Origin of the sequence: Pseudomonas sp. RGB (assembly GCF_007713445.1) — a bacterium.
GTDB lineage: Bacteria > Pseudomonadota > Gammaproteobacteria > Pseudomonadales > Pseudomonadaceae > Aquipseudomonas.
In genome coordinates this window covers 115,046-171,835 of sequence record NZ_VMSH01000008.1, presented here as the reverse complement: position 1 = coordinate 171,835, position 56,790 = coordinate 115,046, and the positions used below count along the sequence as shown (strand labels likewise).

At 61.1% G+C, this 56,790-nt stretch carries 50 protein-coding genes, 1 tRNA gene and 6 pseudogenes (2 of these 57 only partly in view); 26 read left to right on the top strand and 31 right to left on the bottom strand.

The features are described from left to right. The 7 genes and pseudogenes from nthB to FPT15_RS18510 all read left to right on the top strand — a co-directional run. Positions 1-120 carry the 3' end of a nitrile hydratase subunit beta gene (nthB, locus tag FPT15_RS18535; RefSeq protein ID WP_145163491.1) on the top strand. 543 nt of this gene lie to the left of the window's left edge, so only the last 120 of its 663 coding nucleotides appear in the window; its start codon lies off the left edge, out of view; it ends in the stop codon at positions 118-120. Beyond that, positions 117-1,367: a GTP-binding protein gene (locus tag FPT15_RS18530; RefSeq protein ID WP_145163489.1), complete on the top strand. Its 1,251-nt coding sequence runs from the start codon at positions 117-119 to the stop codon at positions 1,365-1,367. The genes nthB and FPT15_RS18530 overlap by 4 nt, the downstream gene beginning before the upstream one ends. A 28-nt stretch (positions 1,368-1,395) precedes the next feature. Beyond that, positions 1,396-2,394: pseudogene (locus FPT15_RS18525) on the top strand (PAS domain-containing protein); the annotation flags it as partial. Further along, positions 2,395-2,679: pseudogene (locus FPT15_RS30400) on the top strand (methyl-accepting chemotaxis protein); the annotation flags it as partial. Positions 2,680-2,757: 78 nt separating this feature from the next. Continuing rightward, the gene (locus FPT15_RS18520) at positions 2,758-4,398 is read left to right on the top strand and encodes an AMP-binding protein (protein ID WP_145163485.1); all 1,641 of its coding nucleotides are present in this window, start codon (positions 2,758-2,760) and stop codon (positions 4,396-4,398) included. An 88-nt stretch (positions 4,399-4,486) separates the two neighbouring features. Then, a pseudogene (locus FPT15_RS18515) lies at positions 4,487-4,687 on the top strand (alcohol dehydrogenase catalytic domain-containing protein); the annotation flags it as partial. Between the two features lie 184 nt (positions 4,688-4,871). Then, the gene (locus tag FPT15_RS18510) at positions 4,872-6,407 is read left to right on the top strand and encodes a diguanylate cyclase (RefSeq protein WP_145163483.1); all 1,536 of its coding nucleotides are present in this window, start codon (positions 4,872-4,874) and stop codon (positions 6,405-6,407) included. Between the two features lie 45 nt (positions 6,408-6,452). Here the strand turns inward: FPT15_RS18510 and FPT15_RS18505 are convergent, their stop codons facing one another. From FPT15_RS18505 to FPT15_RS18490, 4 genes are all read right to left on the bottom strand, one after another. Then, positions 6,453-7,154, bottom strand: coding sequence for a VacJ family lipoprotein (locus FPT15_RS18505; protein WP_372241487.1), 702 nt, complete (start codon positions 7,152-7,154; stop codon positions 6,453-6,455). Positions 7,155-7,240: 86 nt separating this feature from the next. Next, complete coding sequence (locus FPT15_RS18500) at positions 7,241-8,635, bottom strand: efflux transporter outer membrane subunit (protein ID WP_145163480.1); 1,395 nt, start codon at positions 8,633-8,635, stop codon at positions 7,241-7,243. After that, a complete protein-coding gene (locus tag FPT15_RS18495) occupies positions 8,632-11,766 on the bottom strand; it encodes an efflux RND transporter permease subunit (RefSeq protein WP_145163478.1) in 3,135 nt (1,044 codons plus the stop codon). Before FPT15_RS18495 ends, FPT15_RS18500 begins: the two co-directional genes overlap by 4 nt. Positions 11,767-11,768: 2 nt before the next feature. Beyond that, positions 11,769-12,953, bottom strand: a complete 1,185-nt coding sequence (locus FPT15_RS18490) for an efflux RND transporter periplasmic adaptor subunit (protein ID WP_145163476.1) — start codon at positions 12,951-12,953, stop codon at positions 11,769-11,771. Between the two features lie 145 nt (positions 12,954-13,098). Between FPT15_RS18490 and baeS the strand changes: the two genes are divergently transcribed. Together baeS and FPT15_RS18480 are read left to right on the top strand one after the other, a co-directional pair. Beyond that, positions 13,099-14,484: a sensor histidine kinase efflux regulator BaeS gene (baeS, locus tag FPT15_RS18485; RefSeq protein ID WP_145163474.1), complete on the top strand. Its 1,386-nt coding sequence runs from the start codon at positions 13,099-13,101 to the stop codon at positions 14,482-14,484. Between the two features lie 3 nt (positions 14,485-14,487). Next, entirely contained in the window at positions 14,488-15,171 is a 684-nt protein-coding gene (locus tag FPT15_RS18480) for a response regulator (protein WP_145163472.1), read from the top strand. Between the two features lie 243 nt (positions 15,172-15,414). Here the strand turns inward: FPT15_RS18480 and FPT15_RS18475 are convergent. After that, positions 15,415-15,897, bottom strand: a pseudogene (locus FPT15_RS18475) (Lrp/AsnC family transcriptional regulator). 184 nt (positions 15,898-16,081) lie between these two features. Here FPT15_RS18475 and FPT15_RS18470 point away from each other — a divergent pair. Together FPT15_RS18470 and FPT15_RS18465 are read left to right on the top strand one after the other, a co-directional pair. Next, entirely contained in the window at positions 16,082-17,122 is a 1,041-nt protein-coding gene (locus FPT15_RS18470; RefSeq protein ID WP_145163470.1) for a zinc-dependent alcohol dehydrogenase family protein, read from the top strand. Positions 17,123-17,269: 147 nt separating this feature from the next. Further along, positions 17,270-18,391 (top strand): muconate cycloisomerase family protein, encoded by a 1,122-nt coding sequence (locus FPT15_RS18465; RefSeq protein ID WP_145163469.1) that lies wholly within the window; start codon positions 17,270-17,272, stop codon positions 18,389-18,391. Positions 18,392-18,415: 24 nt separating this feature from the next. Here FPT15_RS18465 and FPT15_RS18460 read toward each other — a convergent pair whose 3' ends face one another. Beyond that, the gene (locus FPT15_RS18460) at positions 18,416-19,282 is read right to left on the bottom strand and encodes a LysR substrate-binding domain-containing protein (protein WP_178119715.1); all 867 of its coding nucleotides are present in this window, start codon (positions 19,280-19,282) and stop codon (positions 18,416-18,418) included. A gap of 130 nt (positions 19,283-19,412) precedes the next feature. On the opposite strand from FPT15_RS18460, the gene FPT15_RS18455 reads away from it, so the two are divergent. The 7 genes from FPT15_RS18455 to FPT15_RS18425 are packed head-to-tail and all read left to right on the top strand — an operon-like array spanning position 19,413 to position 26,479. Next, positions 19,413-20,207, top strand: coding sequence for a class I SAM-dependent methyltransferase (locus tag FPT15_RS18455; protein ID WP_145163467.1), 795 nt, complete (start codon positions 19,413-19,415; stop codon positions 20,205-20,207). After that, positions 20,204-21,742: a class I adenylate-forming enzyme family protein gene (locus FPT15_RS18450; RefSeq protein ID WP_145163466.1), complete on the top strand. Its 1,539-nt coding sequence runs from the start codon at positions 20,204-20,206 to the stop codon at positions 21,740-21,742. The genes FPT15_RS18455 and FPT15_RS18450 overlap by 4 nt, the downstream gene beginning before the upstream one ends. Continuing rightward, the gene (locus tag FPT15_RS18445; protein ID WP_145163465.1) at positions 21,732-22,517 is read left to right on the top strand and encodes an alpha/beta hydrolase family protein; all 786 of its coding nucleotides are present in this window, start codon (positions 21,732-21,734) and stop codon (positions 22,515-22,517) included. The genes FPT15_RS18450 and FPT15_RS18445 overlap by 11 nt, the downstream gene beginning before the upstream one ends. Further along, positions 22,511-23,956 carry an MFS transporter gene (locus tag FPT15_RS18440; protein WP_145163464.1) on the top strand — a complete coding sequence of 482 codons (1,446 nt, stop codon included), beginning with the start codon at positions 22,511-22,513 and terminating at the stop codon, positions 23,954-23,956. The genes FPT15_RS18445 and FPT15_RS18440 overlap by 7 nt, the downstream gene beginning before the upstream one ends. 8 nt (positions 23,957-23,964) lie before the next feature. Next, positions 23,965-24,750 (top strand): 3-oxoadipate enol-lactonase, encoded by a 786-nt coding sequence (pcaD, locus tag FPT15_RS18435; protein ID WP_145163463.1) that lies wholly within the window; start codon positions 23,965-23,967, stop codon positions 24,748-24,750. A gap of 48 nt (positions 24,751-24,798) precedes the next feature. After that, a complete protein-coding gene (locus FPT15_RS18430) occupies positions 24,799-26,145 on the top strand; it encodes a short-chain fatty acid transporter (RefSeq protein ID WP_145163462.1) in 1,347 nt (448 codons plus the stop codon). Positions 26,146-26,176: 31 nt separating this feature from the next. After that, entirely contained in the window at positions 26,177-26,479 is a 303-nt protein-coding gene (locus FPT15_RS18425; protein WP_145163459.1) for a YciI family protein, read from the top strand. Positions 26,480-26,607: 128 nt separating this feature from the next. Here FPT15_RS18425 and FPT15_RS18420 read toward each other — a convergent pair. The 5 genes from FPT15_RS18420 to FPT15_RS18400 all read right to left on the bottom strand — a co-directional run bounded on the left by FPT15_RS18420 (position 26,608) and on the right by FPT15_RS18400 (position 30,323). After that, positions 26,608-26,683: transfer RNA gene (locus tag FPT15_RS18420), tRNA-Gly, on the bottom strand. 63 nt (positions 26,684-26,746) lie between these two features. Beyond that, on the bottom strand, positions 26,747-27,307 hold the full coding sequence (gene pgsA / locus FPT15_RS18415; protein WP_003232771.1) for a CDP-diacylglycerol--glycerol-3-phosphate 3-phosphatidyltransferase: 561 nt from the start codon (positions 27,305-27,307) through the stop codon (positions 26,747-26,749). A 32-nt stretch (positions 27,308-27,339) separates the two neighbouring features. Continuing rightward, entirely contained in the window at positions 27,340-29,163 is a 1,824-nt protein-coding gene (gene uvrC, locus FPT15_RS18410) for an excinuclease ABC subunit UvrC (RefSeq protein ID WP_145163457.1), read from the bottom strand. Position 29,164: 1 nt separating this feature from the next. Further along, a complete protein-coding gene (gene uvrY / locus FPT15_RS18405; protein ID WP_003190387.1) occupies positions 29,165-29,806 on the bottom strand; it encodes a UvrY/SirA/GacA family response regulator transcription factor in 642 nt (213 codons plus the stop codon). 151 nt (positions 29,807-29,957) lie between these two features. After that, a complete protein-coding gene (locus tag FPT15_RS18400) occupies positions 29,958-30,323 on the bottom strand; it encodes a helix-turn-helix domain-containing protein (RefSeq protein WP_145163455.1) in 366 nt (121 codons plus the stop codon). A gap of 81 nt (positions 30,324-30,404) precedes the next feature. Between FPT15_RS18400 and FPT15_RS18395 the strand changes: the two genes are divergently transcribed. Next, positions 30,405-30,644: a DNA-binding protein gene (locus FPT15_RS18395; RefSeq protein WP_106579986.1), complete on the top strand. Its 240-nt coding sequence runs from the start codon at positions 30,405-30,407 to the stop codon at positions 30,642-30,644. Positions 30,645-30,679: 35 nt separating this feature from the next. Here FPT15_RS18395 and FPT15_RS18390 read toward each other — a convergent pair whose 3' ends face one another. Beyond that, the gene (locus tag FPT15_RS18390) at positions 30,680-31,126 is read right to left on the bottom strand and encodes a GNAT family N-acetyltransferase (protein WP_145163453.1); all 447 of its coding nucleotides are present in this window, start codon (positions 31,124-31,126) and stop codon (positions 30,680-30,682) included. Next, positions 31,127-31,876 carry a carbon-nitrogen hydrolase family protein gene (locus FPT15_RS18385; RefSeq protein WP_145163451.1) on the bottom strand — a complete coding sequence of 250 codons (750 nt, stop codon included), beginning with the start codon at positions 31,874-31,876 and terminating at the stop codon, positions 31,127-31,129. A gap of 145 nt (positions 31,877-32,021) precedes the next feature. On the opposite strand from FPT15_RS18385, the gene FPT15_RS30100 reads away from it, so the two are divergent. Together FPT15_RS30100 and FPT15_RS18380 are read left to right on the top strand one after the other, a co-directional pair. Then, positions 32,022-32,156: a hypothetical protein gene (locus FPT15_RS30100; protein WP_256350929.1), complete on the top strand. Its 135-nt coding sequence runs from the start codon at positions 32,022-32,024 to the stop codon at positions 32,154-32,156. A 339-nt stretch (positions 32,157-32,495) separates the two neighbouring features. Continuing rightward, on the top strand, positions 32,496-33,575 hold the full coding sequence (locus tag FPT15_RS18380) for a 3-deoxy-7-phosphoheptulonate synthase (protein ID WP_145163449.1): 1,080 nt from the start codon (positions 32,496-32,498) through the stop codon (positions 33,573-33,575). 234 nt (positions 33,576-33,809) lie between these two features. On the opposite strand, the pseudogene FPT15_RS18375 reads toward FPT15_RS18380, so the two are convergent. The 4 genes and pseudogenes from FPT15_RS18375 to FPT15_RS18360 form a co-directional block, all read right to left on the bottom strand. After that, positions 33,810-33,938, bottom strand: a pseudogene (locus FPT15_RS18375) (flavodoxin family protein); the annotation flags it as partial. 3 nt (positions 33,939-33,941) lie between these two features. Further along, positions 33,942-34,126, bottom strand: a pseudogene (locus FPT15_RS18370) (ABC transporter); the annotation flags it as partial. Between the two features lie 34 nt (positions 34,127-34,160). After that, a complete protein-coding gene (locus FPT15_RS18365; protein WP_372241486.1) occupies positions 34,161-35,021 on the bottom strand; it encodes an ABC transporter substrate-binding protein in 861 nt (286 codons plus the stop codon). A 63-nt stretch (positions 35,022-35,084) separates the two neighbouring features. Then, entirely contained in the window at positions 35,085-35,480 is a 396-nt protein-coding gene (locus FPT15_RS18360; RefSeq protein ID WP_145163447.1) for a carboxymuconolactone decarboxylase family protein, read from the bottom strand. Between the two features lie 194 nt (positions 35,481-35,674). On the opposite strand from FPT15_RS18360, the gene dkgB reads away from it, so the two are divergent. Continuing rightward, the gene (gene dkgB, locus FPT15_RS18355) at positions 35,675-36,493 is read left to right on the top strand and encodes a 2,5-didehydrogluconate reductase DkgB (RefSeq protein ID WP_145163445.1); all 819 of its coding nucleotides are present in this window, start codon (positions 35,675-35,677) and stop codon (positions 36,491-36,493) included. Here the strand turns inward: dkgB and FPT15_RS18350 are convergent. From FPT15_RS18350 to FPT15_RS18300, 11 genes are all read right to left on the bottom strand, one after another. Beyond that, complete coding sequence (locus tag FPT15_RS18350) at positions 36,490-36,912, bottom strand: chemotaxis protein CheY (protein ID WP_145163443.1); 423 nt, start codon at positions 36,910-36,912, stop codon at positions 36,490-36,492. The genes dkgB and FPT15_RS18350 overlap by 4 nt on opposite strands. A gap of 124 nt (positions 36,913-37,036) precedes the next feature. Continuing rightward, entirely contained in the window at positions 37,037-40,666 is a 3,630-nt protein-coding gene (locus FPT15_RS18345; RefSeq protein ID WP_145163441.1) for a transporter substrate-binding domain-containing protein, read from the bottom strand. Between the two features lie 6 nt (positions 40,667-40,672). Continuing rightward, positions 40,673-41,299, bottom strand: a complete 627-nt coding sequence (locus FPT15_RS18340) for a response regulator transcription factor (protein WP_106579958.1) — start codon at positions 41,297-41,299, stop codon at positions 40,673-40,675. 301 nt (positions 41,300-41,600) lie between these two features. Beyond that, entirely contained in the window at positions 41,601-42,317 is a 717-nt protein-coding gene (locus FPT15_RS18335) for an MgtC/SapB family protein (protein ID WP_119735498.1), read from the bottom strand. Positions 42,318-42,789: 472 nt separating this feature from the next. Next, the gene (locus tag FPT15_RS18330) at positions 42,790-43,392 is read right to left on the bottom strand and encodes a GNAT family N-acetyltransferase (RefSeq protein ID WP_145163439.1); all 603 of its coding nucleotides are present in this window, start codon (positions 43,390-43,392) and stop codon (positions 42,790-42,792) included. Positions 43,393-43,404: 12 nt separating this feature from the next. Beyond that, complete coding sequence (locus FPT15_RS18325) at positions 43,405-43,749, bottom strand: FKBP-type peptidyl-prolyl cis-trans isomerase (protein WP_145163437.1); 345 nt, start codon at positions 43,747-43,749, stop codon at positions 43,405-43,407. A gap of 120 nt (positions 43,750-43,869) precedes the next feature. Next, entirely contained in the window at positions 43,870-49,569 is a 5,700-nt protein-coding gene (locus FPT15_RS18320) for a membrane-targeted effector domain-containing toxin (protein ID WP_145163435.1), read from the bottom strand. Positions 49,570-49,715: 146 nt separating this feature from the next. After that, positions 49,716-50,336 carry a hypothetical protein gene (locus tag FPT15_RS18315; RefSeq protein WP_145163433.1) on the bottom strand — a complete coding sequence of 207 codons (621 nt, stop codon included), beginning with the start codon at positions 50,334-50,336 and terminating at the stop codon, positions 49,716-49,718. Positions 50,337-50,659: 323 nt separating this feature from the next. Next, complete coding sequence (locus FPT15_RS18305; protein WP_256676492.1) at positions 50,660-50,770, bottom strand: AraC family transcriptional regulator; 111 nt, start codon at positions 50,768-50,770, stop codon at positions 50,660-50,662. Then, a complete protein-coding gene (locus tag FPT15_RS29805; RefSeq protein WP_178119712.1) occupies positions 50,733-50,936 on the bottom strand; it encodes a hypothetical protein in 204 nt (67 codons plus the stop codon). Before FPT15_RS29805 ends, FPT15_RS18305 begins: the two co-directional genes overlap by 38 nt. Positions 50,937-50,978: 42 nt before the next feature. Beyond that, a complete protein-coding gene (locus FPT15_RS18300) occupies positions 50,979-51,947 on the bottom strand; it encodes a hypothetical protein (RefSeq protein ID WP_106579945.1) in 969 nt (322 codons plus the stop codon). 172 nt (positions 51,948-52,119) lie between these two features. Here FPT15_RS18300 and FPT15_RS18295 point away from each other — a divergent pair, with 172 nt between their 5' ends. The 3 genes from FPT15_RS18295 to FPT15_RS18285 all read left to right on the top strand — a co-directional run bounded on the left by FPT15_RS18295 (position 52,120) and on the right by FPT15_RS18285 (position 54,286). Then, positions 52,120-53,616 (top strand): PAS domain S-box protein, encoded by a 1,497-nt coding sequence (locus tag FPT15_RS18295; protein WP_145163431.1) that lies wholly within the window; start codon positions 52,120-52,122, stop codon positions 53,614-53,616. A gap of 131 nt (positions 53,617-53,747) precedes the next feature. Next, positions 53,748-53,999: a CsbD family protein gene (locus tag FPT15_RS18290; protein ID WP_145163429.1), complete on the top strand. Its 252-nt coding sequence runs from the start codon at positions 53,748-53,750 to the stop codon at positions 53,997-53,999. 14 nt (positions 54,000-54,013) lie between these two features. Next, positions 54,014-54,286 carry a DUF1652 domain-containing protein gene (locus tag FPT15_RS18285; protein WP_145163427.1) on the top strand — a complete coding sequence of 91 codons (273 nt, stop codon included), beginning with the start codon at positions 54,014-54,016 and terminating at the stop codon, positions 54,284-54,286. Here FPT15_RS18285 and FPT15_RS18280 read toward each other — a convergent pair. The 3 genes from FPT15_RS18280 to FPT15_RS18270 form a co-directional block, all read right to left on the bottom strand. Further along, on the bottom strand, positions 54,249-55,442 hold the full coding sequence (locus FPT15_RS18280; RefSeq protein ID WP_145163425.1) for an MFS transporter: 1,194 nt from the start codon (positions 55,440-55,442) through the stop codon (positions 54,249-54,251). The genes FPT15_RS18285 and FPT15_RS18280 overlap by 38 nt on opposite strands. A 76-nt stretch (positions 55,443-55,518) precedes the next feature. Then, positions 55,519-55,827, bottom strand: coding sequence for an RcnB family protein (locus tag FPT15_RS18275; protein ID WP_106579940.1), 309 nt, complete (start codon positions 55,825-55,827; stop codon positions 55,519-55,521). A 90-nt stretch (positions 55,828-55,917) separates the two neighbouring features. Next, complete coding sequence (locus FPT15_RS18270; protein ID WP_256676491.1) at positions 55,918-56,325, bottom strand: DUF4440 domain-containing protein; 408 nt, start codon at positions 56,323-56,325, stop codon at positions 55,918-55,920. On the opposite strand from FPT15_RS18270, the gene FPT15_RS18265 reads away from it, so the two are divergent. Continuing rightward, positions 56,324-56,790, top strand: partial view of a helix-turn-helix domain-containing protein gene (locus FPT15_RS18265; RefSeq protein WP_145163423.1) — the 5' portion only. The gene runs 91 nt beyond the window's last position; 467 of the gene's 558 nt are visible here — the first part of the coding sequence; the start codon lies at positions 56,324-56,326; its stop codon lies beyond the right edge, outside the window. The two genes, FPT15_RS18270 and FPT15_RS18265, sit on opposite strands and share 2 nt — an antisense overlap.

Sequence of the window (56,790 nt, the reverse complement as noted above, 5' to 3'; positions counted from 1 at the left end):
CACGTCGAGTTTCGCACTCAGGACCTGTGGGGGGACGCCGCAGATGAGGGTTTGGTGGTGGTCGACCTGTTCGAAAGCTACCTGGATAAGGCCGCAAGCCAACCTGCGGTGAACACATGATTGACGGCGCCCAGGCGGGCCGACTGCCGGTAACGGTACTTTCCGGCTTCCTCGGCGCCGGCAAAACCACCCTGCTCAACCATATCCTGCGCAATCGCGAAGGCCTGCGGGTGGCGGTCATCGTCAATGACATGAGCGAAGTCAACATCGATGCCGAAGAGGTGCAGCGCGACGTATCACTGCACCGTGGCCGCGATGAGTTGATCGAGATGAGCAATGGTTGCATCTGCTGCACGCTGCGCGCCGATCTGCTCGAACAGATCAGTGCCCTGGCACGCCAGCAGCGTTTCGATTACCTGCTGATTGAATCCACCGGGATCTCCGAGCCCATGCCCGTGGCGGAGACGTTCGCTTTCCTGGACGCACAGGGCTTCAGCCTCAGCGAACTGGCACGGCTCGATACGCTGGTGACGGTGGTCGATGGCAGTCGTTTTCAGGCGTTGCTGGCGTCGCCGGACACCGTGGCACGCGACGACGCGCAGGAGGACACACCCAAGCGCCCTCTGGCGGACCTTCTGATCGAGCAGGTGGAGTATGCCAACGTCATTCTCGTCAACAAACTGGACCTGCTCGATGAGCCTGGCTACCAGGCCGTGCACGCGATCCTCGCCGGCCTTAACCCGACCGCGCGAATCGTGCCGATGGTTGAGGGTAACGTTGAGTTATCCAGCATCCTCGATACCCATCTGTTTGATCTGCCCAGCCTTGCGGCGTCGCCGGGCTGGATGAAGAAAATGGAGGCCGGCGACGCACCGGCCTCCGAGTCGGACACCTATGGCGTGACGTCCTGGGTGTACCGCGAGCGCGCGCCTTTTCACCCACAGCGATTGTTCGACTTTCTCCAGCGGCCCTGGTGCAACGGGCGTCTGCTGCGCAGCAAAGGTTACTTCTGGCTCGCCAGCCGACACCGGGAAACCGGCCTGCTGGTGCAGAGCGGCAAGCAGTTCCAGTGGGACTATGTCGGCCACTGGTGGAACTTCATCGAGCCGTCGCAATGGCCGCGGGATGAATATCGGTTGCAAAGCATCATGGCCAAGTGGGACAGCATTGTCGGGGATTGCCGGCAAGAGCTGGTCTTCATCGGCCAGGATCTGGATACCCACACGTTGCAGCGCGAACTCGACCACTGCCTGCTGAGTGCTCAGGAAATCGCCGCCGGCCCGTCGGCCTGGCAAGCCCTGCCGGGGGCGACAGCCTTCGACGCCCGGGCCTTGTCGACATGCCCGACGCCCTCGCTTGCAGGCTGAACCCATTTGATCGAGGTAGAGGTGTTCCATGCTTTTTTTCAGCCGAACCACCCGCTGGGTACTGGCGCCACTTGCCGACAGGCTGGAGCAGCCTGACCAGGCGAGCACGCCGTTATCGTCGAACCACCCGTTATTGCGCCGCATCCTTGCAGGCGTCGAGCAACTGCTGCAGGAGCGACAAGCCCTGAAGGAGCAAACGCGCGCACTGACCTTGCACGTCAGCCAATTGGACGAGCGCCTGGCTGACCGCGACAAACATTTGCGCCAGTTGCAAGCACGCTGGGCACTGATCACCCGAGGCGCAGATGAACTGTTCTGGTCGCTGGACCTGGAGGGCGCCGCCGCACCCGCGGCGGAGTCCAGGATGGAGTGGACGGGGTCTGCATCGATCCAGGCCCAAGGTATTGATCAGCTTGGCCGTTGGAGCGAACAGCTACACCCGGCTGATCGGCAACCGCACCTGGAGGCGCTTGCCAGGCATCTTGCCGACCGCAACGGGCGGACGCCCTTTGCGCTCGAGGTGCGGATGAAGTCTGCATCAGACGGTGACTATCGATGGTGCAGGATCAGCGGCGATTCATGTCGCGATACGCAAGGCGTACCGCTCGCCATCGGTGGGACCCTGCGTGACATTCACGACCAGCACCTGCACACCGAAGCGCTCGAACTGGCGGCCACACGTTTCGACATTTCCCGGGAAATGCTGCATGACGGGCTCTGGGACATCGAGGTCGTGGCTGGCGACCCTGCGAACCCGACAAATACCATTTGGTGGTCTTCGCAAATGCGCCGGCTGCTGGGGTGCAGCACGGTTGAAGAGTTCCCCAACACCCTGGAAAGCTGGACCTCGCGCCTGCATCCCGAGGACAGCGCGCGGGCAATCGCAGCGTTTGTCGCCCACGTTGATGACCGCAGCGGCAAGACCCCGTTTGATGTGGATTATCGACTCAAACATAAAAGTGGCGCTTACCGCTGGTTTCGCGGCCGGGGGCAAACGCGCCGCGCGCAGGACGGCTCACCGCAAAGAGTGGTGGGTGCCATCACCGATATCCATGCCCACCATGAAGAAAGCACGATGCGTGAGGCTCAGGCGGAACAACATCGGGTGATGCAGGAAACCCTCAGCAAGTTGACCCAGATTGTCGCCACCATCCAGGGCATTGCCAGCCAAACCAACCTGTTGGCGTTGAACGCCGCCATTGAGGCGGCGCGCGCGGGCGAGGCCGGGCGCGGATTTGCCGTGGTCGCCGATGAAGTGCGCAAGCTGGCCACCCGAACCAGCCAGGCCACACAGCAAGCAGCCGAAATGATGGACAGCTAACACCTTGAAAGCGCGTGCACTGGGCCAGTGCACACAGGGCATATTCCAACAATAATAATCAGGTACGTTATGCGCGATTACGACTCAGCAGTGAGATCTTTCGATTATCTACAACTGGCCGCCCAGGACTTGCACGGCGACCTGGATGCCTTGAACGCATGCATCGAATGCTGCGACCGGCACGCCGACGGTGATGCCGTGGCGTTGTATTGCGAAACCCGGGATGGCCACGCCACGCACTACACCTTCAGCGAACTGCAGGCACAGGCTGCGCGCTTCGGCAACTTTCTGCGAGAGCAAGGGGTCAAGCCGGGCGAACGTGTAGCAGGCCTGATGCCACGCACGGTTGAACTGTTGATTGCCATTTTGGGTACCTGGCGCATCGGCGCGGTCTACCAACCGCTCTTCACTGCATTCGGCCCAAAGGCGATCGAGCAGCGGTTGGGCTGCTCCGAGGCACGCTGGATCGTGACCGATGCCCATAATCGCCCCAAGCTCGACGAGGTCACTGACTGCCCCCCTGTCATCGTGACCGGCGCTGATCCACGGCGCCCGGGTGATTACGACTTCTGGGCCGCCCTGAGTCGTCAACAGGCGGATTGCGCGCCTGAGTTGCTGGACGCCAGCGCACCGTTCCTGCTGATGTGCACGTCGGGTACCACAGGGCCGGCCAAGCCACTGGAGGTACCGTTAAGCGCCATTCTGGCCTTCAAGGGCTATATGCGTGATTCGATTGACCTGCGAGAGGACGACCGTTTCTGGAATCTCGCCGACCCCGGCTGGGCCTATGGTTTGTACTACGCAGTGACCGGCCCGCTGGCGTGTGGCCGTGCCACGCTGTTCTATGACGGGCCTTTTGCGGTGGACAGTACCTGCCGGATCATCGCCAAGTATGCGATCAGCAACCTGGCCGGCTCGCCGACGGCTTATCGTCTGCTGATCGCGGCAGGGGCTGAGTTCGCCGACGCCGTGCGTGGCCACCTGCGTGTCATCAGCAGCGCCGGCGAACCGCTCAACCCGCAAGTCATCCGTTGGTTTGCCGAAGAACTCGGCGTGGTCATCCACGACCACTACGGCCAGACCGAAATCGGCATGGTGCTGTGCAATCACCACGGCTTGCGCCACCCGGTACGTGAGGGCTCGGCCGGTTATGCGGTTGCGGGGTACCGGATTGTCGTGCTGGATGACGCACATCGGGAATTGCCGACTGGCCGGCCAGGCGTGCTGGCGGTGGATCGCGAGCGCTCGCCCCTGTGCTGGTTCAACGGCTACTTCGATATGCACACCAAGGCCTTTGTCGACCGTTATTACTTGAGCGGCGATATCGTGGAGCTCAATGACGACGGCAGTATCAGCTTCGTCGGCCGTAACGACGACGTGATCACCACGTCCGGTTATCGGGTCGGGCCTTTCGATGTGGAAAGTGCGCTGATCGAACACCCGGCGGTGGTTGAAACCGCCGTCATCGGCAAACCCGACCCGCAACGCACCGAGCTGATCAAGGCGTTTGTCGTACTCAACCGTCAATACCTGCCAAGCGCCGAGTTGGCTGAAGTCCTGCGCCTGCATGTGCGACAGCGCCTGGCCGCACATGCGTACCCACGGGAAATCGAGTTCGTCGAACAATTGCCCAAGACACCGAGTGGCAAACTGCAGCGGTTCATTCTGCGCAACCAGGAAATGGCAAGGCAGCAGGCGCTCGACACATAAGGCCGGGGCCGTCGGGAGCGGCTACGTGTGTACAGCACGGCGCGAGTGTTGTGCTAAGCCGCTCGGAATTCCAGCGCAGAACCCTGGAGTTGTCAGGGACATCACCCGGTGGAAGGTCGGCGACCGTGTGACGGTGCCCTTTGCAGGCGGATGTGGCGCGTGTCGCGAGTGCAACTGCGGTAACCCGCAAGTCTGCACTACCCAGTTTCAACCGGGCTTCACTCATTGGGGGTCGTTTGCCGAGTACGTCGGTATACACCAGGCCGACCTGAACCTCGTCGCACAGCCGGCGTGACCGCGTTCTAGACTCAATCACCTGCCACCGGCAATGTGCAGGTGTGTGGGCTCCTCGCTTACTCTATAAACGCCGTATTGCCGTACCTGATCTATAAAGATATTGGCAGGTGTGCCGATAATCGAGAAAGCCCTTCAGGCGGTTGCAGTTCGTTTTGGCGATGAGTAAGGAACACGAAATGATGCCTTTTCGTAAGAGCGCCCTTAAAGCATCCGACGTGACCCTTTGCATTCTTGTGTGCCTGGCCGGGGTGGCCGTAACGAGCTTGGTACTGATTCTTTACCACGGGTCAGAGCAGCGCACCGTTGCCGTTGCGTTCCAACTGGAGGTTGACGAACGATTCAGTCGCTTGCAGCGACGTTTTACTGTTCAAGACTTGAAACTGGACACCGTCAGGCGTTTCTTCATCAACGCCGACGATGTCACGGAAAAGGAGTTTATGGGGTTCGTCACGCCTCTCGTCGAGGAGGGCGAAACGTACGGTTGGGTACCGAGGATTCTCGAGCAGGATCTACAAGTGTTTCACACCAAGGCGCTGCTCAATGGTACGAGTGACTTTGCGTATCATGAGATCAATCCAATCACCGGTGCCGAAGCCCCCCTCACCCGCCGCCCGGAACACATGGTCTTGCTCTATTTATCCAAGCGCGATGACGTGAAGGTTACCCCTGGCATGGATGTCATCGCCCGCCCGGATCGCGAGGCCCTGTTGAAGAAGGCACGAGAAACACATCAAATGGTCGTGTCGGAACCGTTGAAAATGAGCAATGGCCAGGCCGGGGTTTTCTTTGTCGCTCCCGTATTCAAAGAGTCCTCCGAGGCGCCAGTGAACGATGAAGGTTTGCAGGGCTTCATCGTCTCGACAATGCGCTTGGCCTCCTTGATGGAACAAAGCATTCCGTTACCCAGTCTGCAACGACTGAACGTGACGCTGTCATTGACCGACACACAGCATCAGGAAGACAACATTTATCAGAGCTTATCGCCGGCTGCCCCATCGCCGCTTTACGCTCAGCGCGTGTTGAAAGTAGCCGACCAACACTACTTGATGCGGTTTCGGCCAACCTCAGCCTTTTTGAGCTCCAACAGTCACGCATCGTTTATCAGTCTGATTGCCGTATTCGGAACAGGATTGACGCTGCTGATGACGTTGATGGTGTACTTGCTGATCACGCAGCGCGCGCGGGCCCTGTCTCTTGTTGAAGAGCGCACGCAAGCCCTGCGTTTATTGAACATTACCGACCACCTGACGGGCGTGTATAACCGCAGGCACTTCGAAGAGCTGATGGAGCGCCTGCTCATTGAGGCTGACACCCACTACCAGCCTCTATCGCTGATCATGTTCGACGTTGATCACTTCAAACGCATCAACGACAGCAGGGGGCATCAGTGCGGTGACAACGTGCTGAAGGCATTGTGTACACGAATACGTTCGGCAACGCGCAAAGCCGATCTACTGTGCAGAACAGGTGGCGAAGAGTTTGCCTTGATCTGCCCGGGTAGCGAACTGCACGACACAAAGCGGCTGGCGGAAAAGCTTCGAGCCCTCGTCAGCGCCCTGCCCTTTGAGGAGGCGGGTCAGGTAACGTGCAGCTTCGGCGTCGCGGCGTGGGTGCCATCGGAGTCATTTGATGCTTTCATGCGGCGTGCGGACAGCGCTATGTACAGTGCTAAATCAAAGGGTCGTGATCAAGTCCAGCTTGCCAATGCGTAACAAGCCGGATGCAGGGTTATCACGACCTGGTGGGTCACGTCCCGATCAAAAGTCGTCCTTTACGGCTCCCCCCTTGATCTTGAACGCTCGGGTTTGCAAATAGACACTTCGAATGAAGTTGTACTTATCGCCCGTAATGAGCTTTTCGGACGTCAGATATTGAGCACGTCCGTCGATCAGGCTCACGCCGTAAAGGCTATTACGGGTAGGAACGTCGCCGATGTAGCGGACCGGATTGGTGTAGGCATCGGGAAGGATGGCAGGCGCATCGCGCAGTGTGCTTGGCCCCAGGAGCGGCAGTACCAGGTAAGGGCCGCTATTTACCCCCCAGTAACCTAGGGTTTGACCGAAATCTTCGTCACTGCGCTGCAGCCCCATGGGCGTCGCGACGTCAAACAACCCCGCCAGGCCAATCGTACTGTTGAGCAAAAAGCGACTCGTATCCACGCCGGCACTATGAAACTTGGCTTGAAGTAAGTTGTTGGACAGATTTTTGACCTCCCCCAGATTATTGAAAAAATGATGAATGCCGTCTTGAGCAACCCGGGGAGTGACGAATTGGTAGGCCTGGGCGAGTGGTTTGAGTGCATAGGTATCCAACGTGTCGTTGAATGAGAAAATAGGTCGGTTAATACCTTCCCATGGATCTGGGTCGGCGTCCGCACGCGAAGGCGGTGAGATCGTGATGAAGCAGGCGCAGGCAAGCACCTGGACGCAACGGCTTACACTGGAACGAAAGGCACACATGGTTATTCCCCACTCAAAGAAGTCATCTGATTTGATGCGCGCAAGCCGTTCCTTCGCTGCGGTGATGTGTGCACGTGGCAGGGCCATTAATTCCAACCGCCCCCCAGCACTTTGTACAACGTGATGCGGTTACTCTGCTCGGTCAGGCGCAGCGTGATCAGGTCCTGCTGTGCGCTGTAGAGCGAGCGTTGCGCATCCAGGGCTTCGAGGTAGCTTTGCGAGCCGCCCCGATACAAGGCATCCGAGAGTTCGAAGCTTTTGCGGCTGGCGTCGGTCAGCGCCTGTTGCGCGGCGATACGGCGATCCAGGGTGCTGCGCACCGCCAACGCATCGGCCACTTCGCGGAAGGCGGTCTGCAGGGTTTGCTGATAGGTCTGCACCTGGATCTCGCGTTCTACCTTGGCCGAATCCAGGGTCGCGCGGTTACTGCCGCCGTCAAAAATCGGCACGCTGATGCTCGGGGCAAAGGTCCAGGCACCGCTGCCGGACTTGAACAGGCCGGCCAATGCCGCACTGGACGAGCCGGCATTGGCGGTCAGGCTGATGCTCGGGTAAAACGCCGCACGGGCCGCGCCAATATCAATGTTGGCGGACTTGAGCGTATGTTCGGCCGAGAGCACGTCCGGGCGTTGTTGCAGCAGGCTGGAGGGCAGGCCCGCCGGAATCTCCACCAGCACCGCCGCCGACTCCAGGTGCGTCCCCGGCAAGAGCGCCTCGGGCAGATCACTGCCGACCAACAGGCGCAAGGCATTGCGGTCCTGCAGGATCTGGCTCTCGTAGGACGCCACATCGCCCCGTGCCGACTCGACCGTGGTCTGGGCTTGCGCCACGGACAACGCAGAAGCGCCGCCCAAGGTGTAGCTGCGCTGGGTCAGGTCGTAGGTGGCCAACTGGCTGGTCAAGGTTTGCTGGGCCAGCAGCAGCCGTTCGTTGTCGGCGGCCAGGGTCAGCCAGGCCGTGGCCACTTCGGCCACCAGACTGATTTGCGTGCTGCGCCGGGTTTCCGTCAGCGCCAGGTAGTCTTCCAGCGCCTCATCCCGCAGGTTGCGAACCCGGCCAAACACGTCAAGCTCATAACTGCTCAGCCCCAATTGAGCGCTGTAATCGTGAGTGGTGGCCGCCGCGCCGGAGTTGGACAGCGACCCCGGTGTACGGCTATGGGTGCCGCTGACGCTCGCGTCGACAGTGGGAAACAGGTCCGCACGCTTGATGCGGTACTGCGCCTGGGCCTTCTCAACGTTCAGGCTGGCCAAACGCAAGTCGCGGTTATTGGCCAGCGCCAATACCTGCAATTGCGCCAGGCGGCTGTCGGTAAAGAACTGCTGCCATTTGATATCAGCCCCAGCCTGCCCTTTTGGCAGGCTGGCTGCTGGCAGCCATTGCTCGGACACCGGTGCAGCGGGACGCTCATACTGCGGTGCCAGGTTGACGCAACCGCCCAGGGCCATGGCGGCCAGCAAAGGCCAGTGTGACTTGATCATGCATCACCTGTCGGGGCAGATTGGTTAGCGCTGTGCACGCGGCCAAAACGGCGGCGGATCAGCACGAAAAACAGCGGCACAAAGAAAATCCCCAGCACCGTCGCGCTGAACATGCCGCCCAGCACCCCGGTCCCGATGGCCTGGCGCCCGGCGGAGCCTGCGCCCGTACTCAAGGCCAGCGGCAACACGCCGAACATGAACGCCAGGGAGGTCATCAGGATCGGCCGCAGGCGTTGGCGCACGGCGATCAGCGTCGCGTCGATCACGCTGTTGCCCTGCTCTTGCAAGTGCTTGGCAAACTCAACGATCAGGATCGCGTTTTTCGCGGCCAGGCCCACGGTGGTCAACAACCCGACCTGGAAATACACGTCGTTGCTCAACCCGGCGACACGGGTCGCCAGCACCGCACCGATCACCCCCAGGGGCACCACCAGGATCACCGAAAACGGCACCGACCAACTCTCATAGAGCGCGGCCAGGCACAGGAATACAAACAACACGGAGACGCCGTAGAGCAGCGGCGCCTGGGAGCCCGACAGGCGCAGTTGATAGGATTGCCCCGTCCACTCGTAGCCGATGCCCTGGGGCAATTGCCGGACAATGGCTTCCACCGCGTTCATCGCGTCCCCGGAGCTCACCCCTGGCGCAGGGTCGCCAACGATTTCCAGGGAGGCGTTACCGTTGTAGCGTTCCAGCAACGGCGAGCCGTAACTCCAGGAGCTGCTGGCGAAGGACGAAAACGGCACCATTTCATTGTTGCTGTTGCGCACAAACCAGTGATCAAGGTCCGCCGCCTGCATGCGCGAGTTTGCCTGGCCCTGTACATAGACTTTTTTCACCCGGCCCTGGTTGAGGAAGTCGTTTACGTAAGTACCGCCAAGCGCCGTCGACAATGTGGTGTTGATGTCACTGGTACTCAAGCTCAAGGCCCCGGCCTTGCGGTCGTCAATGCTGACCTTGAGCTGCGGCGCATCGTCCAGGCCGTTGCTGCGCACGCCCAGTAAGCGGGGATCTTTCCTGGCCAGCTCCAGGAACTGCTCGCGGGCCGCCACTAACGCATCATGGCCCAGGCCACCGAGGTCCTTGAGTTGCAGGTCGAACCCCGAGCTCTGGCCCAGGCCGCGCACGGTCGGCGGCTGCATGACGAACGCATCGGCATCGCCGATGCTCGACAGCGCCATGGTCGCCCGCTGGGCAATGGCGGCTGCACCCTCACCAGAGCCACCGCGTTCGGACCAGTCCTTGAGGCGAATAAACGCCCGCGCGGTATTCTGGCTGTTGCCGCCCATGCCCAGCCCGCTGATGCTGATCATCGCTTCGACTTCGGGCTGTTTCAGGATGTAGTCTTCGAACTGCTTGATCACGGCCTGGGTGCGGCTGTCCGTCGCACCGACCGGTAACTGGATCTGTGCCAGGAGGATCCCCTGGTCTTCATCCGGCAGGAACGAAGTGGCCAGGCTCATGTAGCCCACCGCCATGACCACCAGCACCACGCCGTAAAGCAGCAGGCTGCGTCCCCAACGGCGCAACACCGCCCCCACCCAGCGCTCATATCCGGCACTGGCCCGTTCAAAGGTGCGGTTGAACCAGCCGAAGAACCCGCGCTGAGCCGTATGCGCCTGGCCGCCACGCGCCTTGAGCAACGACGCGCAGAGCGCGGGTGTCAGGGTCATCGCCACCAACACCGACAGGACCATGGCCGAGACAATGGTCACCGAAAACTGCCGATAGATAATCCCGGTGGAACCACCGAAAAACGCCATGGGAATAAACACTGCACTCAGCACCAGGGTGATACCGACCAGTGCACTGCTGATTTCACTCATCGATTGCCGCGTGGCGGCCACCGGCGACAGCCCCTCGCCCATCAACCGCTCGACGTTTTCCACCACCACAATGGCGTCGTCCACCAGCAAACCGATCGCCAGGACCATGGCAAACATGGTCAAGGTGTTGATCGAATAGCCGAACAGCGCCAGCACACCGAACGTGCCCAGCAGCACCACCGGCACGGTGATCGCCGGTATCAGCGTTGCCCGCAGGCTCTGCAGGAACAGGAACATGATCAGCACCACCAGCACGATGGCCTCGCCCAGGGCCTTGACCACTTCCTCGATGGACAGGCTGACAAATGGCGTGGTGTCGTAGGCAATCACGTTTTTAAGCTGCATTTCCGTCGGGTAGAACGGCTCCATCTCCTTGAGCTTGGCCTTGACTGCCTCACCGACATTCAGCGCATTGGCGCCAGCCGCCAGTTGCACACCCATGGCTGCGGCAGGTTTGCCGTTGAGGGCCGAACTGATGTCGTAGCTTTCACTGCCCAACTCCAGGGTTGCGACGTCGCCCAGCAGAACGACAGCTCCATCACTGTTGGACTTGACGACGACATTGCGAAACTCTTCGACGGTCTGCAGTTTGCTGCGGGCGCTGATCGTGGCGTTCAACTGCTGCCCCATGATCGCCGGCAAGGCGCCGAGCTGCCCGGCGGAGACTTCAGTGTTCTGCGCCTCCAGGGCACTGCTGACGTCCGAGGGCATCAACGCGTACTTTTCCAACAGGGCGGGATCCAGCCAGATACGCATGGCGTAGCCCGACCCCAACGTCTGCACATCGCCAACGCCGTCTATTCGGCTGATGGAGTCCAGCAAGGTGGTGGAAATGTAGTCGCCGATCTGGGTACCGGTGACACTGGGGTCATCCGATGCCAGGGCGACAATCATCAAGAAATCCGAGCCGCCTTTGGTCACGGTCAGGCCTTCGCTTTGTACCGTTTGCGGCAGTCTCGACTCCGCTTGTTGCAGCTTGTTCTGCACCTGCATCTGGGCGACGTCCGGGTCAGTGCCGGCAGTAAAGGTCAAACTGATGCTGGCACTGCCTGCCGAACTGCTGGTGGCCGACATATAGGTCAGGTTATCCAGGCCTTTCATCTGCTGTTCGATGACCTGGGTCACCGAGTCCTCCACGGTCTTGGCCGAGGCCCCGGTGTAGGTGGCAGAAATCGTGACCGTGGGCGGCGCGATATCCGGGTACTGCTCCAACGGCAACTGGCTGATGGACAAGCCACCACCGAGCATGATCACGATGGCGATCACCCACGCGAAGATCGGTCGATCAATAAAAAAGTGCGCCATGTTCAACCCGCCTTCACAGCAGTCGGCGTCGTAGCCGCCTGGGTAGTGGCGTCTTGCGCGTTTACGGCGGCGCCGACACGAACCTTTTGCCCGCCTTCGACGATCAACTGGTCCCCCGCGTTCAGGCCCGCGGTGACCCACCACTGGTTACCCACCGCGCGATCGATGGTCAGCTCGCGTTGTTCAACCTTGCCGTCAACCACCAGCAACGCGGTGGTCACACCGCTGGCGCTGCGGTTGACCGCTTTTTGCGGAATCAGAATGGCCTGATCATTGCGCGCCTGCTCCAGCACCGCGCGCACATACATGCCCGGCAGCAGCAGGTGGTCCGGGTTGGCGAACTCTGCGCGAAGGGTCACGGTGCCCGTGCCCTCGTTGACACTGACGCCGCTGACCTTGAGCCGCCCCTCATGGTTGTAGGCGGTGCCATCGTCCAGCTTCAGACTGATCCGTGCCTGCCCCTCGCCGTTGGACTGCAAGGCCCCGCTGGCCAGGTCACGCTTGAGCCGCAGCAGTTCCGTAGTCGATTGGGTGACATCCACATAGATCGGATCGAGTTGTTGCACCGTGGTCAACGCGCTGTCCTGATCAGCCACCACCAGCGCCCCGGGGGTCACAGTGGACGTTTCAATGCGCCCGCTGACCGGCGAGGTAATACGTGTGTAAGCCAGGTTAATCCGGGCGGTCTCGACTTCAGCTGCGGCGACTTGCACGTCGGCGGCCGCGGTGAGCAACGTCGCCTGCGCGTCCTCGTTGTCTTGCTGGCTGATGGCATTGATCTTCACCAGTTCGGCGTCGCGCCTGGCGGTGGCCTGCGCCGATTTAAGCGTGGCGCGGTACTTGGCCAGGCTCGCCTGGGCCTGCGCCAGCGCGGCGTTGTAGGGCGCCGCATCCAATTGGTACAACGCTTGCCCGGCCTTGACATCCGCGCCCTCGACAAACAGCCGCCGCTGGACGATGCCACCGACTTGCGGACGAATCTGCGCCACCATGAAGGCCTGGGTGCGCCCCGCCAGCTCGGTGGTCAGCACTTGGCTCTGGGGTTTTATGCTGATCACCGAGACCTTGGGGGTGACCGCCTCAGGAAGTGGCTCGCCGCCGGAGCAGCCGCCCAGCATGACCAAAATGATCAAGGACAGGAGCACCGCGGCGGTGACCAGGAATTTGGCGATTATTTTCGTCGACATAGCAGCCTCTGCAAGACGGGATGACTTGAGTCAGCGCCATGCTGCGAGGCAAATGTGCAGGAAAATTGAAGATTGCCCCGCCGGGTTGAATCTTTCGCGCGCCAGGGCCTAAATGGTCACCATCCATTCCCGACGGCCCGCCTCCATGAAGTTGAGTATCTCCACCAAGCTGTTTATTGCGGTACTGGCCGGTGTGTTGCTGGTCATCCTGAGCATGGGCCTGGCGACCAGCTGGAGTTTCGGGCGGGGCTTTCTCGGGTACCTCAATGAGCAGGCGCTGGAGCGCATGGCGCCCGTGCTGCCGCGCCTGGCCAGCGCTTACGCGCGCGAGGGCAATTGGGAGTTCCTGCGCAACCAGCCGGACCGCTGGTTCGACATCATGCGGCCCGAACTTGGCGAGGATCCGGCGAAGAACGACCTGCGCACGCCTTTGGCCTCCGACCTGACAGGCGCGCTATTTCGCATCGCCTTGTTGGATAAACACAAAAAACGCGTGAACGGTTACCCGGATATTGGCGACGACGCGCTGTTGCGCCCGGTTGTCGTGGGCGACGAAACCGTGGGCTGGCTGGCCGTGACCCCGTTCCAGAGCGTGACCGAAGCCGGCGGCGAACGGTTCCAGCAATACCAGTTACGCACCAGTTTGGTCATGGGCGCGTTTTCGCTGTTGCTGGCGATGCTGATTGCCTGGTGGATCGCCCGAACGTTGCTGGAACCGGTCAAACGGGTGGCCGCAGCGACGCACCGCCTGGCCAGCGGTGACTACAGCAGTCGGGTGGCGGTGGCCTCCAATGACGAAGTGGGCCAATTGGCCCGTGACTTCAACCAGCTCGCCTACACCCTGGAGCGCAATGAACAGATGCGTCGCGAGTTCATGGCCGACGTTTCGCACGAGCTGCGCACCCCGCTGTCGGTAATGCGTGGCGAGCTGGAGGCCATCGAGGATGGCGTACGCACCCTGAACCCAGGCTCGATGAAGTCGTTGCAAGGCGAGGTCAGCATGCTCAGCAAACTGGTGGATGACCTGTATGAGTTGTCCCTGGCGGATATCGGCGCACTGACCTACCGCAAGAGCGTGTGTTCATTGGATCACTTGTTGCAAGCCAGCGTGTCGATGTTCCAGGAGCGTTTGAATACCCGGTACCTGCGCGTCGAATTGGACTTGCCATCCCAACCGCTGGAGCTGTTCGCCGACGCCAATCGCTTGCAGCAATTGTTTTCCAACCTGTTGGAGAACGCCGTGCGCTACACCGATCCGGGGGGGGTCATACACATCCGCGCCTCCCAGGATCGCGCCGAGGTGTGCCTCGAGCTCCTCGACTCCGGCCCTGGTGTTTCGGCCGAGCAACTGCCGCGCCTGTTCGAGCGCTTCTATCGTGGCGAATCGTCGCGCAACCGTAGCAGTGGCGGGGCCGGCCTGGGGCTGGCGATTTGTCACAGCATTGCCCTCGCCCACGGCGGCAGCCTTGACGCCGCGCACTCCCCGCTTGGGGGGCTTTGGCTGACCCTGCGCCTGCCAAGGAACATCTGACTCATGAACGACGAAAGCCCGATCCTGATTGTCGAAGACGAACCGAAGCTGGCCGCATTGATGCAGGATTATGTGGTCGCGGCAGGCTACCCGACCCTGTGCCTGAACAACGGCTTGCAGGTGGTGCCGACCGTGCGCGCCCACACACCGCGCCTGATCTTGCTCGACCTGATGCTGCCCGGCCGTGACGGTATGCAAGTTTGCCAGGACCTGCGGGTGTTCAGTGCCGTGCCCATCATCATGATCACCGCCCGCGTCGAAGAGGTGGACCGCCTGCTGGGGCTGGACCTGGGCGCCGACGACTACATCTGCAAGCCTTTCAGCCCGCGCGAAGTGGTTGCCCGGATCAAGGCCATCCTGCGTCGCGGTCCCCAACTGCTGACCAGCGCCCCACCGCGCCTGCTGATCGACGAAACGCAGTACCGCGCCTCACTCGACGGTATCGCACTGGACCTCACCCCCCTTGAGCTGCGACTGCTCAGCACCTTTGCACGCTCCGCCGGGCGGGTGTTTTCCCGCGACCAACTGCTGGACAAGATCTACTCCGACCACCGCGTGGTCACCGACCGTACGGTGGACAGCCATATCCGCAACCTGCGACGCAAGCTGGAGCAGGCGTGCCCTGGAGAAACGCCCATCGAGTCATTGTATGGAGTGGGCTATCGGTTTCAGCTTGCCGACGCCTGAGGTCCCGTCGAAGAGACGGCCTTGGCGTGAATGCGATGTCTGGGCAAGCCCCTCGGTGCATCCATTTCGGATCGCGCGCCGACGATTTAATCTTCGACATTTTCAACGCATAGGGCTTCGAGCAATACCGGCTCCAAGACGTCAAAGAAGCGTCTGATTTCCCCGGCTATCGCCGTTTACCTGGGTATTTATCTTTCGCGTCTTAGGGCTGTGCGCGCAGGCGAGGCCGGGCGCCGCAGGCCCTCAGATACTCAGGAGTTCGGCCAGCGGAAAACGCTGCGTGGTCTTCATTTCTCGCAGCGACAGGTTCGAGCGGATACTCAAAACGCCCGGGAGCTTTCGCAGCACCTTTTCGACGAATCTGCTGTAGCTGTCCAAATCCCTGGCGACGACTTGAAGTTAAAAATCCGCCTCGCCCGTTGTGTTGTGGCAACTGAGTACCTGAGGCGCCGAGGCGATGATTTTTTCAAACTTTTCCGTGGCCTCTTCACTGTGATCACTGCAGGAAATCTGAACAAAAGCCATCACCCCCAGGCCCAGCTTTCTGCGATTCAGGATGGCTTGATACCCCTCAATCACCCCGCATTCCTCAAGGCGCTTTTGTTTACGCCAACAGGATGCTTCGCTGAGGGAAAGTTGCTCCGCCAATTTGACATTCGACAGTCGTCCATCTCGCTGCAGTCGCTCTGATATTGCAATGTCCACCTTATCCAAACGCTCGAGCATGGTTGATCCTTTCAATTATGTGCCAGCTCACGGAGATTAATTTCATTTGGCGCAAACTATCAATCGCAATCTGAAAAGCAATTTCACCCCATTTGCACATAATGGATCACCGCTGATTCGAGCAGCCCCCCGCAAGAACGCCACCGAATACAGCGCCGTGTCTATCCAGGTAGAGGTTACTTTCATGAAAGCAGTTGTCTACGAAGCCTTTTCCAAACCGCCGCGCTTGATGGACGTCGAAGACCCGACGCCGGAGCGTCACGGTGTGGTGATACAGGTGAGGGGCACGGGGGTTTGCCGCAGCGACTGGCACGGCTGGAAAGGCCATGATCCGGACATCCAGTTGCCGCATGTTCCCGGGCATGAGCTTGCCGGCATCGTGGCCGAGGTTGGCCGCGACGTTACCCGGTGGAAGGTCGGCGACCGGGTGACGGTGCCCTTCGTCGGCGGGTGTGGCGCGTGTCCCGAGTGCAACAGCGGTAACCAGCAGGTCTGCACTACGCAGTTTCAACCGGGCTTTACCCACTGGGGTTCGTTTGCTGAATACGTCGGTATCCATCAGGCCGACCTGAACGTCGTGGCACTCCCTGAGAGCATGGACTTTGCCACCGCTGCAAGCCTGGGTTGTCGCTTCGCCACTTCATTCCGCGCCGTCGTTGACCAAGGCAAAGTCAGCGCCGGACAGTGGGTTGCGGTGCACGGCTGCGGAGGCGTCGGCCTGTCCGCAGTGATGATCGCCAACGCCCTCGGCGCGAACGTCATCGCCATCGATATTTCCCAGGAAAAACTAGAGCTGGCGCGCTCGCTCGGTGCCGTTGCAACCGTGAACGCACAAGCCGTTGCGGACGTCACCGAAGCCGTGCTGGAAATCACCCAGGGTGGCGCCCACGTCTCACTGGATGCACTGGGCCATCCCACCACGTGCTTCAACTCCATCAACAACCTGCGCCGTCGAGGCAAACACGTCCAGGTAGGCCTGATGCTCGCCGACCACGCCACACCGGCGATCCCCATGAGCAAAGTCATCGCGCACGAGCTTGAGATCTACGGAAGCCACGGCATGCAAGCGCATCGTTATGACGCCATGGTCCAGATGATCACCGGCGGAAAACTCGCCCCGGAAAAACTCGTGGGTAAAACCATCAGCCTGGAGCAGTCCATCGACGCGTTGATGAACATGGATCGCTTCGAGACGGCCGGCGTAACGGTTGTGACCGAGTTCTAGCTCAGGCAGGACGCAACAGTACCCAGGCCACAATACCCATTAAGTATTGGTCACCACCTCCTGGGTATTTGACCTCTCCCAACCAAAGCAACACCATTGAGTTCATCAGGACCCCATCGGCACGCAGCTCAAGGAATGACCGCCTCCATGCACCCCATCTCTATTGAACGGGTCGAAGCTCACCTCGTCGAGCTGCCGACCCTCAGGCCACACCGGCTGGCGATGCATACCATCGAAACCCAAACTACCGTGATCCTGCGGATACGCTGCAGCGACGGCATCGACGGCCTGGGCGAGGCCGCCACCATCGGCGGCTTGTCTTACGCAGGTGAAAGCCCGGAAAGCATCAAGACCAATATCGACTGCTACTTTGCGCCGCTGTTAATCGGCCAGAACCCCTACAACTTGAACGCCCTGATGCAGCGCCTGGACAGCCTGATAAAGGGCAATACCTTCGCCCGCTCGGCCGTGGAAAGTGCCTTGCTTGACGCCCAGGGCAAACGCCTGGGATTGAGCGTTGCCGAGGTACTGGGCGGCCCGGTGCAAAGCTGCCTGGAAGTCGCTTGGGTCTTGGCCAGCGGCGACACTGGGCGGGATATCCAGGAAGCCGAGCAGATGCTCGAGGCGCGCCGCCACCGCCAGTTCAAGGTCAAGCTGGGGGCTCGCGAGCCGACACTGGACATCCAGCATGCCGTGGCTATCAAGCAGGCCCTGGGCAATCGAGCCAGCGTGCGCGTGGATATCAATCAGTCATGGAGTGAGGCGGTCTGTATCAGGGCCTGTACCCAACTGGCAGACGCCGGAGTAGAACTCATCGAGCAGCCGCTGCCGCGCCATCTGCACCGCGCACTGGCGCGCTTGAACAGGCGCAGTCCGATCCCGTTGATGGCTGACGAAGCCATCGAGTCGGTCGCCGACAGTTTCATGCTCGCCAGTGAGGGCGCCGCGCCGGTGTTCTCGCTCAAGATCGCCAAGACCGGTGGGCCTTGCGCAGTACTACGCGCAGCGGCCATTGCGCGGGCGGCGGGAATCGACCTGTATGGCGGCACCATGCTGGAAAGCAGCATCGGCACGCTCGCCTCCGCCCACGCCTTTACAACCTTGCCCGAGCTGAAATGGGGCACCGAACTGTTCGGCCCCCTGTTGCTGGTCGAGGATGTGGTGCTGCAACGCCCGGAGTATCGGGACTTCAAACTCTGGTTACCGAGCGGGCCCGGTCTGGGAGTCGAGATCGACGAGCACCAACTGACGCGGTTACGCCGACATTGAGGGCTGAGGGTGCCACCGCCGGCTTCAGTGTGCGTTGGCCGCCGCCTGGATCAGCCGCGAGACCTCGCGCAACAACGCGGTTTCACTGCGTTGGCGATGCCAGATCAGCGCCGCCGTGCGCGTAACGCCGGGGTTGAGGATGGGCAGATGCACCAGTTGCGGATCCACCCTGGGTTTGTGTTCGAAGTGCACTGCGGCGACCGATGAATTCAACTTCACCACCTCCAGCATGCACTCAATGGAACTTAACTCCATCTGGATACTGCCAGCAATCTGCGCCCCCAATAGCTGATCGATCAAGTGCCGGGAATGATAGCGAGAAGTTTGCACCAACAGATCGATCCCCCTCAATTCGGCAGCGTCGACAGTGGCTTGGCCAGCCAGGGGATGATCGGCAGCCACGGTCAACACCAAGGCTTCCGAGAATAACGGCTCAACAATGAAGTCACCTTTGAAGGAGTCTAAAAAAGAAACCCCCAAATCTATTTCTCCCTCTTGCAAGGCCATGGAAACTTCACCGGCGGACAGAGCCTCGCCACTGATGCTGATATTCGGGTAACGCTCCCCCAACGCGGCAAGTACAGGAGGCAATAAGCTGTTTATGTAGGTGCTGATACCGCCAATACGCAGCTGGCCCTGGGCCAGGGAGTCGATATTACGCAAGGCCAGGGCGCCTTCTTCGACTTCTTTCAAGGCCCGGGTGGCGTAGTGAAAGAAGGATTTCCCAGCAGCACTGAGTTCGACACCGCGACCCACGCGGTCAAAAAGTTTAACTTCCAGGAAGGACTCCAACTGTTTCAACTGATGAGAAAGTGTCGACTGCGTGACAAACAAGGATTCCGCCGCCTTGGTCAAGTGCTGAAACTTGGCGATGGCCAGAAAGTACCGCAAGTGCCTTAACTCAATCATGATCAATCGCTGGCATCGATGGGTTTGATGGGAATATACCATTGGTTGGGCATGCCGGACCGTCGTTATATTCTGCCTCGCCACGAAACATTTTCCAGGAGGAAAAGTAACGATGAACATGGTCCTAAAAAATACAAAAAAGACCGATACGCTGTTTTCCAAACAATCTGATCATTACGCAGCCTTTCGATTCGACTACCCTGCCGAACTCTATGAATTCATCCGCGCACACAGCCCAGGCACGCAACAGGTGTGGGATTGCGCAACCGGTAACGGCCAGGCGGCCATCAACTTGGCGACGACCTTTGAACATGTCACGGCCACGGACGTGAGCGCAGAGCAAATCAACCGAGCGCCTCGAGTCGCCAACATTAGTTTCCAGGTGCTGGCAGCCGAAGATGCCCGCTTTGCTCCCATGCAGTTCGACGCGGTCTGTGTGGCCCAGGCCATCCACTGGATAGACACCCCGAGCTTTTACGCCCAGGTCGACCAATGCCTGGTCAGCGAAGGGTTGCTGCTGATCATCGGCTATGCCTTCAACGAGCCGCTGACCCCGGCACTGGACCAAGTGATCAACGACTTCCAGTTCGGCCTGCTCAAGGACTTCTGGCCAGTCCAGACCGAGGTCCTGTTCGCCGGACTCAAAGGCCTGCCCTTTCCTTACCCGCAACTGCCGACCCCGGAACTGCATATCCAGCGCCGCTGGAACCTGGAGGACTACGTCAACTACACCCGGACGTGGTCCGCGACCCAGCTTTACATCGATCAGCACGGCATCGACCCTTGCCCAGCGCTGGCCGAGCGCCTGGCGACAGCCTGGCCCGAAGATCGGGAATACCTCGACTTCCAGTGGCCGCTGTTTGTCCTGGCAGGCAACAAGCCCGCGCACCAGGACCGCAGTCAATGAACGTCAAGGATGTCCTTCTTCAGTCGGCACAGGCTTTTGGCGAGCGCCCGGCGGTCAGCGATGGGCAGCGCAACCACAGCTATCAGCAGGTCTGGCAGCGCGCCTGCCGCTTGGCCAATGGCCTGCTGGCCTGGGGAATCGAGCCCGGAACCCGAGTGGCGGTGCTGGAAGACAACTGCGTCGAATCCCTGGACGTGCTGGTGGGGCTCGCCATCGCTGGAATTGTCCGAGTGCCGCTGTATGCCGGCAGTGCCCTGGCCATCCAGCAGAACATTGTCCAACACACCCGCTGCCAGTTACTGATCGCCTCGCCGGCCCACGCCGAAACAGCCAGGGAGATGCAGCGACAAGCCCCCACCCTGCGGTTACTGTCTTATGGCGCCGACTATGAGGCTTGGCTCGCTGGCGCGGCGGACGGCGCACCGAATATTGAGATCGGCGAAGATGACCTGTTCATCATCCGCCATAGCGGCGGCACCACCGGAGTGCCAAAAGGCGTGCCTATCAGCCACAGGACCTGGCTCTATTCGATTTACGAATGGTCATACGGCCTGCCGCCGCTGCAGCCAGGGGATGTGTTCCTGCAGGTTAGCCCGCTGTCCCACGGAGCCGGCTACCTATTGCTGCCCACCTGGATCGCAGGGGCCTGCACCTTGGTCAGGCCGGCTTTCGACGCCGCCGACTGCCTGCGCTGCCTCACCGAACATCGGGTCACCCACAGTTTTATCGGCCCCGCCGACCTCAACTTATTGACCCGCCTGGCCAGCGCCGCAAGCGAGCCGCCCCAGGTTCGGCTCAAGGCCCTGATCACCGGTGGAGCGCCCCTCGCCGAAGCCACTATCCGCCGCTTTCGCCAGTGTTTCGGCGAGGTCCTGTATCAGTATTACGGCCAGGTCGAAGCCGGAATCATCAGCGTGATGCCTGCCTCGAACCTACATGACCTGGCCCCAGGCGATGGCCGCCTGCTGTCCTGTGGCCGGCCTCGCCACGACGTGCAAGTCTGCGTGCTGGATGACGCAGGCCAGGCGCTGGCTCCCGGCCAGATTGGCGAGATTGCCATTCGCAGCCAGGGCGTGATGCCTGGCTACTGGAACAACCCGCAGAAAACCGCGGACAAGTTCCATCGAGGCTGGCTGCTGACAGGCGACCTCGGCCGCCTCGATCAGCAGCACTACCTTTACCTGCTTGATCGCAAGGAAGAAATGGTCGTCAGCGCGGGGATGAACATTTACCCGGTGGAGGTGGAGAACGTGCTTATGAGCCATCCCACGGTAGTGGAGGCGGTCGTGTTCGGAGTGCCCGACGCCAGCAGCGGTGAAGCCTTGCAGGCGGTCTGTGTCCTGCGCCCGGGGTCAGACACGCCAGACCAGGCCTTGCGCGAGCTGTGCCGCCAAGCCCTGGGCGAGTTCAAGACCCCGAAACACATCGTCCTGCAACACGAGCCCTTGCCCCGCAGCGCCGTGGGCAAGATTCAGCGCCGGGCCATACGCGCCACTTGGTGGGACAACACGGAGCGTTTTATCCATGCCGTCTAAACACACAGCCTGCGCAACAGATGCACTCGCGCTGGATTTTGTCCTGATACCTGGTGCCGGGTTCGGTGGCTGGGTATGGCGCGAGGTCGCCAGCCTGCTTCGCGGCGAGGGCCATCGGGTATTGACCCCAACCCTGGCCGGGGTCGCCGAACGCCAAGGCGCGATCGACGCCGAAGTGGGCCTGCACAGCCATGCCCGGGAGATCGTCGCCACGGTGACGGACAATCAGCTGGACAATCTCGTGCTGGTGGGCTGGAGCTACGGCGGCGCCGTGGCGGCGGCGGCCTTGCCTGACCTGTCCAACCGGATACGCGCGGTGATTTTTCTCGACGCCTTCCTGCCCCTGGACAACAGACCGTTACTGGAGCACCTGCCCACGGCCCTCAGGTCCCTGCTTATGACGTGGCAACGAGAACACCAGGGAGCGACGCTCAAACTGAGCAGCGCCGACGGGTTCGGCCTGGACGACCCAACCCTGCATGCCGAAGTCGAGCAACGCCTGGGCGCCCATCCGGGGCGAGCGTTCTTCGAGCCATTGAGCCCCATTGACCTGAGCCTGGACCTGGCCTACAGCTACATTCGCTGCAGCCAGTTTCCCTTCAGTGCCTTCGATCTCGCGCTGGAGCAGGCCCGGGACAGTGGCGTGTTTGCCAGCCGCTGCCTGGCCACCGGGCACCTGGCCATGCTCACCCATCCACACCTGCTGGCCCAGACGCTGCTTGAGCTGGGCGCCAGCGCTCGGGAAAACCTCGGACAGCAGGCGCGCCAATGCTGACACCGGAGCCGGCCGTGACCCAGACCGGGGCCAGACGCTGGGTATGCCTGGTGATCCTGCTGGTGGGATCGTTCCTGCCGCCCCTGGATTACTTCATCGTCAATATCGCCCTGCCCTTTATCAAGGCCGACCTGAGGGCCAGCGATGGCCTGATGCAGGCGTCGGTGTCGATCTACGCCGCAGCCTTTGCGCTGTTCCTGATCCTCGGCGGGCGTTTAGGGGACAGGTACGGGCCACGGCGGATTTTCATGCTTGGCATGCTTGGCTTTGCCGCCGCCTCGGTGGCTTGCGGCACCGCCGGCAGCGATCTGGGACTGGTGCTGGCGCGCTTCGTCCAGGGCCTGTTCGCCGCCATCATGGCCCCTCAGTCCCTGGCCCTGATCCATGCCAATTTCAATGGCAAGGACAAAGCCCTGGCCCTCTCGCTGTATGCCTCGATTTTTGGCCTGGCCTGCCTGGTGGGCCAGGGTGCAGGAGGCCTGCTGATTGCCGCCGATATCGGCGGACTGGGCTGGCGCAACCTGTTCCTGATCAATGTACCGATCGTTTTGCCCTGCCTGCTGGCGGCGGCGCGCCTGCTCAACGAATCCCCACACCACCAACGGCGGCCCCTGGACATCATCGGCTGTGCGCTGTTCGCAGGGTTCCTGCTACCGCTGCTGACCTGCCTGATCGAAGCGGTGCCCCGAGGCTGGCCGTGGTGGTCCTGGCTGGGGCTGGCCCTCAGTGCCCTCAGCCCGGGCCTGTTCGTCATCTGGGAAACCCGGCTCAAACGCAAGGGCGGCACCCCCTTTGTCGACCTTGAGATCTTTCACCTGCCAGCGCTGTTACCCGGCTTTCTGGCGCTGTTCTGCTTCTACGCCATCTCGCCGTTCTTTCTGATTTACGCCGACTATCTGCAGTCGGGTTTCCAGCTCGGCCCAGCGGCAGTGGGGGCACGGATCCTGCCGTTCGGCGTGGGCTTTTTCCTCGCTGCCCTTGGCAGCGCCTTTCTCGGCCAGCGCCAAGGCAAGCCCGGAGCCCTGCTGGGCTTGAGCCTGCAGGCTGCAAGTATGTTGACGGTGGTCCTGTGCGTCGGCGGCGGCCGCCCAGACTTGCTTTATTTGCCTCTGATCTTGCTTGGCGCCGGCCAAGGCTTCGCCCTACCGGCTCTGGTCGGGGTCGTCAGCGACACCCTGAACCGCCACCAGGCGGGCATGAGCGCCGGACTGATCAACACCGTCCTGCAATGCAGTTCGGCGTTTTTTGTCGCCAGCATCGGCGGGGTGTTCTTTGCCGTGAAAAACCACCTTCCCACAGATGTCGGGCTCTCCCAGGCCCTGGTCGCCGCCGCGCTGCTGATTCTGTTATGCCAACTGCTGGCGCTGTGGCTGATCCGTCTCGCTATCGCACGGCAAACCGCCCCCGTCCTGCCGCTCCCTACACCTAACGTGACCTGAGGAATGCTATGCCTTTCGCGCAGATCGCCGGCAATCGCCTGCACTACCAACTGGAGGGAGCGGCCGAGGCGCCGGTCCTGGTGCTGTCCAACTCCATCGGCATCGGCCTGGAAATGTGGGCCCCCCAGGTCCAGAACCTGGCCCCACGCCTGCGGGTGTTGCGCTACGACACCCGTGGACACGGCGCCAGCACCAGCGACCAGCGGGCCACCTCCATCAACGACCTGAGTGATGACGTCGCGGCGCTGCTCGACCACCTCGACATCGGCAGCGCGCACTTTTGCGGCCTGTCCCTTGGTGGGCTGACCGGCCAGTCCTTTGCCTTGCGCCATCCCCAGCGCCTGCAACGCCTGGTGCTGTGCAATACCTCGGCGCGCATCGGCAGCCGGGAGGGCTGGAGCAAGCGCATCGACCAGGTCCGCAATGTGGGCCTGGCACGACTGGCGACCACGGTGGTGCCACACATCTGGCTGCGTCCGGAGTGGGCCCTGGCTCACCCCGCCAGTTGCCAGGTGATGGTGGACCTGGTGGGCCGCAGTGATCTGCAAGGATACATCGACTGCTGCCAGATCCTTCGGGAAACCGACCTGAGCCGCTGTATCCCGGCGATCCGCGCGCGCACTTGGGTGATCTCCGGGCGCCACGACCTGGCGGCCACCGTGGAACAGGGCCAGGCGCTGCAACAGGGCATTGCCGGGGCTCACTTCAGCGAATTCGACTGCGCCCACCTGGTGAATTGGGAATGCACCAGCGCCTTCAACGAACAACTACTGGCGTTCCTCAGCGCGCCCTGAAAACCGCCGTTACAAGCTCTGAGCCTGCATAACAATAAGGAAAAGACCATGAGCAAAATAACTTCATTCTTTACGGAACTGATGCGGCGTTATCTGCCCGATCCGTTTGTATTTGCCATTGCCCTGACATTTCTCGCGATCTTTCTCGCGGTGGTGGTCCAAGGCGTGTCCCCAGTGGATTCCCTGATGCACTGGGGCGACGGCTTCTGGAACCTGCTGGCGTTCACCACCCAGATGGCGGTGATCCTGGCCATGGGTTATGTGCTGGCCACCTCGCCCCTGGTAGACCGCCTGCTCAATGCCATCGTGGTTAGGGTTGGCACACCGCGAATGGCGATTATCGTGGCGACCCTGGTGGGCGGGATTGGCAGTTACCTGAACTGGGGCTTCGGACTGGTGGTCGGCGGTATCGTCGCGCGCAAACTCGCGTTGCACGTGCGCGGGGTCCATTACCCCTTGATCATCGCCTCGGCCTACAGCGGCTTCACTCTTTACGGCCTGGGGTTGTCGGCGACCATCCCGGTGCTTATCTCCACTCCCGGGCATCCGATGCAGAAAAGCATGGGCCTGATAGGCCTGGGCGAAACGATTTTTTCCTGGCCGATCTTGCTCACAGCTCTGGTGGTGTTGGTGACGTTGCCTCTGCTCAATGCAGCCCTGCGCCCCCGGCAGGGGGAACAGGTGACCGAGATCGACGCCAGCCAGTACATCGCCAAGGATGAAAGCGGCCAGGGCGTGGACGGGCTGTTCGCCGACAACACCGTGGCCACTCGGCTCAACAACAGTAGGCTGCTGAGCCTGGCGGTGGGCCTGTTGGGTCTGGGCTACGTCGCCGTGAGTTTTTTGCGCGGAGCCAACCTCGATCTGAACAAGGTCAACTTTCTGATCCTGTTCCTCGGCATCCTGCTGCTGCGCACCCCGGCCCAGTACATAGCCAAGCTCAATGAGGGCATCAAGACCATTACCGGGATCATTCTCCAGTACCCCTTCTACGCCGGGATCATGGCGATCATGGCCGGTTCGGGCCTGGTGGACAGTGTCTCCAGGGTCTTTGTCGACGTGGCCAACCAGCAGACCTTGCCCTTCTGGGGCTTGATCAGCTCGTTCCTGATCAACTTCTTCGCCCCTTCCGGCGGCGGTCACTGGGCGATTCAGGGCCCCTTCATGATCGAAGCTGCCCGTGCCCTGGACAGCTCGCTGGCCCAGACCTCCATGGCGGTGATGCTGGGCAACGCCTGGAACGACCTGGTGCAGCCGTTCTGGATCCTCCCGGCCCTCGCCCTGTCCCGGCTGAAACTCAAGGATGTGATGGGCTACACCGTGATCTGCATGTTCTGGGTCGGTGCCATCTACATTTGCACCGTTCTGCTGTGGGGATACCTGGGCCACCCGTGAATCCCGATTCATCATTTTCAGGGGTCTGCGTATGCCATTTGTAATCGAAACATGGGACAAGCCTGGCAGCCAGGCGGTCCGCAGCCGCCACCGGCCCAGCCACCTGGAGTACCTGGAGCGCCACGCGGCGCTGTTGATCGCGTGTGGCGCCAAGTTGCATGACGATGCCAGCGACCTGGGCGGTGGGTTCTACATCGTCGAACTGGATACCCGCGAACAGGCACAGGCGTTTATCGAGGGCGACCCGTTCTACCAGGCAGGGCTGTTTCTCAACGTACAGATCACCCGTTGGCGAAAAAGCTACGTACTCGGCAAAAACCTGCTGACCGAGTGACCACGGCACCACCAGGTGCCCCTGGACAGTGCTTGGCCAGGCACGACAAATGGCGGGCCAAGCGCCGACGTATGCGTAAATCCCAGGCAAAAAAAAGCCACTCGTTAGAGTGGCTTTTTCTTTGTGTTTGGAGCGGGAAACGAGACTCGAACTCGCGACCCCGACCTTGGCAAGGTCGTGCTCTACCAACTGAGCTATTCCCGCGTCTTGGTGGTGTGCATTCTATAGAATCCAGAACCCCCGTCAACCCCTTGATTCAAAAAAGTTTTATTTCTTTTCAACGGTGGTGCGCAGATGCGGCCAGGCAGCACGCAAATACTGAAGCATGGACCACAACGTCAGGCCCGCGGCGATCAGCAGCAAGGCGTAGCCGGTGAGCACCCAGAAGGAGAAGTCCGACGGATTGGCCAGCAGGATCACCAACGCGAGCATTTGCGCAGCGGTTTTCCATTTGCCCATGTTGGACACCGCCACGTGGGCGCGCGCGCCGATTTCGGCCATCCATTCGCGCAGGGCCGAGACGACGATCTCGCGGCCGATGATCACGGCGGCCGGCAGCGTAAGCCACAGGTTGCCGTGCTCCTGCACCAACAGGACCAGGGCCACGGCCACCATCAGTTTGTCGGCCACCGGATCAAGGAATGCGCCAAAGGGCGTGCTCTGTTCAAGGCGACGCGCCAGGTAGCCGTCAAGCCAGTCGGTTGCGGCTGCAAACGCAAACACTGAACTGGAGGCGGCATAGCTCCATTCGTACGGCAAATAGAACAACAAAATGAAAATCGGAATGAGCAGGACGCGTAGAACGGTAATCAGATTAGGGATATTCATCGGCACAACTGGCTACGAGGTGAGAAGGCATTCTATTCGCTGTGCAGGTTTGCATAAATCAACTCAGCGAGCTTTTTACTGATACCGGGTGCTTTGGCTATTTCGTCAATGCTGGCACGGGACAGCTCCTGCAAGCCACCAAAATGTTTAAGCAGGTCGCGCCGGCGTGTCGGGCCAACGCCCGCCACCCCTTCCAGGGTTGAGGTTCGACGGGTTTTGCCGCGACGGGCACGGTGGCCAGTAATGGCAAAACGGTGGGCCTCGTCACGGATCTGTTGAATCAGGTGCAGCGCGGGTGAGTCGCCCTTCAAGGTGAACTCATGGGCGGCATCATTCAAGTACAACGTCTCGAAACCGGCCTTGCGCGTGGCGCCCTTGGCCACGCCGAGCAGGATCAGGTCGGGTACGGCCAGTTCGTTGAGCACGTCACGGGCCATGGACAACTGGCCCTTGCCGCCGTCCACCAGAAGGATATCCGGCAGTTTGCCCTCTCCGTCCTTCAACTTGCTGAAGCGTCGCGTCAGGGCCTGGTGCATCGCGGCGTAGTCATCGCCGGCGGTAACGCCTTCGATGTTGTAGCGCCGGTAATCGGATTTGATCGGCCCTTCCGGTCCGAACACCACACAGGACGCCACGGTGGCTTCGCCGCTGGAGTGGCTGATGTCGTAGCACTCCAGCCGTTGCGGCGGCTCATCCAGGTTAAGGACTTCAGCCAAGGCGTCGAAGCGTGCGGCCACATGCTGCCGATTGGCCAGACGCGCACTCAGGGCTTGCTCGGCGTTTGTGACCGCCAGTTGCTGCCAACGGGCACGGGTACCGCGCACGCGGTGGCTGATGTCCAGCTCACGGCCGCGCAGCTCGTGGATGGCCTCAATCAGTGTGGGGAAGTCTTCATGCACCACGTTGACGATCAACTCCGAGGGCAGATCGCGCTCCGGGCTGCTGACGTAGTACTGACCAAGGAAGGCGGCCATGACCTCAGCCACTTCCTCGTCGATCCCGGTTTGCGGGAAGAAGTTCTTGCTGCCCAGCACTCGCCCGCCACGCACGCTGATCAAATGCACACAGGCGCCGCCCGGGTTGACGAACGCGGCGATCACATCGACGTCGCCGTTGCCGCCCTCCATGCTTTGCTGGTCCTGGACACGGCGCAACAGAGAGATCTGGTCGCGCAATTCAGCGGCCCGCTCGAAATCCAGCGTGCTGGCAGCCTGCTCCATGGCGCCGGAGAGCTCATCGGTGAGCGCATTGCTGCGCCCTTCGAGGAACATCACCGAATGGCGCACATCCTCGGCGTACTCCGCCGGATCAACCAGACCGACACAGGGCGCCTTGCAGCGCTTGATCTGGTACTGCAGGCAAGGCCGTGTGCGGTTCTTGTAAAAGCTGTCTTCGCACTGGCGCACAAAAAAGGTCTTTTGCAGCAGGCTCAGGCTTTCGCGGATTGCGCCGGCGCTGGGGTACGGCCCGAAATACTTGCCCTTCTGCTTCTTCGCGCCGCGGTGAATGCTCAGCCGCGGGAAATCGCCGTCGGATAAAAACACGTAGGGGTAGGATTTATCGTCGCGCAGCAGAATGTTGTAGGGCGGCCGCCACTCCTTGATCAGCGTCTGCTCAAGCAGCAGCGCTTCGGTTTCATTGGCGGTGATGGTGGTTTCGACCTGGGCGATGCGCGCCACCAAGGCAGCGGTTTTCGTCGCCAGGCCGGTCTTGCGAAAATAGCTCGCCAGACGGTTTTTCAGGTTCTTGGCTTTGCCCACGTAAAGCAGGCGTGCCTCGCTGTCGAACATGCGGTACACGCCGGGGCGGCCACTGCAGGTTGAGAGAAAGGCACTTGGATCAAACGGTGTGGTCATGTCAGGCGCTGGCGTCCACCATGCCGTGGCGCACCGCGAGCAGGGTCAATTCAACATCACTGCTGATGGCGAGCTTCTCGAAAATGCGATAGCGGTAGGTGTTAACGGTTTTGGGCGACAGGCAGAGCTTGTCGGAAATCGTCTGCACTTTCTGGCAGCCGACGATCATCAAGGCGATCTGGATCTCCCGCTCCGACAGCGCATCAAACGGCGAGTCGCTGGTGGGCTGGAACGATTTGATAGCCAACTGTTGGGCAATCTGCGGGCTGATATAACGCTGGCCGGCAAATACCAGGCGAATGGCTTGCACCATCTCCGCCAGGCCTGCGCCTTTGGTCAGGTAACCGGCCGCGCCTGCCTGTAGCAGACGTGTAGGAAAAGGGTCTTCCTCGCACACGGTCACCACCACGACTTTAATGTCCGGATGGCTGCGCAACAATTTGGTAGTGGCACCAAGACCGCCGATCCCAGGCATCTTGACGTCCATCAAAACCACATCGGGTTTCAACTCCCGGGCCTTGATCAGGGACTCCTCCCCTGACTCGGCCTGACCGACTACTTGCAGGCCATCGATGTCAGCCAGCATTCGTGTAATGCCTGTACGAACGAGATCATGGTCATCGACTACTAGCACCCTAATCAAGCAGACACCTCGCGATATGGTCTTATAGGTTGCTGAACACCTTAGCAAAAAACCATGGCGCAGACCTAGCTGCAAGCGTCATATATATAGAGTTTACGCACGCTATCGGTGCCCGACTTGCGCCGGACAGCCGACTTTACTGAGCAAAAGGTCAGCTTTGCGTGAGAGCCGACTTGTGTTTTCCGTTCTGCGACACGGAGTGTTCCGCCAGTGTGGAGGTCAGTCGGCGGATAGCGTCCTGATCTTCCTTGAGCATGACCCGGTAATTTTCCAGGATTTTTTCTTCCAACTGACTGAGGTTTTCCAGCTGCATAGGCGTCGGGCTTCCCGTCAGCACATATAAAACATCTACACCACGCTGAGCCACGCGTGACAGGTAGTCCGCCTTGGGTGCGCGGCCGCCGCTTTCGTATTTGCCTTGGGCATTTGCCTCGACGCCGCCGATTTCACCAAAAACTTTCTGCGACAGGCCAAGACGTTCTCTTTCCTGTCTTAAACGCGAACCGATTCCACTCATTTGGATGTATGATCCTGTCTGGCACACCCCAAGAGGTGACACACTCATCTCGTTTTAAACAAACTTGAACGGTTTTGAACTATGCCCGGTATTCGCACTGCTGCACAAGCCAAGGCCTGGCTGGAACATCAAGGAAAGTCAGTTCAAGCGTTTGCCCGTGAGCACGGCGTTGATCCGGCCACGACCTATCAAGTGCTCGCTGGGCGTAAAAAAGGACGGCGTGGGGAAGCCCACAAGGTGGCGGTCCTGTTGGGCATGAAAGAAGGGATTATCGTGGATGAGCCGGTAGCCCTGAACCGCGATCCGGAAATCGTTTCCTGACCGCAGTATGCGCTTATTGGCAAGACGTGCCTGTTTTAGCCCGATGGACCTGCCTGACACTCGCGCTCCATGCGCCAGAAGCAACCTTCTTCCCCAACGATGCTAAACCCCAGGCGCTGATACAACCTGCGCGCCGGATTGGTTTTGAACACCGTCAAGCGTAAAAGACCCAGCCCCTGCGCGCGCGCCTTGAGCACCATCTGCTCGAGTACCCAACTGCCTGCGCCCTGCTTGCGGTAGTCTTCGGATAAGTGCAATTCGCGAATATACAGAGCACTGTTGTCACGGCTCAGGCTGATAAACCCCAACACCGCGTCGCCCTTGCAGATCATCCAGTTCTCGCGGCTGCCCCAGCCCACGTCAAAGCCATAGTCAGACCACACAAGACCGTATTGCAGGTAGTAGCCACCCATGGCTTGGTGGGTCAGCCTCCGCGCGAATGGCAAGTCATCGCCAGTCGCGGCGCGCAGGTGAAACGTCATTTACAGCGCAACCACGTGGCCAGACCAGTGGCCGCCATCGCGGCGGGCAAGCACCAACGCGTCGCCAGTGCGCGGTGCGGCGGCCAGCACGTTGCCGTCCGCGGCCCAGATGGCGCTGCGCCCTGCGCAGGCCCAGCCGCCTGAAGGCCCGCCATGGTTGGCCATCAACACCAGCATGCGATGCTCGGCGGCATAACCCTGGAGCAGCGCGCTGTCCGCGGTGTAGCCACCCTCGCTGATCAACACGCCGGCGGCGTACACATTGGCACCGGCCTGCGCGGCCTCACGTGGATGGCTGGCGTGGGAAAAGTCTGCGCAAACCGCCAGCGCAATATGGTCATCCGCCCATTCGAGGGCGGCCCCGCCCTGCCCTGCGACAAACGCCACGTCTTCACCCGGATGCAAATGCTGCTTGGTGTACACCGCCAGCGACCCGTCCGCCGCCAACACCAGCGCGCCGATCAACACGCCCGCCTCCGGCGCCAAACGGATCGGCATCCCCACCACCGCCGTCAACTGCAGCGCCTGCACCTTCTCACGCAGTGGCGCCAGCCGTGCATCCTCTGGCGCAATCGCCAGTTCAGCGGCCAGCGCCGGCTCATAGCCGGTCAGTGACAGCTCTGGAAACACCAGTAACTGCACACCGTGCTCCGCCGCCGCCTGCATGAACGCCAGGTGCCGCTGGATATTGGCCGGCACATCGCCTGCGATTGAAGTGGTCTGAGCAGCAGCAAGGGTCAGGGCAGTCATGGTCGCGTCCAAGCTATCAATATCTGAGTGTCAGCAGCATATCGATACTCACCCCATAGCCGTAAGTACCTCAGGCGATAGAAATTACTGATTGAATCCTCCCGCGTGCCTCTAGTAAGCTCCCCGCATCATTTGGAGACTCACCATGTTGCAACTCACCCACACTCAGGTTTGCCCTGCTGCCAGCGCCTCGCGCTCGGTGTCGGCTACCCGCGTGAACGGTTTGAGCGCACTGGTCAGCTTTTATTTTGGGTATTGGTTTAGCCACTGGCGCGCCTGATACCTGAAATCGGCGCCCACTACTCAAGGGGTCGCCTGCCAGAGAAATCTAACCCCCGGTCGGCTCCCCGACCGGGGGTTTTGTTTTTTCAGCCCTTACTCATTTTGCTTCACACCGAACACTAAAAGGACTCACGACATGAACTACGCCACCTATTACCGCTACGACACCTCCACTGCATGGCGATTTAGCAAGCTCCGTTCGGGACAGCCTGCCGCCTCCGATCGGTCACCTATTGGTGGCAAGCCAACACACGTAGCCAATACGGCCAATTGTCGAACACCCCAGTAGGGCAGAGCGCGCGGGAATCGCCCGCCGCTTGCCCAGGAAGCCTTGAATATGAACTCTGCCACCGCCGCCTTGCCTGTTGCCAACCTGTCCAGCGCCAATGAAGCCCTGACCCAGCGCCTGCCCAGCTCGCTTGAACTCAAGCACCAGTTGCCCCTCAGCCCGTTCCTCAACGAACAGATCCACGCCCATCGCCAAGCCGTGCGCGCCATCCTCAACGGTGAAGACGCCCGTTTGCTGGTGATTGTCGGCCCGTGCTCGATCCACGATCCCGAATCGGCCATGGAATACGCACGCAACCTGAAGAAGCTCGCGCTTGAAGTCAGCGACCAGATGCTGCTGGTGATCCGCGCCTACGTGGAAAAACCGCGCACCACCATCGGCTGGAAAGGCCTGGCCTACGACCCGCACCTGGACGGCAGCGATGACATGGCCGCAGGCCTGACCCTGTCGCGCGAACTGATGCGTGAAATGCTGCGCCTGGGCCTGCCAGTCGCCACCGAGCTGCTGCAACCCATGGCCGCCGGCTACTTCGATGACCTGCTCAGCTGGGTCGCCATTGGCGCTCGCACTACCGAATCGCAGATCCACCGCGAAATGGCCAGCGGCCTGGGCATGCCGGTCGGCTTCAAGAACGGCACCGACGGCGGCGTCGCGATTGCCTGTGACGCTATGCGCTCGGCGTCACACCCGCACCGCCACTTCGGCGTCGACAGCCAGGGCCATCCGGCAATCATCCAGACCCCAGGCAACCCCGACACGCACCTGGTGCTGCGCGGCGGCCACCGTGGGCCAAACTACGATGCGCAAAGTGTGGCCCAGGTAAAACACGATTTGGCCAAGTCCAAAGTCGCGGCGCGGATCATGGTCGATTGCAGCCACGCCAACAGCGGCAAAGACCCGTTGCGTCAGCCGGCAGTGTTCAACGACGTGCTGGAACAACGCCTGCAAGGCGAGACCTCGCTGATCGGCATGATGCTCGAAAGCCATCTGTTCGAAGGGTGCCAGCCGTTGAGCGCGTCGATGAAATACGGCGTGTCGGTGACCGATGGTTGCCTGGGCTGGAGTGGCACCGAGCAGCTGTTGCGTGGTGCGGCTGAGCGGTTGCGGGAACACCACAAAGCTGACTGACGCATGGAGATCAAAATGTGGGAGCTGGCTTGCCTGCGAAGGCGGTGGATCAGTCAGAAAACCTGGCACTGATAGACCGCATTCGGGGGCAAGCCCCCTCCCACATGTGTACGGTGTTTGGGTCGGGAAAGTGGATACAACGCCTCATCAAACTGCGCCAGTTTCGCAAGCACCAAGGGCTGCTCACTTGCCAGCCCTTGCAGTTTCTGCACATACCCCAGCAGAAAATCCCGCCGCTGCAATCGATTGCTTCTTCACCCCCAGCCGTTGCTCCAGGGCATACACCAGATAGTCAGGGTTCTCGCGCGTGGAAAAATCCGCCGCCGACGCTACCGGGTTCCACTGCATGGCGTACAAGTCACTGAAATGATCGAGCCAGTCCGGGTCCATTTCCGGTTCCGATGAAAACAGCAGGCCGGTGTAGGCCTGTAAGGGGGGGTAAAAATCGCGCTGCAGCTGCCCTGGTCAACCACCCTGCCCCACTGCATCACCACCTCATCGGCAATCGCGCGCACCGTGGCGACGTCGTGGGTGATGAACAGGCAAGCCAGCTCCCACACTGGATGTTCATTGGCTGGTCGATCCCTAGGCCTGCCACCACCGCTCGATCAGCCGCAGCCCATCCAACTCACCATAAGGCGCGGTCAGCGGCCCGTGGCTGACGCGGTTCGAACGCACCGCCACAGAGCTGGCGAACAGCGGCACAATCGCGCCGCCATCGTCCCGGCACAGGGCCTGCATTGCGTTGTACATCTCTTGGCGCAGCGGCGCGTTCATCTCGCCACGGGCCGCCGTGAGCAGTTGGTTAAAGCGCGCGTTGTCCCAGTGGGTTTCGTTCCTGGCCGCGCCTTTGGCGTAGCCGATGCTGAACATGCGGTCGGCGGTCAGGCTGCTGTACCAGAACGAGGTGGTGAACGGCTGCTTCATCCACACATTGGAGAAGTAGCCGTCGGCCGGCTCGCGCACCACGTCAATGTCGATACCGGCCTGGCGCGCCTGTTCCTTGAACAGTACCGAGGCGTCCACCGCGCCGGTGTAAGCAGCGTCGCAAGCTTGCAGGCGCACCTTGAGCGACTCCACCCCGGCCTTGCGCAGGTGGAAGCGCGACTTGTCCGGGTCGTAGCGGCGCTGCTCCAGCGCAGCGTTGATAAAGCGGCTGCCTGGCTGGATCGGGTGGTCGTTGCCCACCAGGCCATAACCGTGCAGCACCGACGCCAGCAGGGTTTCGCGGTTGATCGCGTGCTTCATGGCCATGCGAATGTCGTTGTTCTTGAACTCGTTGCTGTCGCACAGCATCGGGAAGGTGTAGTGCTGGGCGCCCTTGGTTTCTTCAATCACCAAACCTGGGTTGCGCTTGAGCAACGCCACGGTTTTCAGGTCGACTTTATCGATCACATCGACTTGCCCGAACCCGGGCAAGGTAGAGACGCGAGTCCTCTGGATGATTACGCCGCCAACGTTTTGAGCCGCTTGCGCTGGTGGATGGCGTGGTTCGACCGCTGAGCGATCTCACGGCCACTTGAATACCTCATCGACCGGCACGCGATACCCGGTGGCCAGGCGGTTGGTTTGATTGGCCATGCCGACCACCGCCTGCAACTCGCCGAACATCGCATCAGTCATACCGGCCTTGCGCGCGGCGGCCGTGTGGGAGGCGATGCAATACGGGCAATTGTTGGTCACGCTGACGGCCACGTAGAGCAACTCCTTGGTCAGCGGATCCAGTGCGCCGGGGGCCATGACTTCCTTGAGGCTTTCCCAGGTGCGGCGCAGGGTCGGCGGGTGGGCGGCCAGGCATTTCCAGAAGTTATTCACCTGGTCAACCTTGCGCGTCTGCATGATGTCGTCATACACCGCGCGCACCTCGGGGCTGGCGTCGGCGTATTCGGTCAAGTGTTGGGTCATGGCATGTTCCGGGCTGACAGTGGGTGTTCTGGAATACCGTGCGGCAGCTGTCTGTGGCAAGTGAAGCCGCATTTTTTATTGCGGGCGAGACTCGTGACTTCTGGTAAAGAGTCCTTTTCGGGTTCGACGGTTTTTCCGAAGGAACGTCGAGGGGATACTCGACTCCACTGTTCACACCCCTTCAGGAGTTACAGATGTTTATCCCTATGCAAAACGTTCCCGCCTTCGGCCTTGGCACCTTCCGCCTGCAAGGCCAAGTGGTAATCGACTCTGTGAGCACGGGCCTGGAACTGGGCTACCGCGTCATCGATACCGCGCAGATCTACGAGAACGAAGCGGATGTCGGCCAAGCCATTGCCGACAGCGGCGTGCCGCGTGACGAACTGTTCATCACCAGCAAGATCTGGATTGCCAATTTCGCCGAAGGCCAGTTGATTCCCAGCCTGCGTGAAAGCCTGCGCAAACTGAAGACCGACTACCTGGACCTGACCCTGATCCACTGGCCGTCGCCGGAAGACCAGGTGCCTGTCGCCCAATTCATGGGCCAGTTGCTGGAAGCCAAGCGCCTGGGCCTGACGCGCCAGATCGGTATTTCCAACTTCACCATCGACCTGATGAAGCAGGCGATTGCCGCGGTGGGCGCCGAAAACATCGCCACCAACCAGGTAGAACTGCATCCCTACCTGCAAAACCAGAAGGTGGTGGATTTCGCCATCGCCCACGGTATTCAGATTACGTCGTACATGACCCTGGCCTACGGCGAAGTGCTCAAAGACCCGGTAATCCAGCAGATCGCCGAACGCCACCAGGCCACGGCGGCGCAAGTGACCCTCGCGTGGGCCATGCAATTGGGCTATGCGGTGATTCCGTCGTCCACTAAACGTGCCAATCTGGACAGCAACCTCAAGGCCCTGCAACTCACTTTGAGCGCTGCCGACATGGCGCAGATCGCCGGCCTGGAGCGCGGCCATCGCCTGACCAGCCCTAAAGGCATCGCCCCGAAGTGGGACTAAACCCCGGCCGCCGGCGTGCGGGATAACTCCCGCAGCCACGGCAATACCCGCAGGCCCCGGTGGGCCTCGGGTGGGTCGATGATGTCCATGAAGTGCTCGAGGTTGACGGTGTCCGGCATGCCCGGCAGCCGGACCAGCAGCGTCGGCGGTACACCGCCTGGAATATCCAGGTCCTGGTGGTCATAGACCAGTACATGATGCACCTCGGGCTGCGGCCCGTCGGCCTGGGCGGTCAACCCCGCATTAATGATCAGTACGTCGAATGGCTCGGCCGGGATGGCGGTAAGAATCTGGACTTCTTCAAGGGTTTGCACCGGAACAATCCGGTGGTACCCCAGCTGGTTGAGCATTTTTTCGATGTACAGCCGCTGCAGGTGCTGTTCATCGGCAATCAGGATGGTCAGTGCTTTGTTCGGCATGGCAAACCCCTGGGCAGGCTGTGCTCGTCAGTGAGCGTGGCCCATTTTCCAGACATATCCCGAAGACAAAATCAGGTATGTTCCTCCTTCATGTAGGAGTTCTCCCAAATCCACTGAACGGCGCTCAACCGCGCTCAGCACCGAGCGTAAAACTGCTCAAGTGCCGATGCAGATCGTCGAGGGCTTCGCTTACCGCTTCAATCGCCATGCCCAGTGCGTCGCGCTCCTGGCGCTGGCACACCTCCTCAAGCCTTTCACAACGGGTTATCAGCGTCTGCGCCTTGACCAGCCGTGCGCCGCCCTTGGCGCGGTGGGCGAGGTCATGCAGTTCGTGAAAATTCAACTGGCGGTGCAGCACCGGCAGCAGCGCGCGGTCTGCCTCAAGGCTTTCGAGCAACGGTATCAACAGTTCATTGAGCGCCGCGTCATCGTCACCCGTCAGCGTGATCAGGGCGCTCACATCAAATGTCCGCTCAACCTCAGATACCCTAGGGCTGGTCGCAAGCGCGGCCAGTGCCGAGCGCAAGTCCTCAAGGCCGGCAGGTTTGAACAAACAGGTATCCATGCCTGCCTGTCGGCAGCGCTCGGTTTCCTCCGGTTGCGCGTTAGCGGTAAAGCCCAGCAGCAAGCACGGTACCAAGCCTTGCGCACGCTCCTGCGCGCGGATGTCACGCGCCAGGGCGTAGCCATTCTTGAGGGGCATGTTGCAATCGGTGATCACCACATCCGGTTGCTCGGCTTGCCAGCATTCAAGCCCTTGCACACCGTCTTCGGCCAGGGTGATGCGATGCCCCAGAAAGCGCAGTTGGCGCGCCAGCAGCAAGCGATTGGCCGGGTAGTCGTCCACCACCAAGATGCTCAATACACGGCCCGGCCGGGCCACAGGCGCCGGGCCAGCACGCTCGACCGGCACTGCGGTGGCCCTGGCCAACGTCAACGTCATGTCCACTCGCGTGCCCTGCCCGGGCGCACTGCTCAACTGCAGCGTGCCGCCCAGCATTTCACACAGACTGCGGCTGATCACCAGCCCCAGCCCCGAGCCGCTGCGCGCTGATTGTTCGGTGTTGCTGCCCTGGAAAAACGGGTTGAACAGACGCTGCTGGTCTTCACTGCTGATGCCGATGCCGGTGTCTTCCACCCATAACACCAGTTCCAGATGGCCAGTGTCAGACCCCGGTGCACTGCGCCCGCCCAGACGTACCTGGCCCTGGGCCGTGAACTTGATTGCATTGCTCAGCAGGTTGGACACCACCTGCTTGAACCGCAAGGAGTCGATCAGCACCGGATAATCAATCAGCGGGTCGAGTTCCACCTGCAACGCCAGGCCTTTGGTCCGCGCCAGCCCCTCGAACACCCGCGCCACCGAGGTGAGCAATTCACGCAGATTGGCCGGCGCCAGGGTCAGCGACAAGTGACCGGATTCGATTCGGGAAATATCCAAAATATCGCCAATCAGCTCGAGCATGCCGCGCGACGCAACCGAGGCGACCTCCAGGGCATCGCGGTCGACGCGCCCCTGCTCGGCATTGGCAAGCGCCAATTCAATCATGCCGATCACCGCGTTCATCGGCGTGCGAATCTCATGGCTCATGGTGGCCAGAAACGTGGTCTTGGCGCGGTTGGCGGCATCGGCGTCTTCCTTGGCTTCCTGCAACTGGCCCAATAGCCGTTGGCGTTCGCTCACATCCACCCAGCCGGCAATCATGCCCACCACGTTTTCGTCCCCATCGCGGTACGGCAGCATCCAGTGGTAAATGGTCAGCACCTTGCCGCCCGGCAACGTGAGCAGCCGGTCATTGATCTGCGGCTCGCCGCGTTCCATCAACCGCAGGTAATCCTCATGGAAGGACCGCGACTGCGCAGGGTTGCCGCTGTCGGCTTCTATCACCGTCTTGCCGATCACTGCGTCGGACTTGAAGCCGAACACGTCCAGATAAGCGCTGTTGCACGCCATCAGCCGGCCCTGGCGGTCGCGCACGTAAATCGGATAGGGCGTGCCGTCGATCAATACGCCCATAAAACGCATCTGGTCGCTCAAGGCCCGTTCCGCCTGCGCGCGTTTGCGGATCAGGCTGCGCAGGTAAATAGCCCAGCCGGAAGTGATCAGCAGCAACAACGCCGCCAGGCCAAAGCCCTGAATGATCGCACTGCGGTGACGCAACCAATGGTCCTCAATGATCACATCCGTGCGCCATTGGCTGACCAGCTCATCCATCTCCTGCGGAGGGATGCTCAGCAGCGCTTTGTCGAGTATCGAGTACAACTCCAACTGGCCGCGATTGACCCCGAACGTCATGCGTGCCGGCTCGGCGCCGACAGTACTGGTCACGCGCAAGCGGTCGCGGTACTGCTGGGCGATCAGGTAACGCGCATTGATCAATGAGTTGACTGCCCCTTCGGCAGCCCCGTTGGCCACCAGCGCCATGGCTTCGGTGGGGTTGCGCGCCGCCACAAAGTTTATCCCTGGGTAATCGCGGTGGATGACGTCGCGCACGGCATTGCCACTGCTGATCGCGAGGCGCTTGCCGACCATGTCCTCCAGGGTCATCGTGCCGGGGTCGTCATTGCGGGTGACCAGCACCACCGGGTTGGTCAGGTAAGGTCGGGTAAAGCGCACCTGATCAGAGCCTTCGATACTGGGGGTCACCACCGCCATCATGTCGGCGCGGCCTGTACTGACCGCGTCAATCTGCTGAGGCATCGAGCCGCCGGAAACGACATCGAACTTCAAGCCGGTACGCAAGCTGATCCGCGACAGAACATCGGCACTCAAGCCCTCCAGTCGCCCTTGCGCCGTAAAGGACGCCAACGGCAGCATCTGCTCGGACGCCACCACCCTGACCCGCGGGTGTTTCTCCAGCCAACGCTGCTCACTGGTGCTCAGGTGCAACCGCTCGGCACCGAGCAGGCCCAGGTTGTCACCGTTCCAGCGACGCAATATTTCCATCTGTTCGTTCGCCGGGATCGCCCTCAGCGCAGTGTTGATAATGCGCAGCAAGCGGGTGTTGTCCCTGAGCACGGCAAAGGCGAAGGAATTGGATTCCAACGTGGAAAAATCCGCCATTTGCACATTGTTCAAGTGGTTGCGGTTGATCTGGTAATTGGCAGAGATGGCATCGCCCAGGTAGACATCGGCGCGACCGAACGCGACGGCGCCAATGGCTTCGAAAATAGACGGAAACAGCTCCACGTTAGCCTTTGGGTAAAAAGCCTCTACCACGTCGGGCGGCATGTAGTGATAGAGCATGGCGATGCGTTTGCCAGCGAGGCCGACACTCAACGATTGGCTGTCGCCGGTGCGGGTAACCAGCACCGGCTGGTCATTGGCGTAGGAACGCGAAAGCACCAACTGCGGGTCGCCCGCCTCAAAACCATTGGACGTCCCAAGCAGGTCAATGGCGCCTTGCTTGAGGGCTTCGAGCACTTCATCGCGGGTATCGTAGCGCCGCACCTCAACGCTGATATTCAGCGCCTGGGCGAGCAACCCGGCGTAGTCCGCCGTGATGCCTTCGATTTCGTCGTTGTTGTTGGTCAGTTCGAAGGGCCCGTAGTCGGGCGCGGAAACCCCCATCAACAACACACGCCGCCCCCGCAACCACTGCCAGTCAGCCTCGCCCAGCGTTACGGAGTGGCCATTGAGGCTGGAGTGCCCCAGCAGGCGCAGATTTTGCGGCTGATCAAGGGCACTGGCCATCATCGGCAGCAAGCCCATCAACAGCGTGATGATGAACCGTCGCATCGGCGCAAGGATCATGTCTGATCAGATCAGATGATTACGCTGTGCAAACTTGGCCATGTGGACCACAGACGACATGCGCAGCTTCTCCTTGAGTCGCGTCTTGTAGGTGCTGATGGTCTTGTGGCTGAGTAACATCTGATTGGCGATTTCGTTATTGCCCAAGCCCAGGGCCAGCATCTGCAACACCGCCAACTCGCGATCTGACAGGGCTTGCACCAGTTCCTGCTCCGTGGACTGCAGATCGTCACGGCGCACCGAACTGCTCGGCAAACTGGGGAAGCAACTGTAGTTGGACATCACCGCTTTGATAGCCTTTTGCAGCTCATCCAGCTCACCGGTCTTGGCCACGAACCCCATGGCGCCGGCACGCATGCAACGCGCCGAAAAAAACTCCGGAAGGTACGAGGTCAGTACCAGAATCTTGCACGGCAGGCCCAACGCCTTGACCCGGCTGATCACCTCAAGCCCCCCCAGCTTCGGGATCGCCAAATCAAGAATGATCAACGCCGGACGCCCCTCTCTGGCCTTCTGCACAGCGTCCGCACCGTTGCCCGCTTCATCGATTTCGGTGAAACCTTCCAGCGTCAGCAGATGCCGGACGGTTTTACGGATAAACGGATGATCATCAACTATTAGCGCTTTAGTCATAAAACTCCCCTGAGAGGATAAGTACCCTTACACATCACACGGGACACAGGTACCTGTGAGAAATGACAGTGCCGACCAGCGGTGCTGCACCTACTCAGGACAATAACCAGGCTGTTCCTGGTCCCTTCGATTGAAACCGGCCGAACACGTACAGCCAAACCGATGCCGCCGGCTAGCTGCAAGCGCGCAACCTTAGCAACGAAATGACGTTTCATCCGAAGGGATAGTCCCAAGCGTATGTAGGACTTTTCCTCACGAAACATGACCAAGCCAGCGCCTGGTCATGCGTGAGGCGCGCCGGTCAATCAGTGGTGCTCGGGCTCCAGAAGGCCTGCACCACCAGGGTCGATGTGGAAATACGCGCTACCAGCGCATCCAGTTCGTCGCCGTCTACCGAGGTCGCGACCAGGGTGGCCTCGATCTCCACCTCTTCACTGCCAAACGGCCGGACGTCAACGTCGCTCGCCGGGTAGTTGCAGCGCGCCAGCTCGGCTTCGAGCAACACCATCACCGCCTGTTGCTGGCTGCGCCGCGCGATGACATAGAGGATGTTGGTCACCTCCGCCGACACCACGTCCAGAGGCTGACGGTTGATGTTGTTGACGATCGGCCGCAGCAGCGTGTTGGCCGCCAGTACAAACAGCGTGCCCAGCAGCGCTTCGAGGATCAGGTCAGCGCCCGCACAAGCGCCCACGGCTGCCGAGGCCCACAGGGTGGCGGCAGTGTTGAGCCCGCGCACGTTGCCTTCTTCGCGCATGATCACGCCAGCCCCCAGAAAGCCGATGCCCGAGACCACGTACGCGACCACCCGAACCGCGCCTTCAGCGCCGCCCAGCCGGTTGGCCATGTCGACAAAAATCGCCGCGCCCACGGCCACCAGCACATTGGTGCGCAAACCCGCCGTGCGCTGGCGGTACTGACGCTCGAAGCCGATCAAGCCACCGAGGATAAACGCCGCGCTGAGGCTGACGACGGTATCAACCAAGGAATTGAGGTTGATGTTGTTGATTGCTTGCATAGGAAATCCTCCCTGTTTATTGCCAGCCGAACTGACGGATATAGAAACCCTTGGCCCGCCCACCGTAAAAGGCAGGCGCGTCCGTAGCAGCCTGAATGCTTTCAGGTGCTGGTCAGCGTCGATGAGAGGGATGCAGGCAGGTGCCAGGACTGGCCGCTGCCGGAATGCCGCTTCTCGCTTTTTTCAGGCGAGACAACGGCACAGGAAGAATGCGCGTTATCTTGCCAAGGATGTGCCGATTACTGAAACCGGCCGACAACTGTCACTCGAACAAGTACCCACTGAGGGTCTCCGCTATTGATGAAAACGCGCGGAGTTTACGCCGCGTTTTCGCGTGAGTAAACCGTAGGAAAGTTTACCGATGACCAACAGGCCGCTTCTTCAGCGCAAGTTCAGAAACCGTTTTCCAGGCATCATCCCGATCAAAGGTGGAAGGGAAATGGTCACTGCAGATCAGGTCTATGTACATCGGTTATGACGGCGTACCCGGCCGATCACGCTCGACCTTCTCCAGGTATTCATCCATCCGCCCACCCGCCAATGCCTTGAGCTGAATCGACACCGTATTCACCTGCCGCCCCATCGTAATTCCCTCGCGGGTGCGCACCGGCACATACCCAAGCTTGGGCCAGAACCGCTCGGCCCTGGTGTTGCCGACCACCACCGTCAGACGCAGCCATTGGGCGCCTTTGCTCGCAGCCCAGGATTCGAGATCGGCATGCAACTGTCGCGCAAGCCCGGTGCCGTGCAAACGCGTATGCACCAGCAGCAATCCGATATGCCAGACCCCGGCAGCGAGCAAATCCGCGGCAATGTTCACCACGGCGACCAACTGATCCTGCGCATCGCGGTAACCCAGCCAGTACATCCGGCTGCAGCGCCACCCTGCCGGCAAATGGCCCTGCAGTTCTTCGCGCGCTTCAGTCGGCCCGGCCGGCTCGCCATTGACTGCGATGAAATAGCCCGGCGCCTGTTCGAAAAAATGCTGCAGCTCAGCCGCGTCGCTGCCCAGCAATTCAACCACCCGGATGCCCGCGACGGAGCAGCCCGGCAACGCCTCAACATCAACGTCCATGTTCACTTTCCTTCAGTCATCGCGCGTCAGCACTTCCAGCAACTCGATTTCAAAGCGCAGGTTGCTGTTGGGTTTGATGTGCGCGCCCATCGAGCGCTCGCCATACGCCAGGTGCGCCGGTACACACAATGTGCGTACACCGCCGACGCGCATGCCCATCAAGCCCTGGTCCCAGCCTTTGATCACGCGCCCGGTGCCGATCACACACTGAAACGGCTTGCCGCGTTCCCAGGACGAATCGAACACCGTACCGTCTTCCAGGGTGCCGGTGTATTGAGTGGTGATCAGTGCGCCCTTGACCACGGTTTTACCGTCGCCCAGGCGGATGTCAGTGATCTGAAGGTCTTGGTTGCTCATGGGATGCTCGTTGAATACCAGAAGGTGGGCGTTTTCCCAGAATCACCGGCGTTTGGCAAGCACCTGCGCACGGCCCAACGGAGTGCGGACAGCAATGCCCCCCTGCCCGCTCGCAGCCATTCAAGGCGCCGGGCGCAAGCCCATGTGGAGTTGCAGCGCCTCGATCAAATGAAATTGATAAAGATAGCGCTCGTGCTGGAGCGGCTCCCACCGATCAATAAAGAAGTGCCCGCGCTCGTCCACTTGAATCGGCGTGGTGACAATGTCGCCGCTGCGCGAACGATGCACCAGCAGCGTCTGGTCGGGCGCCGGGCGCTCGATCAAAAAATGCCCGGCGTGCGTGAGGCGTGAGCGGTCGGCGGGCTTGAACGCCTCCGGCGGCTTGCGGCCGGCCACCGCCACATCAAGGGCAAAGTCACTGCGCATGGCCACCCATTCATCAGGGCGCAGGGGCCTGTTGGCCGCCTCCCATTTTCCCGCCCGCAAGCCAACAGGCTGGCCGGGCGCCACATCGTTGACATGCAGGCTGATGGCGCCCTGCAACCTTGCCAGGCCAGGCACGCCCAGGAACGTGTCGGTGTGGGTGTTGCCCATCAACGCCACCCAGCGATGCGGGCCATGTGCAGCTTGATCCTGGGTGATGACCTCATTGGCAAAATAGCTGAACATCGCCGTGCGCGACGTTCCTTTATCCGGCATGCCATCGACGCAGTAACTGGCGAAGCAATCCAGCGCACGCACGCGAATCTTGTACTTGGCGGCAGTTTCGATCACCGCGGTGTAAGTGTGCGGCCCTTTATAGCCCAACATATGCCCACGGTCCTGTATCCGCAGATAGTCCTTGAGCGCCTTGGACATCGGACTGCCTTGGTACAAGGCATCAAGGTCCGCCTGATGCAGGTCCGTCAGCAGGTGCTCAACATAGAGCGTCTTGACCTTCATGGTCTTCAGTTCCTTGATCAACAGCGCCTTGCTCGATTGCATGCTGTGCGCCTCGCCGATCAATACCCCGTTTGAATGGGCATAGGCGCGCTCGAAGAACTCACGCGCGGTGAGGCCGGGTGACAGCTGTGGCTGCGGCGCCGCAGCGGGTGGCACGTGGTCTTTGAAATGCGCGCCGGCCGCCGCGTCGAGACGTTCGCGAGTCCGCTGGAAGGCCGTGTAGGCCGGTCGAAGCGCCGGGTTGCCGGGGAAATACCGCGAATCCAGACCCTTTGGCGAATCTTTCAGCGTGCGCAATGCTTCACGCAGCGCAGAGGGCATCTCGAACACGCTGTAGCGGTGCTGCGCCGGGGGCGGCAACGCCTGCGCCTGGGGTTGGGTGTAAGCGGTCTGCAGGGTGATCTTGAAATCAGCCTTGGCCAACGCATCATCGGGAATCGAGCCGGGCGTGTCTTTCCACACCCCGACCGGCGTGCCGACGCTGACATCCTCGACACGCAGGCTCACGGCGCCGTGCAGGTCGGCCAGGCCGGGGACTTGCTCATGGGTATTCATGCGTCGGTGATCCACCAGTGCCACCCAAGCGTCGTCAGGGTTGGCCGCCACGTCGGCGGTGATCACCCTGTGGGAGTAGAAGTTGCGCAGACGGTTCTCGCGAGGCGTGAGCACCGAGGTGGTGCCCCCCGCCAATGCATCGTCCAGATAGTAGGAGGTGGACGCATCCAGCGCCTTCACCTCGATGCCGTGGTCAGACGCCGCCTGCACCAGCGCCTGATAGGAATAGGCGCTGTCCTTGGGCATGCCCAGCGCTTTATCGACGCTCTTGAGGTGCGTGTCGATGCTCTTCAACGCCTTCGCGGTGTGGCGTGTTTCCAGCTTGGCCCGAAACACATCGGCGGGCAGGTACTCGATGTACAGACGCCGCACGCCGTGGTCGTGCAAGGCTTGCAGGGTGTCGATCAGGAACTGCTTGCTGGCAATCGAATCCACGCTCGCGCCGATCACCAGCCCTTTGCTTTCACTGAGCAGCTTTTGCAGGATGACTTCATGCAGGGCGTCAGGCTCAACACTCAGTACATCGGCCCGGGGAACAATCGGGGCCAAGGCATCAAAGTAAGCGTTGGCGTCACGGGTCAGGTTGTCCACTGCCGTGCCATACGGCGCGCGCAGGTGGAACAGCTGCTTGCCCATGATGTCCCTGGCGATCTGCTCGCCATACGGGTCGGCGATGCGCGCGAAGGCCGCCTCCACGGCGCCAGGGGTCACCACGTGCTCCAGGTCTTTCAACAACGCCTGCGGGGTTTCGTAACGCTCCAGCGGGCTGACGGCGACGGGCAGTTTTTCATATTTGGGTGCGCCGCCCGCAACACCGGCACGCATCCACTGGCCTTGAGTATTACGATGGACCAGCCGGCCGGTGGACTGCAATTTCCCGGTTGCAGCATCCTGCCTGAGCAGCAGGAAACGCCCCAGAGCGTCGGGCGTTTTGCGGGTCCATAACGCCTGGCCTTGGAACATCACCGCTTGCAGATCATCGAAGGCCGGCGTTGGCGCCTCCAGTTGTTTGATCAACGACAACGCTTGTTCCTGCGGCGCGGTATGCAGCAGCGGACGTATCGACTTGCCCAACGGGCTGATCAGCGCCGGGCGCAAATCAGTGAATACCGCGCCGGCGCTATTGAGCAGGTAGCCAAGGTAGTGCCCGAAGGCTTCACCCATCTGCCCCTGGTTGTATGCGTGCAGGGCGAGCATCCCATCCTTGAAAGCCAGCGACATGCCCAGGCTCAGGCTCAGCACCGGGTAAGGCGCGGTGGCGATGGCAACGAGGGGTTCGATAACGCTCCACACCAGGTCCATGATCATGTGCGCACGGTTGACGGAGGTTGCCTCGACGTCGTCTATCTTGCGCTGCAGCTTGGCGTCGTACAGCGCCTGGCGCAGGTTGAGCACTACCGTCTCGCGACTGATCGGGTCATACCGGCCAGGGCTGGGATGGCTGCGGTTTAGGGTCTGCGGCAGTTGCTTTCTGGCGTTCTCCAGAAACCCATGCACGCGGGCCTTTGCCTGCGCGCCCACCCGCTCGGCGAGGTAACCGACCATGCCATCCACGTGTTTCAACACATAGTTGAACAGCCGCGCGTGGCGAAAGGTGACGCCATCCGGCGCATTCGGCGTGTAGAGCAGCACCGGGTCATGCCCGCGCTTGAACAGGAAGGTGTCGATCACCCATTCGCCGTCCACAAACAGCCGGTGCACCTGGTAACTTTCGCGCACCTGGTCGGAGGTATTGCCCAGGCTCTGCAGGCAGGTGTTCAGCCAGTCCAGGTCAGCCTGGGAGATGTGGCCTTGCAAGCGTGATTCGAGTGCAGCGTTGCGCATCTGCAATTGGCTGATGGCCAGCGTTGCGTTACGTCGGAACACATAGCCGGGGCTGCTGGGGCTTTGCAGGGTGTTGCGCACGTGGTCGACATAGCGCTGGCCGATCCACACGCCCCGCACCGAGCGCGACACCGCTTCAGGCGTCAAGCGGCTGAGGTCGACGCCGGCTGGGCCGGTAAAGGTCGCCGAGGTTTCAAACTTGGGGCCCAGAAACCCCACGCTGTCGTGATAACCGTCGCGCAACAATCGGGTGTACGTGACAGAGTCCGGCGTCGTAAGCCCGGGAAACGCCTGGGGGTAATGGACGTGGACCGTATTGGGGTCGACGTCCTGCGCGGCGCGCCCGAGCAGCGCGTTCAGGCGAATTCTGGCCTGTTCATGCACAAAGCTCGCAAAGGTCGGGAACAGCGCCTGGCCGTGCGGATCGCCATGGTAAGTGCGCAAGGCGCCCTCGGTGTCCTGCGCCAGGCCGGTGAGCGTCTGGCGCTGCGCCTGGCTGGCCGAACTGAACCACAGCGGCGTGGCGAACGTGAGATCGTCGCCCATCGTAGCCAGCATGTGTTGCGCCAGGGCTTTTAGACCGGCGGCGTAATCGGCAACAAAGGTGAACCTGACCTCGTGGTACTCCTGTGCATGCGGTTTGAGGCTCAGGCCCGTGAGAATCCGTTGCATGGAGGGGCGAAAACGCAGCGACAGTGTACTGAGGACATACCCCTTCATGGCGGGCTGGGTGCACCAGCCAAGCAGGTACGCCTTGCAGCTGGCCTCGGTGTCAAACGCCTCGAACTGCGTCGCGCTGGGGGCCTCGGGCGTGCACAGCAACAGGCGTTTGACTTCACCCTTGGCGTCCGTCTGACGCAGCAGCCACAACCCATTGAGCTGTGCCTCGTGCAGCGACACGGTAGCGGCGCTGAGGTTTTCGCCGCGGCCCTCACGCAGAGCCTGAATCAATGCGTAGTCGGCCTCGCTCAAATGGTGTTGCAACACTGCCGTGTACGCCAGGGCGTTGAGCCGGTGGTCGAACATCGATTCAATTGCCTGCTTGACCACCGGGCTGCTGTGGCTTTCGTTTAGCACCGTGGCAAACGCCAGGCGCGGTTGCAGGCGGCCCAGCAAACTCGCCAGGTAGGCCGGCGTCAGGTCCTGATACTCAGCGTCCAGCGGCGTCTGGTCATAGGTCAGCGTGGTTCTGGTAAGGAAGTCCGACCCCGGCGCCTCATCGCCCTTGTGCAACCCGCGCAAGGCCAGCAGGGTCAGGCTTTGTTGCTGCTCGTAGTCGCCCACACCCGCTACGCTACGCACGGTGCTGACCTGCAGCAGATCGGGGTCCAGGTCGTGGATTTGCAGCTCGTCGGCCAAGTGCTCGACCACTTGATAACGCGCCAGCGCCGGCGGCGTGGCGGCCGGGCCCAGCAGGTCGAGCATCGTCGCGCGCGCCTGGTTATAGCTGGCCAGCAATTGGGCCAGCAGGGTTCGTTGCGCAGTATTGGCGCTGCGATACCAATCCGGGGCGCTGTAGCGCAAGCAGCGGTCAAGCAAGCGCTGGGCGTGCAATGCCAGGCGCGGGCCGAGGTCGGGCAGCGTCGTCTGGATCGCCAGATCGAGGTCAGCGACCACCTCGCGTGCCGTGCGCCCCGGGTTCCCCACCGGGTCGAGCGCCCATTCGATATCCTGCTCACGCTTGGCCGTCAACGCGTCAACCGTGTGCTCGAACAGCGGCTCAGCGTCGATCGGTTCCAGCGCCAGCGGCCAGACGCCGGCCGGGCCCAGGGCTTGGTAGCGTCTGGGCAGCAACGCCATGATTTCGCTGCGCCACGCCGCGTTGTCCATGGCGTTCAGCAGGTAACGGTCGAGTTCTTCCAGCGAGTTGAAAGATTCGATCCCGCGCAGCGGGTTGAACATCAGCACGTTGCCCACCGATTCGCCGCCGCTCAGCGTGCTCACCCGCGGATGCTTGAGCGTGGTCAGCACAAACGCCCCGGCGAACTCAATGCGCCGCGCCTGGTAGGTAAAAGTCAGCGCATACAGGCCGGGACGAAACGTCGGGCCCAGCGAGATTTGCGTGATCTGGCGCGCCATCTCCGGGTGCAGCAGCCGGTCGTTGAGGTCACGCTGTGCCTCCTGTTCCAACGCGGTAATGCCCGCTTCGTTGCTGAGGAAACTGCGCAGCCCCTTGCCGTTGATCACGCTGTGCCCTTGCATCGCTTGCACTTGAGCGTTCAACTCGCGCCGCAGACGCGCCAGCAATGCCTTGCCGTCGGCATGTTGCAGGTCGGCGGTTTCCAGGGGCTGATACAGCGCACGCAGCGTGGCGGCGAGCGCCTCGCAGTGGCTTCGTAGCATGCGGTGCATACGCTGCAAATACGCCTGCTCGGCGCCGACAGGTTGCTCGGGCAACAGCGGCGCCGGCTGCTCGAACACGTGATGGCCGATCTGGTTGAGGTAACCCTTGATCTCGCTGAAAGTAGGAACGGGGGTGGCAGAAATGGCGGTGCTCATTGGTCGTGGCTCCATGCGATGAAAGAGGCATCAGCATGGAGAACGGCCGGTACGCGCGGTGTTAGATAGATAGTGGCGAGGGCGCGTGTTCCCGCGCCACGGCGATATCGTTGAGCCTTGTCTGAGTGGCAGGGCCGCGGCAGGCTTTACAGCCAATGCCAGAACCGGCTCCAGAAGCCCCGCCCCAAATCATCCTTGCAGCCTGCATATTGCGCCGCATACATCTGCGAGCGCGCCTGCACTTTGCTGGCCACCGGCGGCAGCCAGGCTTTGGCGGCGTAAGTGCGCTGGCGGTAACCGCCCCAGCCTTCGTGATAGTTCAGGTACTGGCCGTAGGCGTCGTATTTGTACACGCCGTTGATGGTGTAGGTCTTGTCCATGTACCAGCCGACAAAATCGATAGCGTCGTCGAAGTCCTGGCGACTGGCGCCGCTGCGGCCCGTGCTTTTGCGGTAGTCGTTCCACACTTCATCCTTGGCCTGGGCATAGCCGGCGGCAGTAGAGACGCGGCCCCAGGGGATGATCCACAACAGGTATTTGCGCGGCGCCAGGGCATCCTGATGGAAACCGGACTCCTGGTACATGATCGCGAACGGCACCTGGATCGGCACCCCCCAGCGCTTTTGCGTGACTTTGGCGGCGTCGTACCAGTCGCCCTTTTCACGGAAGATGCCGCACAGGTCATTCGGCGTGCGTGGCGGCGAGGTGCCGCACGCCGCCAGCATTGAGGTGAGGAGTAACAGTCCGACGGCTTTGCCTGCGCTCAAGGGGCACCTTTGCGTGATTCGCGTAAAAGGCCGCTATTTTACGCATTCATTCAGGCACATAGGTTATCGGCTTCGCTCTGTAACCTGTGGGAGCGGACAGCACTGGCCCACGGCATCGATGTTGCCGCGAATGTTCATGAATGCGCCTCGGCAAATTCCATCGGCCCACCCAGCCAGCACCCCTGAACCTGCCCCGCCGCGTCCCGGCGAAACCGCAGGGAAATCTGCGACGGCCGGATCATGCGCGGAATCGGGCCATGAAAGATTGGCAATCGAACTGAAGGAACCCAATCAACTGTGGGGGCGAGTGTGACCCAGGCATGTCAGCCGCGCCGCCACTCATCCGGCGACCTACCCAGCACACACCGAAACACATGGGCCAGGTACGACGGTGATTCATAGCCGACGCTGTTGGCGGTCTCCAGAACCGACATGCGCGTATGCCGCAGCAGTGAGTGATGAGGAAGAATGGCTGCTTTGCGGCGGCACGCACACGAACTGGCGGTCGAGCACCGACGTGCTGCGCCCGCTGTCTTCTTCCTTGAAGCCCAACACGCCATGCTCAGGCACTGCACGGGAATGGAGCGCTGACACTCGCATGTTTGGTGTCAGTGAAAAGCGGCGTCCCTGCCGCTGACACGGTTAAGCCAAAGGTACGCGGCGTGTGGTCAACGCCGTGCGGCCGACGAAGAAGCTCAGTGCCGCACCCAACAGCAGCATGGCCAGGGTGCTCCAGGCTGCACGCGAGAGCTGTTTGGCGGCGACTTCGCCTGCTTCACGGGCCTTCTGCTCGGCCTGTTGCTTGAGCTCATCGACCTTTTGCATGGCTTGCTGATAAGCCTGCGCATAGTTGTCGACGATTTGCGTGGCTTGCTCTTTGCTCTTGCCGGTACGGGCCGCAACGATGTTGACCAGCGCGTCTTTATCCGCCGCATTCAACGCAGGTTCACCGGAGGCTTTCACGCGCTCGAACCATTGCTTGAGCTGATCACCGGCCTGGGCCGGGTTGGTCGCGGCATCCGTGGCCGTCTGCTTGCCATCGGCGGCAGCCTGGTCGGTTTTCTGCTCGACGTTGGCCGGGTCCAGTTCAGGCTTGCCACTTTGCTTGAGCAAGGTGTCGAGTTGGCCTTGCAGGCTGTTCCAATCCAGGTGGATGCCCTGCTCGTCCAGCTGCTGCTTGACGCTGTCGCTGATGCCTGGCGCTGCGGCGGCGATGCCGCTGCCGGCAGCCGACAGGCCTTTGCCGACAACATTGCCTGCCGTGCCCACCACACTTGACGCCAGCGCCGCCAGCAGCCAGGTGGTGAAGAGCGTGGTCAGCGTCCAGGTCAGCACGCCATGCAGGCCGCCGCGATCCGGCGCGGTACGCCCCGCCACAAACGCACCGACGGCAATGGCGACCAGCGTCGACACGAACAGCCAGATCCCGGCGCCCGTGCCGAAGCCACGCAACGGGTTACCGGCTTGCATCGGGTCGACCGCACTGGCGCCGATGGCCGTGCCCAGCACGCTGAGCACCAGGTAGGTCACCAGGGCAATTGCACTACCCGCCAGCACAGAGCTCCAGGACACGCGAAACGGTGAACGATTGGTTTCATAGACAGTGGTCATGATTAATCCTTTGAGTGGTTGACCGTTTTAGTCTGGCGAGCGCAGGGACGGCCGTCCTCGCGCAAATGCACCAGGCCTTCTGGTGCATTCGCACCCCGCGCCGGGCAATTTCTCTGCACTATCCTCAAGCCCAAGTGTCGTAATTGCCATGCGCCCATACCCCGGAGAGACCATGACCCAGGACGTTCTTGCCAAAGAAACCAACCGCCGCCAATTGCAGCAGATCATCTCCGGACTGTCCGACGGCGTGATCCTGGCCGAGGTTGACCAGACCATCCTCTGGGCCAACGAAGCGGCGTTGACCATGCACGGGGTCAGCGAGGTCGAGGCGCTGGGTGTCAATACTGCGCAATACGCCAAGCGGTTCGCGCTGCGCTATCGCAACAACCATCCGCTGCCGCTGGAGAGCTACCCGCTCAGCCGCGTGGCCGCCGGTGAAGAGTTCAGCGATGTGGTGGTAGAAGTCACACCCGCCGCCGACGAAAACCGCAGCTGGGTGCACCGCTTGCGCAGCCTGGTGCTGACCGACACTCAGGGCGAACCCGAGCTGCTGGTGCTGATCCTCAGCGACGCCACCGAGTGGGCCAGCGCCGAGCAGCGCTTCGAGAAAACCTTCAACGCCAACCCGGCGCCCGCCGTGATCTGCCGCTTGAGCGACCTGCGCTATATCAAGGTCAACCAAGGTTTTCTGGAAATGACCGGCTACAGCCGCGATCAGGTCATCGGTCGCTCGGTGTATGAACTGGACGTGCTGGAGCAGGCCGAGCGCAAGGACCTGGCCGTCCAGCGCCTGGGCGAAGGTGCAACCATCCCGCAGATGCAGGCCGAGCTGCGCCTGCCCGAAGGCGGCAGCAAGCTGGTGATCGTCGCGGGCCAGCCGCTGGACATGAACGAGGAAGACTGCATGCTGTTTTCCTTCACCGACCTGGAGCCAAGGCGCAAGGCGGAAATTGCCCTGCGCCAGAGCGAGGAGCGCTTTGCCAAATCGTTCCGTCTGACGCCGGTGCCGACTCTGGTGTGCAGCGCCGCCAACCGGCAGGTGGTGGATATCAACGAAGCGTTCATGAACATCACGGGCTACACCAGTGAAGAGCTGATCGGCAAGACCATCGACGAGATTCACTTCATCGACAGCCCTCAGGCAGGCGCGCAACTGTTTGCGACGCTGGAAAAAGCCGGCAACCTCGACGGCCTGGACCTCAAGGTGCGCAAGAAAGGCAGCGAGGTGATCGATTGTGTGGTCTCCGCCGACACCGTGCTGATCCAGGATGTGCCGTGCTATTTGCTGGTGATGATGAACATCACCGAACGCAAACGCTCAGAGCTGGAGTTGGTGGCGGCCATCGAGGAAGTGATGCAGGACGCCTCCTGGTTCAGCCAGACGCTGATCGAGAAACTGGCCAACGCCAAGAGCGTCAACAGCCCCAATTTGCCGAACGTGGCCTTCACCGACCTGACGGCCCGTGAACGCGATGTGCTGGGTTTGATCTGCGAAGGCCTGGCCGACAAGGAGATTGCCTCGCGCCTGAAACTGGCGCCGAACACCGTGCGTAACCATGTGGCCACGGTGTACTCCAAGCTGGGGGTGCATAGCCGCAGTGCGGCGATCGTCTGGGCCCGTGAACGCGGGCTGTTTGCCGGGGAATTACGGGTAAAAAGCAAAAAATAAAGTGCAAATGCACTAGTACGACCGGTGCAAATTCGCCTTATTTGCGCATAACGAGGTGCTTAACCTTGAAGGGTGGGCACAGGGCTATGAGTCCCGTGCCGTATTGGTTTGATCTCTTGAAGGAATGCACTATGAAAAGCGAACAAGTCAAAGGCGCCGTCGAGAAAGTTGCAGGCAAGGCCCAGGGTTTTCTTGGCGACCTGACCGGTGATGAGCAGTTGCAAGCCGAAGGCGTTGCGCGCCAGGCCGCCGGGCAATTGCAGCAGACCTATGGCGACGCGCTGGATACGGTCAGTGATTTCGCCCGCAATAAACCGCTGGCTACCGTCGCCGTTGTCGCCGGTGCAGGCCTGCTGGTAGGCCTGTTGCTGCGCCGTCGTTGAGGAGCCTGAGCAAGATGTTCACCCTTTCTCAATTGCGTAATTGCATCGAAGAAGGCCTGTCGCCGCTGACCTGCGAGTTCACCTTGTGCCGGGACGCTTCATTGACCCTCAAGGTGTTCGACGCCCAAACCGGCCGGGTCGACCTGGTGGTGACCGGGATCAGCACCAATCGGCTGCAGACCCCGCAGGAAGTGGAAAAGATGGTGGAAGAGTTGCGCTACGAATTGCAAAGCAACAACGTCGGCAAGCTTACGTTGGATGATTTGCCTTTAGCGACGCACCCATGAAATAGAACACCCCGCCACCGACGGTAAACGCCCCCAGCATGTAAAACATGTAGTGGGCCGGCAGGCTGGCCAACACCAGCCCACACAACACCGGCCCCAGCGCGGCGCCCAGGTTGGACAGGTTCTGTGCCCCGTAATACATGCCGCGCAGGTGGTCAGGGGCAATTCGGTCGATAAACATGTACTCGGCCGGAAACACGATGATCTCCCCTACGGTAAACACCGCCATCGCCAGCACCCACCACAGCACGCTGGTGGCCAAGGCAAACCCAATCACCCCCAGCATAAACATGCCCAGGCCAGCGATCAGCCACTGGCTCAGGTGGCGGTGCGAGATGCGCCGGCCAATCACGTACTGCAAGGCAATCACCAGGACGGCGTTGGTGGTGAGCACGGCGCTGATCACGGTGTAGGTATATTGCGCGGTGGTGGTTGTCACCAGGTACTGCGACAGATACGCCGTGAACTGACCGAACACCACTGCACTGAGCACGCCACCCAAGGTGAAACACACCAGGCGATGGTCGCTGAGCAGCACGCGGCCGACGGCGAGAAACGCCAGCGGTTTGTGCGTGGCATCGACGCTGGCCAGGCTGCGATCACCCCAGCGCCAGTACAGCAGGAAAAACCCCAGGCCCAGCAGCGCCGAGAGAACGAAAGGCAAGCTGATATCCACCTTGGCCACCATTGCGCCAAAAAACGGGCCGACGGCATAGCCGATATTGGTCAGGGTGTACTTGATGGAAAACACTTCGCTGCGCGCGTCTTCGGGCAGCAAGCTGGCGAAGCCGGCCTTGATGGCGATGTCGATGACGGCATAGGCCAGGTTGATCAGGATCAGGCAGCTGTAGAACAGCCAGATGCCCTGAGCCACGACGGTGCCGATAAACCCCAGCACAAACAGCGCGCTCAAGCCCAACAACAGCCTGTAGCTGTTCACGCGGTCCACCAGAAAGCCGCCATACACGCTGAGCAATGAGCCGACAATCAGCGAACTGCCGATCACCAACCCGACCTGAGTGATGTCGAGGCCGAAGTGACGGGTGAGGTAAATCACCAGATAGGGAAAGGTAATGGCCTTGGCCAACGTCAGCAGTAACGTGGCGGACAGCAACAGGTTAACGGTGCGCGGGTAGTTTCTGATGGTGGCAAGCATCCTGCTCTCATCCGTTTGAGGTAACGCGACCTGTAGGGTCGGTTACCTTAACGCAAGAGCAGGCAAAAAAGACCGGTCATTTCTTGACGGGCGTGATCTCGAGAATCGTGCCGTTGGTGGTTTTGAGCAGCACGAACTTGTCACCCACGCGGGCCCATTGGCTGTCTTCTTCGGGTTGCTTGAGGCCGCGTTTCTTCCAGTCGCTGACCGCCGACTCCTTGCGCATCAGCATGTCCGGGGCGCGGTCGCCTTCTTTCAAATCGCGTGCGTTGATGCTCGAAGGCTTCACCGTTTCCTGCGGGGTATCACCGGCCTGCACGACAAAGCTGGCGGTGGACAGGCCCGCGGTCAGCAACAGGCAAGCAGCTAGGGTTTTGGACTTCATGGGTGCTCCTTCAATGAATGATGCGTACCCAGGTTCGGACCGCGGGCGCGCGGAATCATTCAGCCCGCCTTCAATCCTTGTGGCGAGGGGTTACACCGGCGTGCCTTGATGGAACACCATCCGCCACTGCCCTTCTTCCTGCCGCCACACTGAACTGCGCAACGATTCCCCGACGCCGTCGCGGTAACCGCGATAAGTCACCAGCGCCACCCCGTCACTGAGTGCTTTCACCGCAAACTCCGTCATGCGGCGCGCACTGAAAGCCTCATCCTGCAACCCGGCAATCACTTCGGCCTTACTGCCCCAGACATTGCCACTGGCGCCAAATTCGACAAAGTCATCCGCCAGCAAACGTTCAAGCTGCGCGGCATCGCTGCGTGTAGTGCTCTGCTGCAGCGCCTGCTCTAACGAAAACAGATGCGCTTCAAGATCCATCAGCCTTGCCCCCATGAAATTAATCCTGTAATTTTTCATGAAATTTCTCGACATAAATTTCATGAACCAACAACAAGAACTCGCCACCCTGGCCGCGCTGATCCACGACCTGCGCAAACACAAGAAACTCACCCTGGCGCAACTTGCGCAAAAAATCGAGCGCTCGGTGGGTTTCCTGTCACAGGTCGAACGTGGCCTGTCGCGCCCCACCGTGGCCGACTTGACCGCCATCAGCCACGCCCTCGACGTGCCCACCACCTACTTCTACAGCCTGCCCAAACCCAAGGCGGTGGACTGGGTCACGCGCCCCAACGAGCGGCGCACGGTGTATTACGCCAACGGCATCACCGACATTCTGGTCTCGCCGAGCATGAACGGCGCCTTTTCGATGCTCGACAGCCTGCTCGCGCCCGGTGCCAACAGCGGTGAACAAACCATGAGCGACCGCGCCGAGCAGGCCGGTTTTGTGCTGGAGGGCGAGTTGACGCTGTGGGTGGAAGGCGAGCCGGACTCGGTCACCCTTGGCGC

Coding starts and splice junctions, on each gene's coding strand:
- FPT15_RS18530 (WP_145163489.1), top strand. CDS start 117: ATGATTGACGGCGCCCAGGCGGGCCGACTGCCGGTAACGGTACTTTCC.
- FPT15_RS18520 (WP_145163485.1), top strand. CDS start 2,758: ATGCGCGATTACGACTCAGCAGTGAGATCTTTCGATTATCTACAACTG.
- FPT15_RS18510 (WP_145163483.1), top strand. CDS start 4,872: ATGATGCCTTTTCGTAAGAGCGCCCTTAAAGCATCCGACGTGACCCTT.
- FPT15_RS18505 (WP_372241487.1), bottom strand. CDS start 7,154: ATGTGTGCCTTTCGTTCCAGTGTAAGCCGTTGCGTCCAGGTGCTTGCC.
- FPT15_RS18500 (WP_145163480.1), bottom strand. CDS start 8,635: ATGATCAAGTCACACTGGCCTTTGCTGGCCGCCATGGCCCTGGGCGGT.
- FPT15_RS18495 (WP_145163478.1), bottom strand. CDS start 11,766: ATGGCGCACTTTTTTATTGATCGACCGATCTTCGCGTGGGTGATCGCC.
- FPT15_RS18490 (WP_145163476.1), bottom strand. CDS start 12,953: ATGTCGACGAAAATAATCGCCAAATTCCTGGTCACCGCCGCGGTGCTC.
- baeS (WP_145163474.1), top strand. CDS start 13,099: ATGAAGTTGAGTATCTCCACCAAGCTGTTTATTGCGGTACTGGCCGGT.
- FPT15_RS18480 (WP_145163472.1), top strand. CDS start 14,488: ATGAACGACGAAAGCCCGATCCTGATTGTCGAAGACGAACCGAAGCTG.
- FPT15_RS18470 (WP_145163470.1), top strand. CDS start 16,082: ATGAAAGCAGTTGTCTACGAAGCCTTTTCCAAACCGCCGCGCTTGATG.
- FPT15_RS18465 (WP_145163469.1), top strand. CDS start 17,270: ATGCACCCCATCTCTATTGAACGGGTCGAAGCTCACCTCGTCGAGCTG.
- FPT15_RS18455 (WP_145163467.1), top strand. CDS start 19,413: ATGAACATGGTCCTAAAAAATACAAAAAAGACCGATACGCTGTTTTCC.
- FPT15_RS18450 (WP_145163466.1), top strand. CDS start 20,204: ATGAACGTCAAGGATGTCCTTCTTCAGTCGGCACAGGCTTTTGGCGAG.
- FPT15_RS18445 (WP_145163465.1), top strand. CDS start 21,732: ATGCCGTCTAAACACACAGCCTGCGCAACAGATGCACTCGCGCTGGAT.
- FPT15_RS18440 (WP_145163464.1), top strand. CDS start 22,511: ATGCTGACACCGGAGCCGGCCGTGACCCAGACCGGGGCCAGACGCTGG.
- pcaD (WP_145163463.1), top strand. CDS start 23,965: ATGCCTTTCGCGCAGATCGCCGGCAATCGCCTGCACTACCAACTGGAG.
- FPT15_RS18430 (WP_145163462.1), top strand. CDS start 24,799: ATGAGCAAAATAACTTCATTCTTTACGGAACTGATGCGGCGTTATCTG.
- FPT15_RS18425 (WP_145163459.1), top strand. CDS start 26,177: ATGCCATTTGTAATCGAAACATGGGACAAGCCTGGCAGCCAGGCGGTC.
- pgsA (WP_003232771.1), bottom strand. CDS start 27,307: ATGAATATCCCTAATCTGATTACCGTTCTACGCGTCCTGCTCATTCCG.
- uvrC (WP_145163457.1), bottom strand. CDS start 29,163: ATGACCACACCGTTTGATCCAAGTGCCTTTCTCTCAACCTGCAGTGGC.
- FPT15_RS18400 (WP_145163455.1), bottom strand. CDS start 30,323: ATGAGTGGAATCGGTTCGCGTTTAAGACAGGAAAGAGAACGTCTTGGC.
- FPT15_RS18395 (WP_106579986.1), top strand. CDS start 30,405: ATGCCCGGTATTCGCACTGCTGCACAAGCCAAGGCCTGGCTGGAACAT.
- FPT15_RS18390 (WP_145163453.1), bottom strand. CDS start 31,126: ATGACGTTTCACCTGCGCGCCGCGACTGGCGATGACTTGCCATTCGCG.
- FPT15_RS18385 (WP_145163451.1), bottom strand. CDS start 31,876: ATGACTGCCCTGACCCTTGCTGCTGCTCAGACCACTTCAATCGCAGGC.
- FPT15_RS30100 (WP_256350929.1), top strand. CDS start 32,022: ATGTTGCAACTCACCCACACTCAGGTTTGCCCTGCTGCCAGCGCCTCG.
- FPT15_RS18380 (WP_145163449.1), top strand. CDS start 32,496: ATGAACTCTGCCACCGCCGCCTTGCCTGTTGCCAACCTGTCCAGCGCC.
- FPT15_RS18360 (WP_145163447.1), bottom strand. CDS start 35,480: ATGACCCAACACTTGACCGAATACGCCGACGCCAGCCCCGAGGTGCGC.
- dkgB (WP_145163445.1), top strand. CDS start 35,675: ATGTTTATCCCTATGCAAAACGTTCCCGCCTTCGGCCTTGGCACCTTC.
- FPT15_RS18350 (WP_145163443.1), bottom strand. CDS start 36,912: ATGCCGAACAAAGCACTGACCATCCTGATTGCCGATGAACAGCACCTG.
- FPT15_RS18345 (WP_145163441.1), bottom strand. CDS start 40,666: ATGATCCTTGCGCCGATGCGACGGTTCATCATCACGCTGTTGATGGGC.
- FPT15_RS18340 (WP_106579958.1), bottom strand. CDS start 41,299: ATGACTAAAGCGCTAATAGTTGATGATCATCCGTTTATCCGTAAAACC.
- FPT15_RS18335 (WP_119735498.1), bottom strand. CDS start 42,317: ATGCAAGCAATCAACAACATCAACCTCAATTCCTTGGTTGATACCGTC.
- FPT15_RS18330 (WP_145163439.1), bottom strand. CDS start 43,392: ATGGACGTTGATGTTGAGGCGTTGCCGGGCTGCTCCGTCGCGGGCATC.
- FPT15_RS18325 (WP_145163437.1), bottom strand. CDS start 43,749: ATGAGCAACCAAGACCTTCAGATCACTGACATCCGCCTGGGCGACGGT.
- FPT15_RS18320 (WP_145163435.1), bottom strand. CDS start 49,569: ATGAGCACCGCCATTTCTGCCACCCCCGTTCCTACTTTCAGCGAGATC.
- FPT15_RS18305 (WP_256676492.1), bottom strand. CDS start 50,770: ATGTCGGTTCTGGAGACCGCCAACAGCGTCGGCTATGAATCACCGTCG.
- FPT15_RS29805 (WP_178119712.1), bottom strand. CDS start 50,936: ATGCGAGTGTCAGCGCTCCATTCCCGTGCAGTGCCTGAGCATGGCGTG.
- FPT15_RS18300 (WP_106579945.1), bottom strand. CDS start 51,947: ATGACCACTGTCTATGAAACCAATCGTTCACCGTTTCGCGTGTCCTGG.
- FPT15_RS18295 (WP_145163431.1), top strand. CDS start 52,120: ATGACCCAGGACGTTCTTGCCAAAGAAACCAACCGCCGCCAATTGCAG.
- FPT15_RS18290 (WP_145163429.1), top strand. CDS start 53,748: ATGAAAAGCGAACAAGTCAAAGGCGCCGTCGAGAAAGTTGCAGGCAAG.
- FPT15_RS18285 (WP_145163427.1), top strand. CDS start 54,014: ATGTTCACCCTTTCTCAATTGCGTAATTGCATCGAAGAAGGCCTGTCG.
- FPT15_RS18280 (WP_145163425.1), bottom strand. CDS start 55,442: ATGCTTGCCACCATCAGAAACTACCCGCGCACCGTTAACCTGTTGCTG.
- FPT15_RS18275 (WP_106579940.1), bottom strand. CDS start 55,827: ATGAAGTCCAAAACCCTAGCTGCTTGCCTGTTGCTGACCGCGGGCCTG.
- FPT15_RS18270 (WP_256676491.1), bottom strand. CDS start 56,325: ATGAAATTTATGTCGAGAAATTTCATGAAAAATTACAGGATTAATTTC.